48 protein-coding genes, 1 tRNA gene and 2 pseudogenes are annotated in these 57418 nt (G+C 59.7%); 32 read left to right on the top strand and 19 right to left on the bottom strand.

Going from position 1 to position 57418, the window contains the following annotated elements; all coding sequences use genetic code 11:
• Positions 1–274: 274 nt before the first annotated feature.
• Positions 275–502, top strand: coding sequence for a hypothetical protein (locus tag GGQ88_RS09730; RefSeq protein ID WP_183612973.1), 228 nt, complete (start codon positions 275–277; stop codon positions 500–502).
• 278 nt (positions 503–780) lie between these two features.
• On the opposite strand, the gene GGQ88_RS09725 is transcribed toward GGQ88_RS09730, so the two are convergent.
• Both GGQ88_RS09725 and GGQ88_RS09720 read right to left on the bottom strand, forming a co-directional pair.
• Entirely contained in the window at positions 781–1947 is a 1167-nt protein-coding gene (locus GGQ88_RS09725; protein WP_183612972.1) for a GGDEF domain-containing protein, read from the bottom strand.
• Between the two features lie 76 nt (positions 1948–2023).
• Positions 2024–2725, bottom strand: coding sequence for a GcrA family cell cycle regulator (locus GGQ88_RS09720; RefSeq protein WP_183612971.1), 702 nt, complete (start codon positions 2723–2725; stop codon positions 2024–2026).
• Between the two features lie 143 nt (positions 2726–2868).
• Here GGQ88_RS09720 and GGQ88_RS09715 point away from each other — a divergent pair, with 143 nt between their 5' ends.
• A complete protein-coding gene (locus GGQ88_RS09715; protein ID WP_183612970.1) occupies positions 2869–3726 on the top strand; it encodes an ABC transporter permease in 858 nt (285 codons plus the stop codon).
• 9 nt (positions 3727–3735) lie between these two features.
• Here GGQ88_RS09715 and hspQ read toward each other — a convergent pair whose 3' ends face one another.
• On the bottom strand, positions 3736–4116 hold the full coding sequence (gene hspQ / locus GGQ88_RS09710) for a heat shock protein HspQ (protein WP_183612969.1): 381 nt from the start codon (positions 4114–4116) through the stop codon (positions 3736–3738).
• Between the two features lie 146 nt (positions 4117–4262).
• On the opposite strand from hspQ, the gene GGQ88_RS09705 reads away from it, so the two are divergent.
• The 3 genes from GGQ88_RS09705 (at position 4263) to GGQ88_RS21275 (ending at position 5658) form a co-directional block, all read left to right on the top strand.
• Positions 4263–4352, top strand: a tRNA-Ser gene (locus GGQ88_RS09705).
• Positions 4353–4575: 223 nt separating this feature from the next.
• The gene (locus GGQ88_RS21280; protein ID WP_246385816.1) at positions 4576–5196 is read left to right on the top strand and encodes a tyrosine-type recombinase/integrase; all 621 of its coding nucleotides are present in this window, start codon (positions 4576–4578) and stop codon (positions 5194–5196) included.
• A 21-nt stretch (positions 5197–5217) separates the two neighbouring features.
• Positions 5218–5658, top strand: a complete 441-nt coding sequence (locus tag GGQ88_RS21275) for a tyrosine-type recombinase/integrase (RefSeq protein WP_343057156.1) — start codon at positions 5218–5220, stop codon at positions 5656–5658.
• 61 nt (positions 5659–5719) lie between these two features.
• Here GGQ88_RS21275 and GGQ88_RS21070 read toward each other — a convergent pair whose 3' ends face one another.
• Positions 5720–5929: a DUF5818 domain-containing protein gene (locus GGQ88_RS21070; protein WP_343057155.1), complete on the bottom strand. Its 210-nt coding sequence runs from the start codon at positions 5927–5929 to the stop codon at positions 5720–5722.
• Between the two features lie 157 nt (positions 5930–6086).
• Between GGQ88_RS21070 and GGQ88_RS09695 the strand changes: the two genes are divergently transcribed.
• The 3 genes from GGQ88_RS09695 (at position 6087) to GGQ88_RS09685 (ending at position 8975) form a co-directional block, all read left to right on the top strand.
• Positions 6087–6299, top strand: coding sequence for a hypothetical protein (locus tag GGQ88_RS09695; protein WP_183612968.1), 213 nt, complete (start codon positions 6087–6089; stop codon positions 6297–6299).
• Positions 6300–6834: 535 nt separating this feature from the next.
• On the top strand, positions 6835–7785 hold the full coding sequence (locus GGQ88_RS09690; RefSeq protein ID WP_183612967.1) for a DUF2493 domain-containing protein: 951 nt from the start codon (positions 6835–6837) through the stop codon (positions 7783–7785).
• Positions 7786–8585: 800 nt separating this feature from the next.
• Complete coding sequence (locus GGQ88_RS09685) at positions 8586–8975, top strand: single-stranded DNA-binding protein (protein ID WP_183612966.1); 390 nt, start codon at positions 8586–8588, stop codon at positions 8973–8975.
• Between the two features lie 115 nt (positions 8976–9090).
• Here GGQ88_RS09685 and GGQ88_RS09680 read toward each other — a convergent pair whose 3' ends face one another.
• The 4 genes from GGQ88_RS09680 to GGQ88_RS09665 all read right to left on the bottom strand — a co-directional run bounded on the left by GGQ88_RS09680 (position 9091) and on the right by GGQ88_RS09665 (position 11888).
• Positions 9091–9321, bottom strand: coding sequence for a DUF6437 family protein (locus GGQ88_RS09680; protein WP_183612965.1), 231 nt, complete (start codon positions 9319–9321; stop codon positions 9091–9093).
• 69 nt (positions 9322–9390) lie between these two features.
• A complete protein-coding gene (locus GGQ88_RS09675; protein WP_183612964.1) occupies positions 9391–9606 on the bottom strand; it encodes a hypothetical protein in 216 nt (71 codons plus the stop codon).
• Positions 9607–10039: 433 nt separating this feature from the next.
• On the bottom strand, positions 10040–10411 hold the full coding sequence (locus GGQ88_RS09670) for a hypothetical protein (RefSeq protein WP_183612963.1): 372 nt from the start codon (positions 10409–10411) through the stop codon (positions 10040–10042).
• 115 nt (positions 10412–10526) lie between these two features.
• The gene (locus GGQ88_RS09665; RefSeq protein WP_183612962.1) at positions 10527–11888 is read right to left on the bottom strand and encodes a hypothetical protein; all 1362 of its coding nucleotides are present in this window, start codon (positions 11886–11888) and stop codon (positions 10527–10529) included.
• Positions 11889–12235: 347 nt separating this feature from the next.
• On the opposite strand from GGQ88_RS09665, the gene GGQ88_RS09660 reads away from it, so the two are divergent.
• Positions 12236–13357: a hypothetical protein gene (locus GGQ88_RS09660; protein WP_183612961.1), complete on the top strand. Its 1122-nt coding sequence runs from the start codon at positions 12236–12238 to the stop codon at positions 13355–13357.
• Positions 13358–13383: 26 nt separating this feature from the next.
• Here the strand turns inward: GGQ88_RS09660 and GGQ88_RS09655 are convergent, their stop codons facing one another.
• Positions 13384–15066 (bottom strand): caspase family protein, encoded by a 1683-nt coding sequence (locus GGQ88_RS09655; protein WP_343057154.1) that lies wholly within the window; start codon positions 15064–15066, stop codon positions 13384–13386.
• Between the two features lie 132 nt (positions 15067–15198).
• Here GGQ88_RS09655 and GGQ88_RS09650 point away from each other — a divergent pair, with 132 nt between their 5' ends.
• The 3 genes from GGQ88_RS09650 to GGQ88_RS09640 are packed head-to-tail and all read left to right on the top strand — an operon-like array spanning position 15199 to position 18984.
• On the top strand, positions 15199–15756 hold the full coding sequence (locus GGQ88_RS09650; RefSeq protein WP_183612960.1) for a hypothetical protein: 558 nt from the start codon (positions 15199–15201) through the stop codon (positions 15754–15756).
• Positions 15756–17363, top strand: a complete 1608-nt coding sequence (locus GGQ88_RS09645; protein WP_183613216.1) for an SUMF1/EgtB/PvdO family nonheme iron enzyme — start codon at positions 15756–15758, stop codon at positions 17361–17363. The genes GGQ88_RS09650 and GGQ88_RS09645 overlap by 1 nt, the downstream gene beginning before the upstream one ends.
• A gap of 31 nt (positions 17364–17394) precedes the next feature.
• Positions 17395–18984, top strand: a complete 1590-nt coding sequence (locus GGQ88_RS09640; protein ID WP_343057153.1) for a C1 family peptidase — start codon at positions 17395–17397, stop codon at positions 18982–18984.
• A gap of 443 nt (positions 18985–19427) precedes the next feature.
• On the opposite strand, the pseudogene GGQ88_RS09635 reads toward GGQ88_RS09640, so the two are convergent.
• Positions 19428–20059, bottom strand: a pseudogene (locus GGQ88_RS09635) (tyrosine-type recombinase/integrase).
• A gap of 196 nt (positions 20060–20255) precedes the next feature.
• Here GGQ88_RS09635 and GGQ88_RS09630 point away from each other — a divergent pair.
• Complete coding sequence (locus GGQ88_RS09630; RefSeq protein WP_183612959.1) at positions 20256–21254, top strand: helix-turn-helix domain-containing protein; 999 nt, start codon at positions 20256–20258, stop codon at positions 21252–21254.
• A gap of 154 nt (positions 21255–21408) precedes the next feature.
• The gene (locus tag GGQ88_RS09625) at positions 21409–23196 is read left to right on the top strand and encodes a putative bifunctional diguanylate cyclase/phosphodiesterase (protein ID WP_183612958.1); all 1788 of its coding nucleotides are present in this window, start codon (positions 21409–21411) and stop codon (positions 23194–23196) included.
• A gap of 403 nt (positions 23197–23599) precedes the next feature.
• On the opposite strand, the gene GGQ88_RS09620 is transcribed toward GGQ88_RS09625, so the two are convergent.
• From GGQ88_RS09620 to GGQ88_RS09605, 4 genes are read right to left on the bottom strand one after another with little or no spacing between them, the layout of a single operon-like run.
• On the bottom strand, positions 23600–24925 hold the full coding sequence (locus GGQ88_RS09620) for a CitMHS family transporter (protein ID WP_183612957.1): 1326 nt from the start codon (positions 24923–24925) through the stop codon (positions 23600–23602).
• Positions 24926–24927: 2 nt separating this feature from the next.
• On the bottom strand, positions 24928–25245 hold the full coding sequence (locus tag GGQ88_RS09615) for a DUF4387 family protein (RefSeq protein ID WP_183612956.1): 318 nt from the start codon (positions 25243–25245) through the stop codon (positions 24928–24930).
• Positions 25238–25834: an acyclic terpene utilization AtuA family protein gene (locus GGQ88_RS09610; protein WP_425490438.1), complete on the bottom strand. Its 597-nt coding sequence runs from the start codon at positions 25832–25834 to the stop codon at positions 25238–25240. The genes GGQ88_RS09615 and GGQ88_RS09610 overlap by 8 nt, the downstream gene beginning before the upstream one ends.
• Positions 25831–29898 (bottom strand): SdiA-regulated domain-containing protein, encoded by a 4068-nt coding sequence (locus GGQ88_RS09605; protein ID WP_183612955.1) that lies wholly within the window; start codon positions 29896–29898, stop codon positions 25831–25833. The genes GGQ88_RS09610 and GGQ88_RS09605 overlap by 4 nt, the downstream gene beginning before the upstream one ends.
• Positions 29899–30783: 885 nt before the next feature.
• Here GGQ88_RS09605 and GGQ88_RS09600 point away from each other — a divergent pair.
• From GGQ88_RS09600 to GGQ88_RS09590, 3 genes are read left to right on the top strand one after another with little or no spacing between them, the layout of a single operon-like run.
• Positions 30784–32499, top strand: coding sequence for a TolC family protein (locus GGQ88_RS09600; protein WP_183612954.1), 1716 nt, complete (start codon positions 30784–30786; stop codon positions 32497–32499).
• Positions 32496–34709: a type I secretion system permease/ATPase gene (locus tag GGQ88_RS09595; RefSeq protein WP_183612953.1), complete on the top strand. Its 2214-nt coding sequence runs from the start codon at positions 32496–32498 to the stop codon at positions 34707–34709. Before GGQ88_RS09600 ends, GGQ88_RS09595 begins: the two co-directional genes overlap by 4 nt.
• Positions 34706–36106, top strand: coding sequence for an HlyD family type I secretion periplasmic adaptor subunit (locus GGQ88_RS09590; RefSeq protein ID WP_183612952.1), 1401 nt, complete (start codon positions 34706–34708; stop codon positions 36104–36106). The genes GGQ88_RS09595 and GGQ88_RS09590 overlap by 4 nt, the downstream gene beginning before the upstream one ends.
• Before the next feature lie 4 nt (positions 36107–36110).
• Here the strand turns inward: GGQ88_RS09590 and arsB are convergent, their stop codons facing one another.
• The 3 genes from arsB to GGQ88_RS09575 are packed head-to-tail and all read right to left on the bottom strand — an operon-like array spanning position 36111 to position 37997.
• Positions 36111–37172 (bottom strand): ACR3 family arsenite efflux transporter, encoded by a 1062-nt coding sequence (gene arsB / locus GGQ88_RS09585; protein ID WP_183612951.1) that lies wholly within the window; start codon positions 37170–37172, stop codon positions 36111–36113.
• 2 nt (positions 37173–37174) lie between these two features.
• Positions 37175–37630: an arsenate reductase (glutaredoxin) gene (gene arsC / locus GGQ88_RS09580; protein WP_183612950.1), complete on the bottom strand. Its 456-nt coding sequence runs from the start codon at positions 37628–37630 to the stop codon at positions 37175–37177.
• Positions 37631–37646: 16 nt separating this feature from the next.
• Entirely contained in the window at positions 37647–37997 is a 351-nt protein-coding gene (locus GGQ88_RS09575; protein ID WP_183612949.1) for an ArsR/SmtB family transcription factor, read from the bottom strand.
• Positions 37998–38580: 583 nt separating this feature from the next.
• On the opposite strand from GGQ88_RS09575, the gene GGQ88_RS09570 reads away from it, so the two are divergent.
• The 8 genes from GGQ88_RS09570 to rfbB all read left to right on the top strand — a co-directional run bounded on the left by GGQ88_RS09570 (position 38581) and on the right by rfbB (position 48854).
• Positions 38581–42027, top strand: a complete 3447-nt coding sequence (locus GGQ88_RS09570) for a response regulator (protein WP_425490432.1) — start codon at positions 38581–38583, stop codon at positions 42025–42027.
• Entirely contained in the window at positions 42012–42860 is an 849-nt protein-coding gene (locus GGQ88_RS09565; protein WP_183612948.1) for a CheR family methyltransferase, read from the top strand. The genes GGQ88_RS09570 and GGQ88_RS09565 overlap by 16 nt, the downstream gene beginning before the upstream one ends.
• Positions 42857–43429, top strand: coding sequence for a chemotaxis protein CheB (locus GGQ88_RS09560; protein WP_221214608.1), 573 nt, complete (start codon positions 42857–42859; stop codon positions 43427–43429). Before GGQ88_RS09565 ends, GGQ88_RS09560 begins: the two co-directional genes overlap by 4 nt.
• Complete coding sequence (locus GGQ88_RS09555; RefSeq protein ID WP_183612947.1) at positions 43426–45126, top strand: response regulator; 1701 nt, start codon at positions 43426–43428, stop codon at positions 45124–45126. The genes GGQ88_RS09560 and GGQ88_RS09555 overlap by 4 nt, the downstream gene beginning before the upstream one ends.
• A 399-nt stretch (positions 45127–45525) precedes the next feature.
• Complete coding sequence (rfbA, locus tag GGQ88_RS09550) at positions 45526–46410, top strand: glucose-1-phosphate thymidylyltransferase RfbA (protein WP_183612946.1); 885 nt, start codon at positions 45526–45528, stop codon at positions 46408–46410.
• The gene (gene rfbC / locus GGQ88_RS09545; protein WP_183612945.1) at positions 46407–46952 is read left to right on the top strand and encodes a dTDP-4-dehydrorhamnose 3,5-epimerase; all 546 of its coding nucleotides are present in this window, start codon (positions 46407–46409) and stop codon (positions 46950–46952) included. The genes rfbA and rfbC overlap by 4 nt, the downstream gene beginning before the upstream one ends.
• Entirely contained in the window at positions 46949–47806 is an 858-nt protein-coding gene (rfbD, locus tag GGQ88_RS09540) for a dTDP-4-dehydrorhamnose reductase (protein WP_183612944.1), read from the top strand. The genes rfbC and rfbD overlap by 4 nt, the downstream gene beginning before the upstream one ends.
• Positions 47799–48854 carry a dTDP-glucose 4,6-dehydratase gene (gene rfbB / locus GGQ88_RS09535; protein ID WP_183612943.1) on the top strand — a complete coding sequence of 352 codons (1056 nt, stop codon included), beginning with the start codon at positions 47799–47801 and terminating at the stop codon, positions 48852–48854. The genes rfbD and rfbB overlap by 8 nt, the downstream gene beginning before the upstream one ends.
• Before the next feature lie 56 nt (positions 48855–48910).
• Here rfbB and GGQ88_RS09530 read toward each other — a convergent pair whose 3' ends face one another.
• Positions 48911–49315, bottom strand: a complete 405-nt coding sequence (locus GGQ88_RS09530; RefSeq protein WP_183612942.1) for an acyltransferase — start codon at positions 49313–49315, stop codon at positions 48911–48913.
• Between the two features lie 53 nt (positions 49316–49368).
• Between GGQ88_RS09530 and GGQ88_RS09525 the strand changes: the two genes are divergently transcribed.
• The 6 genes from GGQ88_RS09525 (at position 49369) to GGQ88_RS09500 (ending at position 55917) form a co-directional block, all read left to right on the top strand.
• A complete protein-coding gene (locus GGQ88_RS09525) occupies positions 49369–49920 on the top strand; it encodes a DapH/DapD/GlmU-related protein (RefSeq protein WP_183612941.1) in 552 nt (183 codons plus the stop codon).
• Positions 49907–50674 carry a glycosyltransferase family protein gene (locus GGQ88_RS09520; protein WP_183612940.1) on the top strand — a complete coding sequence of 256 codons (768 nt, stop codon included), beginning with the start codon at positions 49907–49909 and terminating at the stop codon, positions 50672–50674. The genes GGQ88_RS09525 and GGQ88_RS09520 overlap by 14 nt, the downstream gene beginning before the upstream one ends.
• Positions 50675–50721: 47 nt before the next feature.
• Positions 50722–52107: a hypothetical protein gene (locus GGQ88_RS09515; protein ID WP_183612939.1), complete on the top strand. Its 1386-nt coding sequence runs from the start codon at positions 50722–50724 to the stop codon at positions 52105–52107.
• The gene (locus tag GGQ88_RS09510; protein WP_281372437.1) at positions 52104–53603 is read left to right on the top strand and encodes a flippase; all 1500 of its coding nucleotides are present in this window, start codon (positions 52104–52106) and stop codon (positions 53601–53603) included. The genes GGQ88_RS09515 and GGQ88_RS09510 overlap by 4 nt, the downstream gene beginning before the upstream one ends.
• Positions 53604–53673: 70 nt before the next feature.
• Complete coding sequence (locus tag GGQ88_RS09505; RefSeq protein ID WP_183612937.1) at positions 53674–54816, top strand: glycosyltransferase; 1143 nt, start codon at positions 53674–53676, stop codon at positions 54814–54816.
• A 69-nt stretch (positions 54817–54885) separates the two neighbouring features.
• Positions 54886–55917 (top strand): acyltransferase, encoded by a 1032-nt coding sequence (locus GGQ88_RS09500; RefSeq protein ID WP_183612936.1) that lies wholly within the window; start codon positions 54886–54888, stop codon positions 55915–55917.
• A gap of 283 nt (positions 55918–56200) precedes the next feature.
• On the opposite strand, the pseudogene GGQ88_RS09490 reads toward GGQ88_RS09500, so the two are convergent.
• Positions 56201–56977, bottom strand: a pseudogene (locus GGQ88_RS09490) (FAD-dependent monooxygenase); the annotation flags it as partial.
• Between the two features lie 53 nt (positions 56978–57030).
• On the opposite strand from GGQ88_RS09490, the gene GGQ88_RS09485 reads away from it, so the two are divergent.
• Entirely contained in the window at positions 57031–57330 is a 300-nt protein-coding gene (locus GGQ88_RS09485) for a hypothetical protein (RefSeq protein ID WP_183612934.1), read from the top strand.
• Positions 57331–57418 lie beyond the last annotated feature (88 nt).

Raw genomic sequence — 57418 nt, 5'->3', positions numbered from 1 at the left:
CATCATCGGCTGAGAGACCCCATGCGCTCCCGCTTACGCAGTGGGAGTCCGTCTTGGACCTCAATCTTCTCTATTTTCAACATCAGCTATCGCTGATGTGCGCTGTGGCGACACCCAGTCGTGCCCGGCGCACACACCATCTTGCTTCGGCAGGTTCTGTCGCAGGGGCGATCCAGGCTTATCAGTTGCGCAAGGGCGCAGCGGCAGCCGGCGATTGGCGGCGCGCAACCGACGATGCTCGACCGCTCGACAATTCAGAATCAAGGATACCAGCATGAGCCGCGCAATGAACCTCCGCCTGCCCGAAGCCAAAGTCCGCTCCAGCTGCGACAAGGCGGGCGTGTCGATCAGTGCGATCGAAACTCTGCCATCGGGCGGAACGCGCCTCGTCTGCACCCGCGAAGAAGGCGCCGACGATATGCGCGTGATTTTCCGCACCCAGATCATCGACGGCAACGTGCCGCGCTACGCCTTCCAGCGCAGCCAGAGCTCGCGCTACTAGAGCCTGATGACATTAGATTGCCCCACCCTGACGGAGTCGATTTTGGTTTGAGGGGAGGCGTGAGGAGTGAGCGATGCCGTAGCATCGTGATCGACGAACAACGCTCCCACAGGGCAAAATCGGCCCGCCCCGAAGGGGTTGGACTACAAAGCCCCGTGGACTGCGTTGCGGCCCTTGCAGGGGCAGCCGGCCCCTGCTGCGCGCCACGCCTTGCCACGGGGCTTTGTAGTCCAATCAGGGTGGATCAATCTAACGTCATCAGGCTCTAAAGCCGCCGTTCAGGCTGCGTCCTGCATAGGCGGCGGCTCTTGCCCCGCCAGCAGGATGCGGTTGCGCCCGGACTCCTTGGCTGCATAAAGCGCCTCGTCTGCCGCGCGCAGGGCTTCGCTCTTGCCGGGGTAGGCAAACACGTCGGCAATCCCGCCCGAAAAGGTGACACGGCCGAACGGCATGTCGGTCGCCCGGTTGACGAGCCGACGCTCCGAAATTTCCTCGCGCGCGGCGTCGAGCCGTTTGTAGGCCTTTTCAGGGGTCAGCGCCCGGAACAGCACGGCGAATTCCTCACCCCCGTGCCGCGCGACATGGCAGCGCGAATCCGAGATGCGGTCGAGCGTTTCTGCTACGACCTTGAGCACGCGATCGCCTGCGGCATGTCCGTGCGTATCGTTGACGCGCTTGAAATGATCGATGTCGACAAACGCGACGCTCAGCGATTCACCGCTTGCCTGCGCCAGCGCCAGTTCCTTGTCGAACAGCAGCTCGAACGCGCGCCGGTTCGGAAGGCCCGTCAGGTGGTCTTCATCGGCCACGCGACGGGCCTCTTCCAGGTTCTGCTGGAGGGACTCGACGCGGGTGTGCGACGCGTTCAATTCCTGTTCGATTTCGCGCGTCCGGCTGACCATCGCGCGGGCAAGGGTCGCCAGTTCGGTGATCACCACCCCTGCCTTGCTGACCTGCTCGAGATCGTCAACGTGCTGCTGCAAGGCCGCGCCGTACTCGCTTGTTGCACTGCGCGCGCTGCCGGCTGTCAGCGCGAATTCGTTGAGGCTTTCCTCGAGGCGAGACATCAGCGTGTTGAGCTGCTCGGCAGCTGATTCGCCTTCGTGTTCGCGTGTTGTCTGCTCAAGCCATGCCAACGTGATCGGCAACCCGAGCTCGCTGCGTTCGAGGATTGCTTGCGACAATTTCGGGTTGGCATTGGTCACGCAGTCGTAAGCGATGCCCAGGGTGCGCGGCATGACCTCAAGGTCATGGTCGATCAGAAACTCTGAAACGCGGTTGAGCATCCGGCGCTTTGCGGGCAACCAGATGTCTCGCGCGGTAAGATCGCGCGGCCCATCGGACGAAGCGTCGAGTTCGGCTTCGCCACCCCGTTCTTCATCCTTGATGCCAAGCCATTTGCGCAAGCGCGATCGCGAACCTCGCGAGGGATCTTCCTGAGTCATGCGATCAAGGACGGCGGGCGCGAGGTGGTATTAACCACTTTCGCGCCCGTTAATGGCCCCTAAGAGTTCGCCCGGCTCAGCGTACGCGCGGCCCGCCGAACGGCATCGGCGGCGGCGGGCGACGATGCCCACGCGGCAGTTGCGCCTGGAAGGCACGACCGCAGTGATCGACGCAATAGGGGAAGCCCGGATTGACCTTGTCGCCACAGAAATGGAAGTCGGGCTCGCCAGGATGACCCATCGGCCAGCGGCAGATACGATCGTTGAGATCCAGCAAGCTGGTTTTCTCGGCAATTTCGGGGCTCGGCCGTGCCGGGACGAGGCGTCGTGGCGGAGCAGGCGGGATTGGTGCCTGCTGGTCGCCCGGACCCTGGCGCAGAAATCCGCCCGGACCTACCGAAACGATCCGCGGGGTTGGTGCAGGCTTCGGCGCATCACCGTCCGCCGCAGACCTGGGCTCCGGTGCAGGCGCGGCTGCGCGCGGGGCAGGTGATACTGGGGCGGCAAAGGGGGGCGGTGCCTGTCGCGGCGCAGTGGCGCGTGGCTCCGATGGAGGAACCGCAAGCTTCGGCGGCTTGACCGCAGCCGGTGCCGCAGGAGCCTCGACCTTCTCATTGGCCTTGACCGGTGAGGGCCGTGCCTTGAGGCCGAGGCGATGGGCCTTGCCGATCACCGCGTTGCGGCTGACGCCGCCAAGTTCCTCGGCGATCTGGCTGGCGGTCGAGCCGCCCTCCCACATCTTCGTCAGCTTCTCGATCCGTTCTTCGGTCCAGCTCATGCCTTAACGCGTCCTTCGTGAGGTGGGGCAGTGCCCGACCAATAAATCTCTTCCGGCCCCGGCCGGTCGCCAACTGCCTCGCGGGCGACTGCCCGCTCGGCCAAACCTTGCCAACGGCGAGCCAGCGCGATACCGCCCCGATCATGCCCGATCAACCGACCCGTAGCGCAGCACATTTCACCCCACCGGGACAACCGGTGTTCCGCAGCTTCAACACTTTGGGGCTGTGGACTCTCTATATGAAGGAAGTGCGGCGCTTCTTCAAGGTGCAGACCCAGACGATCTGGGCTCCTGCGGTGACAACGCTGCTTTATCTGATGATTTTCACGCTGGCGCTGGGCGGTGGGGCCAACGGCACTCGCATCGTGCTCGGCGTGAACTTCGCCAGCTTCGTCGCGCCGGGCCTGATTGCCATGGCCATGATCAACAATTCGTTCGCCAACTCGAGCTTCAGCCTGCTCGTCGGCAAGATTCAGGGGACGATCGTCGATTACCTGATGCCGCCGATCTCGAATGGCGAACTGATGGTCGCGCTGGTCGGTGCGGCGGTAACCCGCGCGGTGCTGGTCGGCGTTGCCGTGGCGGGCGCGATGCTGCTGTGGCCCGGCGTTTCCTTGAGCATCGCGCATCCCTGGGCGGTGATCTGGTTCGGCCTGATGGGCGCTGTGCTGCTCGCGCTGATCGGTGTCCTGGCATCGATCTGGGCCGAAAAGTTCGATCATAACGCGGCGATTACCAACTTCGTGATCACCCCGCTGTCGATGCTTTCCGGCACCTTCTACGTAATCAGCAACCTGGCTCCCGCTTTCCAAACGGTAAGCCGGATGAACCCGATCTTCTATGTGATCTCAGGCTTCCGCTTCGGTTTCCTCGGCAAAAGCGACATCGGCGACGACAATCTGGCCGTGCTTCACGGCGCCATCGGGCTCGGCGTTCTGAACGTCGTGCTCGCGGCGCTGCTCTACGCGCTGCTGCGTTCGGGATGGCGGCTCAAGAACTGAGCTAAGGCGTCAGTGCGACAGGCTGCGCCGCAAGCGATAGCGGCCGTTGCGATAGCCCTCGAACATCTCGTCGAGTGAGGGATGGTCGATCGGGCCTGCCTCCGCATCCGCCAGCAAGTTCTGCTGGCTGACGTAGGCGACGTAGCTGCTCTCGTCGTTTTCGGCGAGCAGGTGATAGAATGGCTGGTCGCGCGTCGGGCGGATGTCTTCCGGGATCGACTCGTACCACTCCTCGGAGTTGGCGTAGACCGGGTCGACATCGACCACGACACCACGAAACTCGAACGTGCGATGTCGTACGACATCCCCGATCGAAAAGCGCGCCGACGATACCGGAGGGGCCAAAATATCGCGCCCCGCCTGGGGCGAAAAGAAACTCGCACGGTCCATTACCGCGATATAGGCGCGAGCGCTTGCGCAAACAAGCGAGGCCGTGGAAAAGGCGGCAGCTTTTCGCTTGGCAAGCCTGAAGCCATGCGCTAACGGCGCGTTTCTTCGACCGGGCATGCCCTTACAGGCGCTCAACGACACTTCGCGGAGAGGTGGCAGAGTGGTCGAATGCACCGCACTCGAAATGCGGCATACGGGTGACCGTATCCAGGGTTCGAATCCCTGCCTCTCCGCCAAGTGCCATTTCCATCGACATCCACTACCCTCCAGAAACCCCCGGAATGCCGGGGTTTTCTTGCCTTCTGAATTCCGCTATGTTCGCTTTATGTTCTATGGCAGCCAGAGCAGAGTGTGGGGAAGGGTGTGGGGAAAGAATTGAGGCGGATCGATGGGAAACCTGACAGCAATCAAGGTACGTAACCTGAAGAACCCGGCCGATATCTGGATGGCGACGGGCTGATGCTCGACCTTACCGGACCAGGCAAGGGGAGTTGGCTGCTACGAATCCAGATCGCCTGCAAACGGCGCGACGTAGGCCTTGGCTCCCTTCAGCCTATCTCGCTTGCAGAGGCACGGGAGGCGGCAGCCGAGATGCGGAAGCAGGCTCGCGCTGGGCTGGACCCCCTGCTTGAGCGGAAGAAGGCGCAAAAGAAGGTCCCGACTTTCGCGGAGGCAGCAAAGAGCGTGTTCGAGGAACACAAAGCCTCCTGGAAAGAAGGAAAGCATCAGATTCAATGGTGGACGACGCTTGAGCAGTATGCCTTTCCCACCCTCGGAAAACTTCTCGTGTCAGACATCGAAGGACCAATGATCCGGGATGTTCTTGCGAAAATCTGGCTGTCTAAGCCCGAGACGGCGAGAAGGGTGCGACAACGGATCGCAACCGTCCTCGATCGGGCATATGCCGAGGGTCATCGAGCAGGCGAAGCACCCATGCGATCGCGGCTCGGGGGCTACCCAAACAGCCCAGAAAGGACCGGCATTTTGCGGCCATGCCCTACTGCGAAGTACCGTTGTTTGTACAAAACTTACGGGAGCGCTGCGTTGTCAGCAGGCTGGCGTTGGAATTCCTCATTTTGACTGCAGCCCCGATCGGGAGAGGTGCGGGGAGCGTGCTGGGCGGAGTTCGATCTTCGCAATCAGCTCTGGCTTATCCCCGCCGAGCGCATGAAGGCCGGCGTTCAGCATCAGGTTCCGCTATCCAATGCAGCGATCGCCGTGCTGGCACTGGCTATGAAGTTCAAGCGCGAAACGGACGACCTTGTGTTCCCCGGGCAAACGGCCAGAAAGCCTCTGTCGGATATGACACTGCTGCAAATCCTGCGCAAGCGAGACCTAAAGTACACCGTGCATGGGTTTCGGTCTGCATTTCGGGACTGGGCGGCCACAGAATCGAGCTATCTCGGTCAAGTCGCAGAAGCCGCCTTGGCACACACCGTTTCAAATAAGGTCGAAGCAGCTTATCGCAGGACGACCTTTCTGGAAAAGCGCAAAGGTCTTATGGCTGACTGGGAAAGGTTTTGCTGGGGCAGGCCTGGCTAGCCCAGCTTCGTAATGACGTCTGACATATCAATTTGTCCTGACGTCGCAGCGGATTTCGCTATCAGGGCTGCGATGCCGCAGCGGCCCCGATCCACTCAAGGCGAAGCCGATCGTATCCGATTGCTTCGCCTTCCACGCTTACGATCGACCCAATGGGCTGGTCGATTTCCGTTTCAGATTGCAAAACCCACACCGCATCGTCCGCAGTTGTCAGCAACCAACCGCGGCTGCTTTGCGTCAAAGTTCCCGATGCTCTGATACGCCGGCTCACGTCATTCTCCAACTTCGTGCATCGCGCTGTATTGCGATGCGGAACGCTTCCAATTGCTCAGTACCGTGCGGACATAATGCGGTGTTTCCTGGTTGTGCGGTATGCCGCGTGCGGCCTCTACCCGACCGGGGCCCGCATTGTAAGCAGCAAGCGCCAGATGGATCGTTCCGAACTTGTCGATCAAGCGGTGCGCCTGCTCAACCATGCCAATGCGCTGCAGATCCGGCTTGAAGGATCAGGGCTGGCCCGCCGCGAGCTCAGTGGTTCGATACGGCTCGACGATCCCCAGGGCTTTGTCGAAACGCTTGAAGCGCTTGGCGGTATTGCCATCGACCAACGCGCAGGCGTGATTGTCGTGCGATCTTCCTGAGCAGCTTGGGCTGAAAGTTGCCAAATATCACGATCTGCTGATTACCTGTGTTCATCTGATCGCCGTGCGCTGACAGCGCGACGCTTTCCCCAAGCAGCTGAGAGGGGAGGGTGCGGGCCCTTTGTGCCCATGTCCGGCTGCGCCATTTCCCGAGCGGAGTGATCGCGTCCTGCCGGTTGTGGGTCTTCGCCGGCAAGGCATGCCAAAAAAATCTGGCGGGTCTTTTCGCGCGTCGCCGTCCCAACTCATGCGCGTCCCTTGAGATGGACGCCAGGGAGGCAATCATGACGTCCACACCATCGATCAATGCCATCGTCTACGCTCTGCTTAGCAGTGCAATCACCATCGCAGCCCCGGCGCACGCGCAAAGCGACGCCGTTCATGCAATCGACTTGCCCGCGCAACCGCTCGCCCAGTCGCTGCGTGATCTGGCAGCAAGTTCGGGGACCACGATCATCGCTGACGCCCAAACGGTCGCGGCAAGGCAAGCGCCTGCGCTCAAGGGAACCGGTGCCACTTCGTCAGGAGATACCACATGCACAAGCCCTTTTCAGAACAGCTCGCCGGTCTCGATCTTGCAGGCTTTTCGGTCGGTCCCGCGCCGCTTACCACCACGGATTTTCCGGCAACTGATGCCGTTGCCCAAACACTGAGCGCTGTCTGGTCCGAACTTTTCGCCCTGCTCACCGATACCGCTTTGGAGGCCGATGCCGAAGACCTAGGCTGGGCGGTCGTCAATCTGTTTCATCGCTGCGCCGAACGCAAGTCCGGGACGCTCGACCGCGCGACCGACGAAGTCCGAGCCCTCGTTGCGACAGCCGACGGATCCGAAGTGCACACCCACGATCTCGAAGTCCAAGTGGAACGGGCACAATGCGCCGAACAAGCGCTGATCGCGTTTGAGGAAATGCGCGAGATCGCAGCAGCCCTATACCTCGACGAGTTCGGCCATTCCTGGAAGCCTGCTTCGAGTTCACGGTTCAGCCACGGTGCGACTTTCACCTCGGCCCTGGTTCAGGGCCGGGACTTCATGCGCGCGCGGGCCGAAGCCAAGCGCCGCGCGGCGATGCCCGAAGGAACGCCGGTCATCTTTGCCGGAGGACGCATGAAGCCTGGTACCGAGGCCGATATCCTGACCTTTGCCAACAACGTCTGGACAGCGCTCGACAAGGTCCGTGACCGCGTGCCCGACCTCGTTCTGGTCCATGGCGGCGATACCAAGGGCGTTGATCGCATCGCTTCCTCCTGGGCCGAGCGTCACAAGGTTGCGCAAGTGGTCTTCGCTCTGGACTTGCGTTTGGGTGCACGCGCCGGGTTTCAGCGTAACGAGCGCATGCTGTCGCTTGATCCGCGATATCTTATCGCCTTTCCGGGTAACGGCGTCCTCGAACGCCTGGTCATCGATGCAAAGAGCCGTGGAACCACGGTCGTCGACCGTCGTGGTCCGCTGGGCACCAACCCCAAGGCAAGGGCTGCCCCGGCGTGAGCCGGGCGCCAGCCATACCGCTTAAGAACGCGATGCTCTGTTTGGATCGGTGAAGGCGAGCCGTCATGTGGACACGTCTTCATCGAAATGACGCGCGAGCTATACGCCACTTCGCTGCAAACCAGTCGTTGATCACGTAATCACCCGGCGCCATGGGGTGCACTGCCGCTGCTTGCTATGCGCAACGCATGAGCCCACGTGCTCAGGCGCACCACACAGGTCCGACCGGCGTTTATGCGTGGAGCAAATACGCCACCGGAATTCTGATCCGGTATGGTTCTGGCGGGTTGTTTCCCTGAGTGCTTGACCACCGACCTTGCCGACCGTGGCGAGACCTTGCGCAATTCGCGGTGACGATCCACGTGGACATTGCTCCCGTGTGGTACATTTCGCTGGCTGAAGTCTCTTTGTTGAACCTTGCCCTCGCGCGCATGATGCTGGTGAAGTTTGCGCGTCGGCAATCCCGGAGGACGGCGGGCGGGGAGGGGGCAGCACCCCATCGGGTGGATCCGCTTTAATTTAGGGCCTCCAAGGGCCTGATCGACCTGCCTTGAGGTCCATCCCGGCTCGACGAACCTGCCTTGAATCAACCCCGGCACAGTCTTGCAACCCCGCGCTTGCACGGCCGTGTTGCCGCCTTGCTGCGCAGAGGCGTCTGCCCGCACCACCCGTGGCATGGGCGAGGTTTCCCTGCGTTCGTCCGGGACGCCCTTCGGTGCAAGACCGACCGGGGCCGCTTCTTCATCCTGGTTCGCAGCCGGGAATGAACCCGCAAGCGCTGCAGATCAGGAGAAGATCCCATGACCAATCTCGTCATCCTCGTTGGCCGCATTGCCCGCGATCCCGAAACCCGCACCACCTCAGGCGGAACCGCCATCACCACGATCTCGGTCGTCACCGACCGTCCAGCCCGCAAGGACGGCAAGACCTACAAGGACGAAAACGGCTTTACCGCCAAGGACAGCGAATTCCACCGCGTGACCTGTTTCAACGGCCTTGGCAGCAATGTGGCCAAGTACTGCGGCAAAGGCCAGCTCGTCACTGTCGAAGGCCGTATCCACTACACCCAGTGGGAAGACCGCGATGGCACCAAGCGCTACGGCTGCGAAATCATCGCCGATGCAGTCGATTTCCTGAGCAAGGGACGGCAGTCGGGCAACGAAGGCGCTCCCGATATCGACGAGGACTAGCAGCCCCACTCGATCGCCAAGTGCTCCGGCAGCAATCGCTGCCGGAGCATTCTTATCGCTGTCGTATCCGCAGCAGGGAAACATGGATGTCAAAGGGCATGTGCCATCATCTTGGTTAGGCAGTAGAAAGCCGATCTATAGCGGCTTCGACGCCAAGTGCCATCGATGTGCGAAGCAGTTGCCGCAGCCTTGCCGGTTCCATCACCTCGGCGCCGCATTCGAGCAGAACTTTGCTGAGGTCGGCTGCGGCGGCCTCGCGCAGCGCCGTCTCGCGGTTCATGAGTTCTTCGCGCTCCGCCCTGAGCCTGATCAGAGCATCGCGCGCACTTGCCTTGGACCTGGCCATATCGGATTCCTTCAACCGGCCTTCGTGTCCCCTCTTCGATGATTTTGTCACTATCGGCGCGAGAAGCAATCACGACATCGCAGCCAAGCTGCTGCCTTGTTTGCGCCGGATATGCTTGCAGGCCTGCTGTGATTTTGCCGGAACGCCGTTCTTTCGGGTAAAAGGCGAAGAACTTTCAAAGCGTTGCGCCGCGCAAACGTTACAACGTCTGCACACCATGCTTGTTGGTGAACTGTCCAAAAAAATGGCTTGTTCAACTGGCTGCAGCAGATTGCGTTGTGACATTGGCTCGTGACGGAATCTGGCTTAGTTCGGATTTTCAACCGCTGAACCTTGCGGTTGGACAGGGCGTCCGATTTCATGCCGATCTGATGGTTTTCGTGACCAGGTCATCAATACAAAATTGATTCGCACTGAGCCGAGACACCCAGACTAGGATCTTGATGGATCGACTTGATTTCACCGCCATTTGCGTCGGCAGTCGCCTGAAAAGCGGTCGTTCGGCGGCAGATTGAGCCTTGTTGACATCTGCCATTCATTCACAATTATATGACTTTGCCTAGCGCCATACATCGGCGAGTCACACAGTGACTGCCAATGGCCGCTAATCTCGCATATCATCCGACCCTACAACACCATGACTATTGAGTTCTTGGAACTAGCCTCCGAACTCTAAATCAGTCTGATGGGGCTGCCACGCAAGTCAAACTCGGCCCATTCACGGTGTCTCTGGCGTCCATTCTGTATAGATGATAGTCCACCTCGAGCAATTTTCGCATCCATCATCGAGATGCTCGACGTAACCCGTTATCCAGGCCGCGTCGTCTTTGAAGTAGCAATTGCCCGCATCGCTCGCGCTCGCCTTGCCCTGCTTTACCAGCCAAGCAAGAAAACGTGCATAAAGCTGCTCACCGTTTGAAGCATCTGCCCCGGTACTCAGCTTGGACGCAAAGAACGTACTTGCTGCATCATGGCTCACAACGCACACATGATAGGCACCGTGGCCCACCGGAACTTGGGCGGTGGAGCTTTGCGCCATTGCCAGAGCGCCCATCGCGACTACTGACATCTGTTTAGCCAATCGTTTCATCCCGTTTCTCCGTATCAATCACGAGCTCTGCGAACCGGCAAATCTTGCGTCTCTTATCTGAAGATGAGGAAAGGGGGCCAGCGCAACTGACGAAGGCCCCCTGTCACGCATTAGCTTAGAAGCGGAAGCCTAGGCCAGCCGTGTAGGTCGAAAACCCCTTGGCTTGAACCGTGCTGAATATCAGACGCATCACGTCGCGGAACTGCTTTGGCGTGTCTTCCCTGCCCCGTAGGCCGAAAGAGATCGTGCCTTCGTGGAAATTGTTGTTGTACAGCTTGTCACCGGCAAAATTGGTGAACGTGTAGCTTGCACGAAGCGACGTAGCCCGATCCATAACCCGCATCTTCAACGGAAGTTCATAGGCAGCGCCGTTCCGGAACAGCCAATTCTTCACGTCCGGGTTAAGGTTGATATCGCCGGGCGTTTTCAGCGTTGCTGAATAGCCGACCATGTTCCCGATGACCAATTGGCCACGTCCCAAGCCGCGGATGACATAACGACTAGCCACCGACCCTTGAGCGATATGACCGACGGACCCCTGGTCGGCGGAATAGACTATGCCATAGGAAACGCGCGGCTCGAGCGACCAGTTGGTCTTGATTGGAACCTCGAGCGCCAATCCGATCTGGCCATTATAAGCCGTAGCACCCTTGATCCGCGTAAAGCTGAACGGCAGGTCGAGCTTCAGGCGGGCACGGTTGCCCTCGAACACGCGCCAGCCCTTTGCTATACGCGCATCGATCCGGGTGATGTCGAAGCGTCCGGCCGAGCCGCTGGCGAACTGACCGCCGATGATCCACGGATCGCCAGCCGAATTGGCGCCCGCCGCGGGGTCGATCTCGACAAGCGAATCCCCCTCGGTAAGATCGAGTGCGCTGCGCGCCATGGTACCCTGCAACGAGAATGGATTGCCAACCAGCGGGTCGACCGGCGAGAACCTGGACCGGGCAGTACCAAGGCATTGCGTAATCCGTTGGGCTGTAGCCGAACTGCCGTCATCGACTTCAGTGTCGAACTGATTGAATGATTCCTGCCGCGTGGCGCCGTTGTACGTGAAGCTACATACATTGCCCGCTCCGGCAGAAATCGTGTTGCCTGTGCCAGGATCGACAAAGCGCAAGGTCAAGACGCTGCTGTTTTCAGCGTAGCCTGCAATCACCGGGACGCCTTGAAGATCGAACACGCCACTTATGCGGCCGACCTGTGAATAGATCGCACCAAGCGTCGGCTGATTGATATAAGCGGCAATCTCGAATGGATCGAGATAGCTTGTGATTTCATCGATTGTCGATTGCTCGAACGAGCGCTCGACATTTGGTAGCCCGAATGCAGGTGCGGCCAGTTGCACACCGATCCGGAAGTTTCCATCCAGCCCCTCATAGTTGCCATAATTTGGTACTGATTGCGCGTTTGCGTCATCGACCAAGCCAAGAGTCGACACCGCTCCGAACAGCACTCCACCAAGGATTTTTTTCACGTATTCCCCCCATTTCACGGTGCGATCCACCGAATTTCCCGTCGTAAATATATCGCTTCTCGGCGAAATCTTTCCATGAACTGCCCAATTCACAGAGTTCGAATTCAACCCACTGAGTAAGCTGACATTTTGTTTTTCAGAGGACCAGCCTTATGAAATTTGGACTCCCGCAATCCCCTAATGATTTTCATTACTCATGTGCATCTCCCCCTAGGGGGATTGGGCGGTGCCGATCCTCAATTTTTGGATTTTGAAATAGTCACCTATGGCTATTTGCTGCTTGTTCGGCGTGCGGGCGTAAACTAGACAACACCATTACAAGCAGTTCCGACAACAACTGGTGCTGGATGCCGCCGCTTAGAGAAGCTGACATCGCTGATCCCGATTGGGACGAATTGTTCTTGTCTGCTGCCGTCAATCCGGCTCTGTGGCTCCACGCCCTGGACGCCATGGCTAATGCCACGGGGTCTTCGCACGGTCAGTTGATCGGCATCGGTGCTGACCGGACAATGCCCTTCAATCTTGTCACGGGTTTTTCCGAGCATGATATCCTGCGCTCGCTGGACGCCGGCGGGGCGTCTCCCGAAACAAACTACCGCATCGCAGCCAATGACGTGAATATTGGACGGGGAGCTTACGATCCGGTGCTGCACGAGGAGCACTACGACGCAGTTATCCCGCAACTGACTTCGCGAAACTATGTCGATTTCTGCGCTGAGCTCGATATTCCGAACGGCTGCCAGACCAATCTGGTGATCGACAATCGTGGATTGATAGGGTTGGCGATTTTGCGATCGCGCAAGGATGGGCGCACACGCCCCGCGCAGCGCCGTCGGTTTGGTCACGCGGCTGAGAGTGCTCGCCGTGCCGTACGGCTTCAGGAGCGTCTTGAGAACGACCAGGCCAGGCTTCTGGCCGGTACATTCGAGGCCATGGAAACGACCGCCTTCATCCTTGATGGCCGCGGTCATGTGCGGGCACTGACCTTAAAGGCGGAAGAACTCGTGCGAAGCGGAAAAGTGCGGCTGGTTGCCGGAGAACTCCACGCGGCGGGTAGCCCTTTCTCGCTCAAATATTGTTGCGAAATGCTGACCGATTTGCACGGACACCCGCATGTCCGCACCAGCATCGGCGCCGAAAACGATGAAGCGCCTTTGTTTTTTGAAGGGTTCCGCCTTCCGCGCCAGCCATGGCAGTTCGGCTTACCGCCACAGGCCATCCTGATCACAAGGGCACCCAGCCGCGACCGAGCCGGAATTACCGGATTTTTGCAGATGCTCTACGGATTTTCGTCTGCCGAAGCGGACATCGCCATGCGCCTGTTCAACGGGCAGGGTCGTGCAAGCATCGCTTCAGAGCGTGAGGTAACGCCTGATACTCTGCGCGGCCAGATCAAGTCGCTGCTCAGCAAGGCGGATTGTTCCAACGAAGCAGCCCTGATGCGCTTGCTTGCATCGATTGTGAACTGATTGCTACCGGCTGAGAATAAACTGCCCTAGGGCCGGTCACCTGTATATATCTCGGCAATAGAAACGCTGCTTCGGCCCGGAGCAGCAGCCAGAATGCGCTTTATCGGCTCAACCACCTTGCCGAAGCTGCGTTGCCCCTCGAGTGTTTGCAAGAATAGCCGGAACTCGGTCTGCTCGGCTTCCGAAACCACAGCTACGACGTGATCGACTCCAAATGGTTCTACAACCTGCGCCTCGATCAACAAGAGGACACCATCGGATTGAAGCTGCCCCTTGCCGTCTGCTTCGTCGACCGGAAAGATGCGCTGAACGGTTCCGTCCGAAGCGACATTGAAAACCGTCGCGTAAGCACCTTGCTTCAGTGTCGCTGATGAGCGAAGTCTGATTTTTACGGAAGTTCCGGCGACATAACGGGCGCCATCCCGAAGTGGCGAGATGGCCAGTTGCGCGCGCGCTTCGTTGATCATGGGCCGAAGGTTTTCGAGCGCGCTCCATTTGTCGAAAACGCCGATCAGTTTTGCAGTTGAATTCACTTGCGATGCGACAACGTCACCTGATCGGCGGATGAGCGCACCGGCAGCATAGTCCCACACAAAATCGGCATCCTGCGCTGAATCCATAACTTTCCAGGTTGCGGCTGGTGAGGACAGCATGGCTGTTGCGCGTCTATCTTGCGCAAATATGCCGGGCAGCGGCGTGCTCACCGGTCGTGTCGCTTGAACATTGGAGGACGCAAACAGTCGGGTCACCTCCTTACCATTGACGTAGGACGTCTTTGGACGCTGACGTTGCCCCGTCAGCGTCCGCACTTGGCCATCCACATATATGGATATTTCAGCAGCGCTGACGGACCCGTCTGCGTCCAGATCCGCAAGTAAAGTTTTGCCGTCAGCACCACGCTCGGTCAGGCCCTGCTCGAACGCGTAAGTGAGCAGGCCGCGCGAAGGCCCCTCTTCAGTCGGCATCGGCATTTCTTGTGCAAGCTCTTCGTCCTGGGATGCGGCAATATAGATCAGGTTCGACAGATCCTCCCGCTCCGCCGCGTCGCCTGGGAGAGTGTTCCTGTCCTGATAATTCAACACCGCCGGAAACTTCGGACCTGGCCGCGATACCAGTTGTAGTTGGGAAGATACCGCACGCAGGGCGAGGCGAGGGGTAAACCTGTAGGAACGCGTATCGACCGAGCGGTGCAACGTGCCCGAATGGCAGGTGTCAGCGATCATCAGGATCTGGACATCTGGCAGAACATAGCGTGACAGCCATCCGTAGATGTCCTTGTCTACGATAAATCGTTCTGGGTCCTGATTTTCGGGGTCAAACCCCGCCAGTGGCAGGAATTGATCGAAATCGCCGTCCCGGGTCCCTTTGACTTTGGCTTCGGCCTGCGCGCCATGCCCGGAGTAATAAAACAAGATCCAGTCGCCTGGCCGCGATCTTAGACCTAAAGCATGCAGAGCGGTCTCGACTGTTGTGCGGGTCACGTTTCCATCACGCAAGACAGTGACATCGCTTGCACCTTCTTTGCGTGCCAAATCTTCCATCGATGAAAGATCGTTGGCGGGGCCTTCGAGGTCAGAAATCACGGGAGACGAAAATTGCGAGACCCCGACAAGAAGTGCGCGCACTTCTGCATGGGCGGCAACCGGGACGGAAATCATAAAGAAACCTATTAAAAGCCGGACAGCGATTCTCGCCTTGGTGCTGATCACTGCCACTTCCTTAGTTTTTGATTGCATGGATTTCACCAATCCATAAACCTCGTGACAAAGACGACGCAAACCTTTTGCACTAGTTGCCTCGGCGGCTGGGGAGGTTTGCCAAGCTATAGAGACAGTGCGTCCATGAAAACTGCCATTGCCTTGAGTGTTGCATTTTGCCTGACTGTTTCGCCCTCCGCTACAAATGCGCAGCAATCCGAAGCATCGAAGCCTGCAGAGCCCGGCGCTGTCAAACGCGGCGTCGTGATCTTGCAAGGTCAGCCCAAGCCGATGGCAGCGCCCGTCGTCAATCCTGCCCGATGTGAACGGCCGATTGAAAATGCCGATATCAAGATCAGTCGTTTGAATATGGATGCGAGCAAGTTCGACCGGGAGTTTTCGCACAAGCTGAAGATAGCGAAAGACACTGTGTCGCTTGATTTTGCCGTGCCGTGGCTAGGTGACAGTGATGCCCCTGCGTTGATCGGGCGATGGCTGGAAGAGATCAAGGCTTCCGGGGGCAACATCTCCAGATCAGAGTATTGTCAGAAGAGCCGCGGATTTTTCTCGTTCGTGGGACGCTTGCTCAAGCGTCAGCCCACCGACCGCTTTTCCGCGATCAAGGCTTACGATGCCGTCCTTCAGATCAATGGCGCAGATCAGACGGTAACCCAAATTCTGTTCCGAAAGCGTACAAAATAATGAGAGTCCTGCATCGCTTCTGCCTGATTATCGGATGGTTGATTTGTTCGGTCGGACAGGTCGGGATTGCGCAGGCTGCGGCCAGTACCCCAAGGCTGGCGCTGGTCATTGCGAACGGCAACTATCGGCAGTTCGACAAACTCGCTGTGACAGCGAGCGATGGGGACCGGATGGCTTCTGCGTTGTCGACAACCGGCTTTGTCAATTCGACCGGCACCGGCCCCGTTCAAGCCTATCGCGACCTGGATCTTGTCCAGATGCGAGAGAAGATTGCAGAGTTTCGACAAGCGTTACGCAACGCCGGGCCTGACGCCTTCGGCGTCCTCTATTTCTCGGGTCATGGCGCCGCGCTTACGAGCTATGGGGATCTCGTACTTCTCCCGGTAGACGCGCCTTCGCAGTTGAGCCGCGATCACGTTTCGCTCACGCGCGCGCGCCTTACACGCGATCTTCTAAGTTCAGGCGCGAAGAACATCCTCATCGTGCTGGACATGTGCCGGAACGTTCTTGACGCGCCGCCTGAGATTGCACGGGACCCTGTAATGGTCTCCGAAGCTGCAAAATCAAGTAGCGGCGTGGTGGGCAGCAAAGGTTTGCGCCGCATCGTGCGTGAATCCGACACGGCTTTACGACCAGATCAGGGGTACCTCGTCGCGTTCTCGACAAGCGCGGATCAAGTCGCCTTCGATAACGGCGCCTTTTCTCGAATTTTGGCGGAAGAAGTTCGTCGCCCGTTGCAGAACATAGCCGATGCGTTGAAGCGAACCTCCGATCGCGTAGCGGTTGCCGGTCTCAAGAGCGGAAAGACGCTACAGAAGCCCACATTCGACTACGGCTTGCAGGGCGCGCCACCCTGTTTTGTCTCGTGCGATGCAAACGCCCAGGATCGCTTTTACGATTGCGCAAATTGCCCATACCTGAAGGTGGTCCCCGCTGGTTCTGCGACGATTGGCTCGACGGCGAGCGAGCCTGGCCGCGGTGCGGACGAACCAATACAACGGCAAATGCAGATCGAGCGGCCGTTTGCGGTAAGTGTGTTCGAAGTCACGATTAGCGAATGGGCTGCCTGCGTCAGAGATCGCGCCTGTCGCGCGGTTGCGGATTGGTCGAAGGAAAACCCGAACCCATTGCTGCCAGCAACGGGAATTGGCTTCGACGACGCGCAGGCATATGTCGCGTGGCTATCTGTACAGTCCGGCTTGCCCTATCGGGTGCCAACCGAACTGGAATGGGAATATGCAGCCCGCGCGAATTCTCATTCAGTTTTCCCTTGGGGCGATGAGATTGCGCCAAGCGATGCAAATTACGATCAGACCGCCAGCTATCGCGGGTCGGCAACCTCTCCATATCGCGGATATCCTGAAGCGGTGACGGCCTATCCGCCGAATGCGTTTGGGCTATACCAGATGGTTGGCAACGCATGGGAATGGACCACCGGCTGCAGCGATGCCGCGTGCAAGGCGCGTATCGTGCGCGGCGGATCATTTCAAAGCACGCCGGCAGAGCTTCGAACAGCAAACCGACTGGCCATAGGTGGCGGGCGTAAGCGCGACGATTCCGGTTTGCGCGTGGTCCGAGATCTGAACGCCGATGAAGTTGGCCAATAGTCTTGGCATCTGACATTTGGGGATTTCGGAAGTGAAAATACCGCTGCTCAAGGTTCCGGCAACCTGTCAGGGCGTACTAGTCGCTCTGGCCTTGGGCAGTCTGCAGCCCAATTCTGCCTCGGCACAAGCTGACAATGAAGCGCTTGTGTTCATGACAGGGGCCGAGCCGATCGCCGCTGCAGATTACGAAGCTTTGCCAAAAGTGGGCCAATTTAGAGCGTTCCTTCCCAAGCAAGTTGATCTGGCACCGCTCTTTCCCAAACCGGGATATCAAGGAGCGCAGCCGAACTGCGTCGCATGGGCGACGACTTATGCGGCCTATTCCTTTCTCCTGGCCGATGGCGCTGCCGATAAATCCGCAAAATCCGATCCCATGAGCCCTGCTTACGTCTACAACCGACTGCGCAAGCCCGGCAGTGCATGCGACCGTGCCATTCGCATCGTCGACGCGCTCAAACTGCTACAGAGCGAAGGCTCAGTCGCGCTTTCCGATTTTCCGGACGACATCGCGCGCTGTGCAATTCCCGCACCCCCAACCATCATCGACAAAGCCAAAGCCGCAAGACTTTCAGACTGGCGAGCTATCTCTCGCTCCAGGCGTGCCGACGGTTCAAAAGTCGTGCTTGACGATATCAAGGGTGCGGCATCACGTGGGGAACCGGTCGTCTTTGCCATGCCGGTGATGGCGGATTTCAAGGCTTTGAAGGGCGATACGGTCTATCGCCATGAGCAGCCTGAGAATACGAATTGGCATGCCATGGCAGTTGTGGGCTACGACGAAGCCCGGCAAGCTTTCCGCGTTATCAATTCATGGGGCACGCACTGGGGCGATGCAGGCTATGCATGGATCGATTATACCACATTCGGCCTGCTTGTAGGCGAAGCCTATGCGATGAAGATGCTCCCTCAGGCCCTGCCAAAGGCTGCGCCAAACATAGTGCCAGTCGACAAAGCTTCGCTGCCCCAAGTCGTTGACGCTTACACCACGTTCGAAAGCAAAGCTGCGGCGCTTACTTGCGGCAAAGTCACGGCCGTGCGGAACGGTGAGCAGCTTACAGTCAATGGTTTTGGCGGCGATGAGGCTGAAGTTGCCGCTTTGCGCAAGGACGCATTTGCTTTGAACAAGCGCGTCGCCTGGGACGTAAGGGTTCGTCACTGGCCCCAATGCGAGGCCGAACTTACCCTGTCGGACGCATTATCGCTAGAGGGCGTGAAGGTCGCGCTCGCTAGTCCAGACCGTAAGGCTTTGACGGGCGATCCGATCGCAATGAAATCCGGAGACATTTTCGGCATCAGGGCAAACGCATCCGCCGAGCGACCTTGGCTGAGCGTCATCTATCTTCAAGCAGATGGCAGCGCTGTTAAGCTCTTTCGCGGCAATGTAGGGTCGAAGCCGGTGACAATCGGTCTTGGCGGCGCCGAAGAAACCCGCTTCCAGGTCGGCGCACCGTTCGGCGACGAAATGATCATTGCTCTTTCGTCATCCGGCCCGCTTTTTGAGGCCACGAAAAGCGACTATTCGACCGAGCGAGAGTTTCTATCGGGATTGCGCAGCGCGCTCTCAAAGCGCGAAAAGGGCAGTGCGTCCGCGGCAGTGCTTCGTCTACGTACATACGACTAGCGCAAAAATGGGCGCGAAAAGCTCGTGCGTAATTTTCATCTATAAAATGCTGCAATATTTTTTGCATTTATAGAAAAATGAGGTTTGAAATAGTATTAGGCTCTTTTCAACTATATCGCGACTATGAATCTGTATAATATTATTAAATAAACTCGCATTATGGAATGTATTATAAATATTACTTATGCTATTTCACATAACCCGTTTACAACTGCAATTCAAATAGAATATAATTGGTAGAATATAGAATAAGTTTTCATCTGCCATGAAGTCACTGAACAGGTTTATGTGTTCGACACTCGCCGACTCAGACTCATTTAGCTCACCGTCCGGAGCCGCCGCAAACCCGGACCTTCCAGCCCCAAATTGGGCTAATTGAAACCCGCCCTTGGTTCACAGAGCGGCAGGTCTGCCGGGCTCCTTCAAACCTACCGCATGTTTGCTCAGATTTCCGTGCGCTCGGACAGCGTGATTGCGTCGTCCACGTCGACGCCGAGGTAACGGACAGTGTTCTGGATGTTTGTGTGGCTTAACAAGATCTGGACTGCTCTAAGATTGCCGGTCGATTTGTAGATCAGGGCAGCCTTCGTCCGTCGCACAGAGTGGGTGCCATAATCGCGCCTGTCGAGGCCAACCACCGAAACCCACTCATCGACCAGGCGAGCGTACTGCCTGGTGCTGACATGGCCAAGGTAATCGATCCTGCTCGGAAACACGAAATCGTTTAGCGTCCGCCCCTGCGTTCAAGCCAGCGCTCAAGCGTACTTCGAGTTTGGGCCATGATTTCAAACTGCACAGGTCGAGAGGTCTTCTGCTGGATGACCGTTGCGCGATTTCGGATGTGGCCGCCACTAACCAGATCGCCGATGCGGAGCTTTACCAGATCGCAGCCTCTGAGCTTGCTGTCGATTGCAAGGTCAAACAGGGCGCGGTCCCGAAGCCGTTTGTGCTCGTCCAGATAGAAGCGGATTGCCCAAATATCCCGCCTCCTGAGCGGTCGTTTTGGCCCTATGTTCTGGCCAGCGTTCCACGGAAGCCGGTCGTGTACCGCAACATCAAGATCCGAATGTCCCATGATAATTCTCCTGCGACCAAGATTGGTCGACCAGAGAACGCGATGTAATCCTGTGTGTCTTGGTCGGATCACTGCCGGAAACATTGTGCCGTGCGCCCTGCACACAATCCCGCCTAGCTTCTAGGCGTTGGAGGCCGAGGAGCGTAGGCCTTGTCAGGTAGGCGGCATCGCGTTGTCGCCGAGCGGAGTCGACGCCGTGCTCATCACAATCTTTGCCCCAGAAAACGTACATCTGCTTGAAATAGCAGGTATCCGCGACGCGCTTTTCGAGGCGAACTGCAGGATGGCATCCGGCCGACCCTATCGTATCCAGCTTGTGACTGAACAAGGTGCTGCGGCGGCGAGTGCGTCCGGAGTGAGATATCTCCCCGACGCCGGCATTCATGAAGCAGTCCAGCCCTGCGACACGCTGATCGTTGCCGGACCGTACGGCATACCGCCGCGCCCAAGCGATGCGGTCACGCAGTGGCTGCAGGAACAAGCCGGGAATTCGCGACGCTACGGCTCCACCTGCACCGGGGCTTTCCTGCTTGCGCATGCCGGGTTACTGGCGGGACGTCGTGTCACGACCCATTGGGAGTATGCTGGCCTTCTTGCCGCCGACTTTCCCGACCTGCGGGTCGAACTTGACCGGATCTTCGTGCGGGATGGGCCGGTGTTCTGCTCGGCCGGGGTGTCTGCAGCGATCGATCTTGCCTTTGCGTTGATCGAAGAAGATCATGGCCGTGCACTCGCCTTGTGGGTTGCGCGCCGTCTCGTGGTCTTTTTGAAGCGTCCCGGTGGCCAATCGCAGTTCAGTGCGGCGTTGACAGCGCAGACCACTGCCACCAGTCCGATTGACAGGATCAGGCTGCATATCCTTGAACACCCGCGCTCCGATTTGGGACTAGAGGCGCTTGCCGAAGTTGCCAGGGTCAGTCCGCGCCATCTCGCCCGGCTATTTCGCGCCGAACTGGGTGTTAGCCCGGCGGCCTATGTCGAACTGACCCGGATCGATATCGCCCGACGCCTACTGGAAGAAAGCGCAGCGCCCATCAAGGCCATTGCCTATGCCGCAGGCTTCGGATCGACGACAACGCTCAGGCGGGCGTTCTTGCGCAGGATCGGCGTCACGCCGCTGCAATATCGATTGCGCTTCCAGACTGCGGGCTCCGGAGCTGCGGCCGACGACGAAAGTGCCGCTGATTTGTCCTGAATCGCCACCCCGCAATTATTGAAGTGCTGGCACCAGAAACGCATCGTCAGGACTGGAGGCGATGACATGCGACTTGATCCCGCCACGCGTGGAGCAGCAAACACAGACTCGGCGATTAAAGGATGTTTCTCCCCACCGGGGGCACATCCGCGCCATGATGGGTGAAACAGATGAAAGCCGGGACATCGCACACCGTCCTTTCCTGTTCTCCGTGTTGCGGTGGCTCCGTCTGACCAAGCGGTCGGACGAACTTGCTGCACCCGTCGCTGCATCTCTGCTGGCGTTCGACAATATCAGCGACGCCGTGCTGGTCGCAGACATGCGCCTGCGCGGACATCCGATAGTGCACGTAAACCCCGCGTTCGAGGCAATTACCGGCTATGCCGCATCGGAAGTGATCGGCAAGAACTGCCGCTACTTGCAAGGCAGTGACAGACTGCAGCCCGAAATCAGGGAAATGAGGTCTGCTTTGGCCGAAGGTCGTGCCTGTTCCGTCACGCTTCGCAACTATCGGCGCGATGGAACGATGTTCCGCAACGCGCTGCGCCTGACACCGTATCGCGACTACAGTGGTGCGGTCACGCATTTCGTTGGGGTAATCCGCGACGTGACGCACGCATCCGGAATAGATCGCCTGACCGGCCTGCTCGATCGTTACGGCTTGCTCGACAGGTTGGGATCAATCCTCGAGTCCAGCAGCTCCGCCATTCTGGTGGTCAAGCTCGATATTCTGCGGTTTCATGACGTCAACAATGGGTTCGGCTATAATGTTGGCGACGCGCTGCTGCGTTCGGTGGCCGCGCGCCTCGCGACGTTACCGGCGGTTGCAACGTCGCGTGTGGGGACGAACAGTTTCGCGCTTGCCTTCGAACTCGACAGTGCCGGCAAAGCTGCGGTCCTCGTCGACGATGTCTTGGGGTTGCTCCAGCCACGCTTCCTTTTGCCCGGCGCATCACTTGGGGCGCAGTTCGCAGTCGGCTATTCCATCGGCTTTACGGGTACGGACCCCCTCCAGCTTGTTCGGCAGGCGGGTGCAGCATTGCAACGATCCAAGGCGATGCCAGGACATCCTCCGCAGCCCTATGCCGCGGCGGACGAGCGCGACGCGCACAACCGAATACGGCTCGCAAGCGATCTGCAGACCGCTGTTTCAAATCAGGAGCTGCTGTTTCACTATCAGCCTCAAATAGATCTGGCGTCGGGCGACGTTGTCGGGGCCGAGGCACTGTTGCGATGGAACCACGGGGCGTTCGGCCTCCAGTCCCCGACCCGCTTCATTCCTGTTGCTGAAGAAACGGGCACAATTCTCGAGATCGGCGCGTGGGGACTGCGCACGCTCGCGGCGTACGCGGCGCAGGTCAACCGGGTCCGCGGCACGCCGATCCGTTTTGCGTTCAACGTATCGGTGATTGAATTCACCCGGCGCGACATGGTGGCTCTGGTCGAGCAAGTGCTGGGCGAGACAGGCTGCCGGGCGGAATGGTTGACGCTGGAGCTTACCGAAAGTCTGATGGTTCCCGAACCCGAGGAAATCCGCCGCGCGTTCGGGAAGCTGCGGAGTCTTGGCGTCGAGATATCCATCGACGACTTCGGCACTGGCTTTTCAAACTTGCGCTATCTGGAGAACTTTCCGATCAGCGAAATCAAGATCGATCGCAGCTTCGTGCATGACCTCGCGCATAGTGCAGCCAAGCGGGTTATCGTCGAGAGCATCGTCAAGCTTGGCGCGGCTCTGGGCATCCGTGTCGTCGCCGAAGGAATCGAGACCGGGGCCGAACGCGATATCATGCGCGCGCTCGGATGTTCGGTGGGCCAAGGCTATCTTTTCGCACGGCCCATGGACGCGACCGCGTTTCAGGGCTTTTTAGACCGGGAGCCGACCATGCAAGAAGGATGGGGCGCAAGACGATTTCTTACGATGATCGACGGGGACGGCACTTAAGTCGACGACAGATGCAGAACGGCAAGGTCGTAGCGAGCCAGTCGCTTAGAACGCCCCCGGGTACGCGCATCCATTAAGCGGTTGTTTGCTTCAATCGGGCGCTTGTCCTTTGGCAGCAGGCGCCTTGAAAGCCGACATTTGCGCCTCTGCGGCTGATCTTCGAAACCCGCCGTTGGCTGATCAAGCTTGGCTTGCCAATGGATGCTTGCCTGGTCACCAACAGCAGTTAAACGATGGCATGCGGCGGACTGGCCGCTTCCGTCCTGAAAACTGCCGAAGCAGACGTAGGTTGCGATGGCCCCGATCGCCCGTCATGTTACCATTCCAGCTCAGCCGACTATTGAGCGATCAGTCTTCGGAGTGGCGCTCGATGAAATCATCGCGTCGATCATCTATGGACAGCTTACGCCGCCAGCGGAATGACCCCGAAAACCAAGGCTGCCGCAATTAGAATGAAACAAAGCAGCAGCGCATATTTCCATGCGAAGCGTTGCAGATCCCCGAGCTCGATCCCCAACAAAGCGCATTTGAGGTATACGGCGGCCACCAGCGGGCTCAGCGAATGGACGGGCTGACCAAGCAAGGAGGCGCGACCGATTTCCTCGGGTGAGATGCCATAGTGGCCAGCCGTTTCGGCCAGAACGGGCACAACGCCAAAATAGAATGCATCACTCGACAGGAAGAAGTTCATCGGGATCGAGAGCAGCGCGGTAATGACTGCAAGATAGGGACCCACAGCGGGCGGAAGGATATAGATGATTGATTTGGCCATGCCGTCAATCATTCCCGTGCCGGCCATCACGCCGGTAAATGCACCAGCAGCCAGCACCATTATGCCCACGCTCAGGGCATTGCCGGAGTGCGCGGTCAGCCGGGCGCGCTGGTCGGCAAGCTTGGGGTAATTGAAAACCAGTGCAGCGGCGAGCCCGCCCATGAACACGATCGGAATCGGGGCGAAGCGGCCCACCACCATGACCATCAGGACCAGTGTCAGAGCTAGATTGAACCAGATCAGCCGGGGGCGCAGGGCGGCCGGATCGGCTTGAAAAATCTCAGCGATGCGTTTGGCATCGAGGGTTTCGTCGCCAACTACCAACGTTGTGGAATCGATCGGACCGATCCGCGCGCGCTCGCGGCGACCGAACCACCAGGCGAGCAGGAAGACGAAGCCTAGCCCCGTCACAGCAACGGGCAGCATCGGTACGAAGAGAACTGAAGGGTCGACGTGCAGTGACGCAGCGACGCGCGCCGCAGGTCCACCCCAAGGGCTCATATTCATGATGATAAAGGACATGCTGCCGATCACGGCAAATATCATGACGTCGATGCCGAGACGCTTGTAGACGGGCAGCATCGACGACACGCCCACCAGAGCCGTTGTCGTGCCATCGCCATCGAGCCCTACGGCGCTGGCCAGCGTGGCATGGCCAACCGTCGCGCGGGCGGGATCGTTGCCGACCCACGCAATGATGCGATTGACGAGCGGCTGGAAAAGGCCGGCGTCGATCATGATTCCGAAATACAGGATGGCGAAAATCAGCATCACCGCGGTCGTCGAGACCTGAGAGACACCCTCCATCATCATCGATCCGGTTTCGAGCCCGTGCCCCGACAGAATGGAGAAGACCAGCGGGACGAAGACCAGCGCCGGAACCGCCGTCATCCGCCGCGTCATGACCAGGACCATGAATACGATGACCATCGCAAAGCCGAGAACTGCTGGCGACATGTTCATGACTTCTGATCGATCTCGACGGAGAGCAAGGGTACGAACAATTGGCCTGCATGCGAATCCGCATCACCTGGTGACCCTTGAGCGGTCGGGCGCGGAAAGCTTATCTTGAGCACATGCAGCGATGGCACGCGGAACCGGTGGATGCCATTTTCCGAGATGCCGTAAAGGGCGGCGATCGCTCGCGCCGTCAGTTCGGGCGCCTCAGAGATACGCTGGAAACTCTCGGGATCGGGGCAAAAAATATCGATCGTAACCCAAAAGGGTCCGGCATTTTTCGAGCGGACGTATCTCGCAATTTCGCCAAGCTTAGCCACGTGCCGCTTCCCCTGTCGTTTCGATCACCAATCGCGATAGCTGGTCGGGTCGGTCGAGATGCACAACGTGGTTGAGCTTGAACTCATACTGGCGGCCCAGCTCCACCTCTGCCGGCGAAAAGGGAAAGGCGAAACTTGGCAGCGGATCATCAGCATTAAGGGGAAAATGGAGCAACACCGGATTGCAATAGCGCGCAATGTCGGTCGCGACTTCTTGTGTCGCCGCCGAAACCAGGGTCATGAGGCCAACCTCGTGCGGCGGCGCGGCGGGCGATGGAGGAATGAGAACACCTTGGCCATAGGGCCGAAACTCAAGCGTGTACTCATCTTTGCCGATGCCGAGAACACTGGATATTCCCAAGCGCAAGAAGGCACTGAGATTGCCGAGCCATTCATCGAAGCGCGCGAGCAGTTTGGGGTCGGCGATCGCGCTGAAAACCATCGTCCGGTATCCGGTTGCGCCTGAACCTTCGAGTTTGACGGTATAGGGTCTCTCCTCGATGCGAGAGCCCGTGACCCGCACCGTGCGGGCGTCGATCGCGGCATATTGGGCGTCACGTGCGTCGAGGACGACGCCAGGTTCGGTCAGGCGAAACGGATCCGAATTCTCGTAGAGCAGGTGAGCGGAGACCGTATAGGGTGTGCACTGGTTGGCGGCGTGGATTCGAAGTTGGGACCTGTGACGAACGACAGTGCGCCGGTCGCAGCGTTGATGCTGAAGAGCGCCGCGTCGGCACCTCCAGTGATGCTGTAGCTGACGGTATCCATCACATCATCGGTCGCGGTGACGGTGGCAACTGTCGTGGTGTTCTCCGCGACGGAGACCGCCGCGCTATCGCCGCCCGCAATGACAGGTGCGTTAAGTGCGACCTTGACCAACTGGAGCTGGCCGCCTTCGACCAGTTCGCCGCCAACGAATTTGTGGACCTGCGTATCGAGCAGGTAGGCCTTGTGAGTCGCATCGCCGAATGTGCTGGTAACGTCGATTACGCCGGAGGATTCCTCGTCCTGCGTGAGGAAGTTAGCCCCACCGGTGACGAAGCGTGAAGGATCGTGCTTGGCCAGAACGGTAAGCCGATCGGTGACCGGATCGTATTCGAGCACACGGCCGAGGAAGGCGTTGTTGCCGACATCTTCCTGGATAAGGATCTTGCCGTCCGCGGTGACGGTCATGTTATCCATCATGCGCGGACCGACGATGTCGTTGACCGGCAGCTGGTTGCTGTCGAGTACGGCTTCGATCGTACCACCCTGTTCGGGGTTGGTGATGTCGTCGAACGTCATCTTGTAAAGGCGTGACTGGCCGGTGATGCTGGCCGTGGTGACGAACCAATAGACGTTCGGGTTGGTCGGATCCCAGCTGCCATCTTCCGGACGTTGGAAGCTGGTCACGCCTGCGGCTTCGCTCTGTGCATCGAGCTGCGCGCCGGTTAGCGCGCCGACTTCGCCTTGGTCGCTAAGCGTGAAGCGGCCCGATGCTGCGGTGCCGTCTGTTTCGTTGCTGTTGGCCGCAATCGCGTTGATCAGGTTGTTCACCTTGATGCCGAACAGGTGGCCGCCTTCGAGGCCAGCCTTCTCGAACTCGCTGCCGGTTGCCTGCTTCTCGCCGACGTAGACATAGACCTGGCCGTTCTGACCATCGTCCTGGCCGATGGTGATCGTCTTCTTTTGTGCGAACGGGCTGGCGAGGTTGTTCTCCCACGAGAACAGACCGCTATCGGCGAATTCGTAGGCAGTGCCGGCTTCGGCGCCGGTCACGAACACGGCGAACTGCTTGCCTTCGGTTCCGCTTTCCTCGCCAGTCATGAAGATTCGGCTTTCGGTGCCATAGGCGATGCTGGTCTCAGGATCGACCCAGTAGTAGGCCGAGGCGTCGGCAAGATCGGCCGAACACAGGCGGTTGATCGCATAGTTCGATGCGGTGACGAAGGTCCCGGTCGCGTCGTCGAACAGCTTCACCGTCTTGATTGCGTCCTCGCCCGAGATCACGCCCAATGTCGCCTTGTCGATGACCAACTGCGTGACGAAGGCGCCTGCGGCACCATGCGCACGAACCACACCGAGCGGAGCGCCACCGGACGCGCCGATTTCCTGGTTCATCAGCACAGTGACCGTGCCGTCGCCATTGTCGAACATGCCCAGACCGTCTGGGATGCCAGCCATGCGGTACGTGCCGCCGCCAACCTTGCTGACCGTATCGCCGGTCGTCAGGATCGCCTGAACCGTCACGTTGCCTGCTACGGGCAAGAGGTAAGGCGTCTGGCTCGAGGTCGTGTCGGCAGTGTCGCCCACAGTGACAGCGATCGCCTGACTGTCTGAGTAAGTGCCGTCGCTGACCGCAACTTCGACGTCATAGACGTTGTCACCACCTGCATCGGCAGGCCGTTCGAAGTTTGGCGCGTTGACGAACGAGAGCGCTCCGGTTGCACTGTCGATGGTGAACTTCACCGCGTCGGCGCCACCGGAAATGCTGTATGCCAGTACATCTCCCAGATCGTCGCTTGCGGTTACGGCGGTGACGGCGCCGACGTTTTCAGCGACGGTGACCGCAGCGGTTGCACCAGCGCCGTTCGAGGTGATGAACGGAGCGGTATCGCTGACGTTGTTGACCTTGACCTGGATCGCCTGCGCGTCGCTCAGGCTGCCATCGCTGGCGGTCACGACAACGTCGTAGAAGTTGTTCTGTCCGGCGTCGTTCGGCAATTCGAAGTTCGGAGCGGCGATGAAGCTGAGTGCGCCGGTAGCGCTGTCGATCGCAAACTTGGCCGCGTCGGCTCCGCCAGTTATCGCGAAGGAGACAACGTCGCCGAAGTTCTTGTCCGTCGCGGTGACGGTGGTGACCGCCGTGGTGTTTTCGTTGATCTGGATCAGCGCGGTCGATCCCGCACCGTCCGAGCTGATCACCGGCGCAAATTCGGCGACCGTACCGGGCGAGCCGATTTCGGCCTGATCGTTGACCGCCTTGAACGCACCCTTGACGCCGTTGGCGCTGGCGGTGCTGATCGTGGCGTTGTTGAGCCCGGCTGAGTTGTCGAACGTGGTGTAAGGACCCGTTGGCGAGGAGCCGAACACGACGTTTGCCTGAAGAACGCCCGATGCATTGTAAAGGTTGACCGCATCACCGCCGGTGCTCAGGCCAATGCCCGACCCGGTGTAAGTGCCGATCTGCAGTCCGGCGGGTGCATTAGCGCCGAACCACGTGTTCTTGAATGCAGCAACCGCTGTGGTGGGCGAACTCGCTTCCATGAAGATCACGGATTCACCCGGCGCGATGCTGGTGATGCCGTTGAGCGTGATCGCGCTGGCAAAGCTGTTCGAGTTGTCGTCGACCTTCCAGCCGGTGATGGTGAGAGCGGTGGTGCCGCCGTTGGTGACTTCGAACCAGTCGGCACCGATCGGGCTGTTGCCGCTCGACCAAGGGGCGACCTCCGATATGTAGACGGTCGGCAGCGCGGTCTCATTGACGATGTCGGTCACATCGAGCGTGAAGGCCGTGCTCGCATCGGGCGTGGCGCCCAGCGTGGTATCGTCGACGTTGACCGTGACGTTGTAGCTGGTCTTGGTTTCATAATCGATCGTCGTCCCGGCCTTCACGTACAGGCCGGTGCTGTCGACTTCGAAGAAGGCTGCGTCCGCACCGCTGACGCTCAGCGCATTGGTGCCAAGCCCATCGTCAGTTACCTGCACGTCCGCAACCTTCACGCGCGTTGCGGTGCTGGTGTTTTCGAGCAGAGCGTTCGTCTGGTTAACCAGGCTGATGTCGGTCGGAGCGGCGTTGATGCCGTTCGAGGGCTTGTAGACCCACAGTTGCGGGTGGTCGGCATCGCCGCCACCGTTTTCGCTGACAACGTAGATCGTGCCATCAGGACCCATGGAGATGCCTTCATGACCCTGGGCTGCGATGTTCAGCGGGTTGCCCGGATCGGACTGGAGCGTGAGCGTGCTGAGGACGGTGCCTGAACGGTCGACTTCGACGATCTTGCCCGATTCCTGGCTGAGGATCAGCAGGTTGCTAGCCTCGGCAGTCCCGGTGAGCGACGCGATGTTCGACAGCGCGAAGACGTCGGCGACGTCAGTCAGTCCGAGCAGCGAAGTATCGAACAGGTCGATCGAATTCTCCGTCGTCGGCGAGCCGTTGCTGGCCGTGCCCGCGTTGAAATCGATCGTCGTCTGGAAAATGCCGATCGGCTGCTTTTCCTTGGCGAAGATGAAGCCGCCGGTGAGCGGATCGTAGCTCAGGCCCTCGAGCCCGAGGTTGGGCGAGAACGTGCCGAGATCGACCGTCTTGGTGTCGGCACGACCCAGCGTGGTGCCCGCTTGATACGTGAACAGGACTGCCTGCCGATCGCGCTCTTCGGTCATGACGAACTGGCCGTTGCCGATGTAGGCGATGCCTTCCGGATCATAGAATTCGGTGCCTTGCGGGCTGCTTCCGAGTGCCAGCGTCATCGTGCTGACGAACTGGCCGGTCAGGGTTACTTCGGTGACCGACTGGCCGCCATCGCCGATGATGAACAACGTGCCGGTGTCCCAGTTGAACGCGACGCCCGAAGCTTCCTGCGCCAACAAACTGTTCACCGGGTGCGCGCTGCGCGTGGGTTCGGGAAGGTCGTAGCGACCGACACGTACATAAGTCGACAGATCGATGGTCATGATCGGATATCCTCGTGAACAATCGCGAGATCTACTTGGCGATCAAGTAATCTCTCGAATTATTGATGAATTAAACGGAGAAATGGGCTGGCAATACGTAATATATTCAAGACGCAAAAGTATTAACCATGCCGTTAGTCAGAATCGTGACATATCCGTGAATTCGCTTTCGCGCTTGTCGGTAGAGCAGAAGGCGTCTCAGACCATTGGGAATCCATCAAAACCTTGGGTCATCGGTGCTGGCAGCACCCCGCCTGACCGGTCATGAAGGTGGGCGTGGGCGGGCTGGGAGGCGACGCAACATGCGTAGCGAGTCGATGCTAGTCGGACAGATCGGCAATCGAACGGGTCACGGTGTAGAGATATCGTGTCCGACGGGTGCGCAGATTTTACAATAAAGCGGAGATATCTGGTCGAAATCAAGTAATCTATCGGGTTATAGGATTGTATAATAAAGTAATTTTCGAATTATACACCAAGAGGGTCTATATGTGACCGATGCTGCCAGGCGGTTTCTTGTCGCAGCACACTAGACTTGGCAGGCTCATGGATCTGTCACTGATCTGTCTTCACGTTGGACTACTGGCCAAACCCACGGATGCGGATCTGCCGCCCTGCAGTCATTCCTGCGGGTTGGGGGCGTCTGCGGGGCATGTCGTACCAAGCAGATATGATGGATGCTGTTGCGAGCATTGAGCCGTCCGTTCGCGAGCCGTGGACGGCGCGGTTTTGAATACACGAAGTAATGGAGGCAGGAATTAATGCTCGCGACCCGGTCAGCCAGAACTTTGGCGACAGGCGTGCTTGTCACATGGGCAGGGTCCGAAAGGACGGTACAGCTCGCCGCCTGCGCTTACGCTGACCACACGGTTAAGTGAGCGGCGCATGCGTTTCGCACGATCGGGCCTGATTGCAGGCGTCTTGACGAGCCTGCTCGTGACGCAGGCCAGCGCGATGACTGCGCCTACTTTCCCGCGCCGTGCCGATGGCGCGACGCGCGTCTCGGGCGATTGGCAGGTTCCTCGGCTCGAAGTTTCGCCGGACGATGAAAGCGAAGGCCCGTCGACCGAAACGTTGGCAAGCGCCCTTGATGCGGCTTATCGTAGCGCTCCTGAGTTGCAGGCGCGCCGTTATGAATTGCGCGCAACCGATGAGGACTATGCGCAGTCGCTGGCGGACCTGCGACCTTCGGCACTGGTTCAGATCACCGGAAACTATACGAAGACAGTGCCGGGTCGGATCACGCAGGCCAATCGCCCGCTGGTCGACCAGCTTACCTCGCCTACGATCACCTCGAACCGGCTTTCCGCCGAACTGGTGGTCGATCAGCCGCTGAGCACAGGAGGCAGGGCGAGCGCCGAAGCCGCCGCCGCGCGCGCGGCGATATATGCAGGGCGCGAGGACTTGCGCGTCACCGAAGGCGACCTGCTGCTGAGCGTGATCATCGCTTATTCCGACATTCGCCGCGACGTGCGCACGCTGGGCTTGCGCAAAGCCAGCCTCAAGCAGTTCGAGGCGACGTTGCAGGAAGTGACTGCTCGCCGCGAAGCCGGCGAACTCACCCGCACCGACATCGCGCAGGCCGCAACGCAGATCAATTCGGCGATCGCCACGACCAACATCGCCGAGCAGCAACTGGCGCAGGATCGCTCTGCTTATGCTGCACTGGTGGGGCGAGAACCCGGTACGCTGGCCCCAGAGCCGCCGCTGCCGCAATTGCCGCAATCGCTCGATGCTGCCTTCGATATGGCGCAGCGCCTGAACCCCGAACTAGCGCTGGCCATTGCTGCCGAACGAGCATCGCGTGCGCGGATTGCTGCGGCGCGCGCCTTGGCCCGTCCGACGCTTTCGTTGCGCGGGATCGCCCGCATCGGCGGGCCGGCCTCGCCTTTCGACCTGCGCAATGATGATCAGGATTTCATCGGGCAGGCGGTGCTGACCGTTCCGCTGTCGCAGGGGGGGCGGGTCGGCTCGCTGGTCGAGCAGGCGCGCGATCGCAACAGCGCCGATCGAGAGCGGATCGAAGCCGCACGCCGTACGATGGTGCAGGGCGTGGTCAATGCCTGGAACGCGGTAATGACCGCGCAGCGCAACCTGGTGATTCAGGACGCGCAACGCGAAGCTGCAGCCGTACTCGACGAGGGCACGTTCGAGGAATACCGCGCGGGCCTGCGCTCGACGTTCGATGTGCTGTTTGCGCATGGTTCGCTGCGCGAGGCCGAAATCGCCTTGGTCGCAACGCGCCGCGATCTCTATGTCGCTCAGGCCTCGCTCTTGCGCCAGCTCGGATTGCTCGAAGTGGGCGCGATCCTGACGCAGACACCGCTCTACGATCCCGAGATCAACACACGCAAAGCCGCCCGACGCGGTAGCCTGCCGTGGGAGCAAGTGGCGCGTGGTCTTGACACTCTGGTGCGACCCGCAGCCGTGCAGCGCGATCTGGAACAACCGTCGTTGCCCGATGCTGCGCCCGAGATGGCAGCGGCAACTGCGATGCCTGCGATCGAGCCTGCGACGACGCCGAACCTGGCACCCATCCCTGGAACTGTCGGAACGCCCAAGCCGAGGCAAGCGGCACGCAGAAAGACTACGCGGCCATGAGCGAGACCCAAACCTCTTCCGCGTCCGCACAAACCGTTGGCCGGGATACCGACGACAGTGGGTTGATCGCCTTTGCCGCGTTGCTGGCGATCCACCGTATCGCGATCGATCCCGCACAACTGCGCCATTCGCTTGGGCACTTCCGTCCGATCGAGGACGGCGATCTGTTGCGCCTGGCCAAGCAGCAGGGCAGTGAAGCGGGTATTCGCGCGCGTGCGATCCGCACGACATTCGACAAGCTCGAAACGACGCCGCTGCCAGCGCTCGCCAACGGGCAGCAGGGTTGGTTTCTGCTGGGCCGAGTGTCAGGTGACGAGGTGCTGGTTCAACTGACCACGCCGGAGCCTGGCACCAACACCCTGTCCATCCGTAAGCTGACGCGTGCCGAACTCGAAACGATCTGGTCGGGCGAACTCGTGCTGGTGACCACGCGTGAGTCCATCGCGGGCAAATCCGGGCGGTTCGATGTCAGCTGGTTCGTGCCGCAGATAATAAAGTACCGGCGGCTGATCGGTGAGGTCTTGCTGATCACGCTGGCTATCAACCTGCTCGGGCTGGCCGCGCCGCTGTTCTTCCAGAACGTGGTCGACAAGGTGCTGGTCCACAATACGATCGACACCCTGACCGTGCTGGCGATCGGCTATGTCGCGGTCTCGGTTTGGGAAACCGCGTTCGGATGGCTGCGTACGCGGCTTTACTCGCAGACCAGCCAAAAGATCGACGTGGAGCTGGGTGCAAAGCTGTTCCGCCATCTGCTCGGACTACCGATCGGATACTTCGAGGCGCGGCGTGTGGGCGATATCGCGATGCGCGTTCGCCAGCTCGAAACGATCCGCGAGTTTCTGACCAACGCCTCGCTGACGGTACTGGTGGATCCGATGTTCACCATCGTGTTCCTCGTCGTGATGTATGTCTATTCGGTCAAACTGTTCATCATCTCTGTTTTGACAATCCCCTGCTACGTGCTCGTCGCGCTGCTGGTGACCAAGCCGCTGCAGGCGAGGATCGAGGAGAAGTTCGAGCGCGCCGCCGCGAACAACGCGCTGCTGGTCGAGAGCATCGGCGGCATCCAGACGGTCAAGGCAAGCGCCGTCGAACCGCAATGGCAGGAGCGGTGGGAGCGGCAACTGGCAGGCTACAGCCACGCCAGCCAGCGGGTCATCAACCTCGGCAATACCGGCAGCCAGCTAATCCAGCTGATCTCGAAACTGAACCTGGCCGCGATCCTCTATTTCGGCGCGGCTGCGGTGATCGACCGCGAACTAACCGTTGGTGGGCTGGTCGCGTTCAACATGTTTGCCCAGCGCGTGTCTGGCCCGGTGATCCGCATGGCGCAGTTGTGGCAGGATTTCCAGCAGGTCCGGATCGCGATCGCCCGGCTGGGGGACGTGCTCAACCAGCCTACCGAACCCGGTTCGGGCAGCCGCACCGCACTGCCAGCGATCAAGGGCGACATCGCCTTCGAAGGCGTCAAGTTTCGCTACGGGGTCGACGGGCCTTGGACGCTCGACGACATTCAGTTGAACATCGCAGCGGGCACCTCGCTCGGCATCGTCGGCTCGTCCGGCTCTGGCAAATCGACGCTGACCAAGCTGTTGCAGCGGCTCTATGTGCCGCAAGGCGGGCGCATCCTGATCGACGGGGTGGACATTGCGCAGATCGATCCGTCGTGGCTGCGGCGGCAGATCGGCGTGGTTTTGCAGGAGAATCTGCTGTTCAACCGTTCGATTCGTGAGAACATCGCGCTGTCCAATCCGGCGATGCCGCTTGAGGCGGTGATGGAGGCGGCGAGACTGGCGGGCGCGCACGATTTCGTGGTCCGCCTGCCACAAAGCTACGACACTATCGTCGAAGAGCGCGGTGCGAATTTCTCTGGCGGGCAGCGTCAGCGGTTGGCGATTGCGCGCGCGCTGGTGACTAAACCGCGCATCCTGATCCTCGACGAAGCGACCAGCGCGCTCGATGCCGAGAGTGAGGAAATCATCCAGGCCAATCTCAAGGCGATGAGTGCGGGCCGGACCGTGCTGATCATCGCGCACCGACTGTCGGCGGTACGCCAGTGCAGCCAGCTTATCGCGCTGGAAGCGGGGCACATCGTCGAACGCGGCACGCACGAAGAACTGTTGCGCGCAGGCGGCCGCTACGCCGATCTGCATCGGCGTCAGACCGGGTTGGCGATGGCCGGAATCGGAACGGAAACCCAAGTATGAGCGGCTTGGCCCACACTTTCCGCGTGCTACGCGAGGCGCTTCGGGCGGATCGTGCGAAGCAAGCGGGCGCGCGGTCGCTATCCGATGTCGACTTCCTGCCCGCCGCGCTGGAAGTTATCGAAACGCCGGTTTCGCCGACGGGTCGGATCACCAGCTGGGTGCTGCTGGCCGGGCTTGTCGTCACCATCCTCTGGCTCATCCTGGGCAAGGTCGATGTGGTCGCATCTGCTCCCGGAAAGATCATCCCGACCGGCAGCGTCAAGATCGTGCAATCGGCTGGAACCGGCGTAATCCGCGCAATTCGGGTAAAGGATGGCGACCGGGTCAAGCGGGGGCAGCTGCTGATCGAGCTTGATACGACGCTCTCCACCGCCGAACTCCAGCAGGCGCAGAAGGCTTTGCTCAGCGTCGAACTCGACGTCGCGCGTAATCGCGCGATAGCGGACGCGCTCTCCGGCAATGGCGCGCGGGTGAAGTTCGTGTCGCCTCCCGGCACGCCGCCGGAGATTGCTGAGACGCAGCGGAGGTTGGTAGAGGCGCAAGTGGGCGAGGTGCTCGCAGGTGTTGCCGGGCTAGAGGCTGCGCGGCGATCATCGCTGTCCGATGCCGATGCGGCTGAAGCGACACGCGCAAGGCTGGATGCGACGATCCCGATTCTCGATCACGAACTTGCAGCAATGCACCGGCTCGACGAAAAGGGCTATGCACCGGGTCTGCGCCTGCTCGAAATGCAACGCCAGCGCCGGTCCGAGGTGGGCGACCGAGATGTCGCCGCAGCGCAACGATCGCGCGGGCTATCCGAAGCGACCAAGCTGTCGCGTCAGATCGACCAGACCCGTGAACAGGCCCGCCGCGTTGCGCTGGCCGACCTTGCCGTGGCGGAGAGCGACGCGATCCTCAAGCGCGAGGAAGTGACCAAGGCCGCGCGTGTGTCCGGGCTGCAGCGGCTCGTCGCCAGCGTCGATGGCACGGTGCAGCAATTGGCGGTGCATACCATCGGCGGCGTGGTCGAACCGGCGCGTACTTTGATGGTCATCGTCCCGACCGACGATGCGATCGAGATCGAGGCGCGTGTGCTCAACAAGGATGCGGGCTTCGTGCGCGAAGGCCAGAGTGCCGTCGTTAAGCTCGATGCCTTCCCGTTCACGCGCTACGGCACGATCCCCGGCAAGGTGATCTCGCTCAGCCGCGACGCGGTGCCCGACCAGAAGCTCGGTCCGACGTATGTCGTGCGCATCCGGCTCGATCGCAGCACGCTCGAAGTCGACGGCAAGCCGGTCAGACTGTCATCGGGTTTGAGCGCGGTCGCCGATATCCGCACCGGATCACGGCGGATCATCTCGTGGCTGCTCAGTCCGATCCAGACCACAGTGTCACAGGCGGGTCACGAGAAGTAGGCGATCAGGCGGGGACGGTATCGGGAAACCAGCGCCGCCCGAACCAGAACGCGACATTGACGAGCGCGATCAGGACCGGCACTTCGACCAGCGGCCCGATCACCGCGGCAAACGCTACTGGCGAGGCGAGTCCGAAGGCGGCAATGGCGACGGCGATCGCCAGTTCAAAATTGTTGCCTGCCGCTGTGAAGGCGACCGCCGTGGTGCGCGGATAGTCGCTGGCGATCAGCTTGCCCATGAAGAAGCTGATCGTAAATTGCACAACGAAATAGATCGTCAAAGGGATGGCAATGCGGATCGCGTCGGTCGGCAAGGCAATAATGTCGCCGCCTTTGAGGCTGAACATGGCGACTATGGTGAACAGCAACGCGATCAGCGTCACTGGGCCGATTTTCGGCAGAAAGGCCTGTTCGTACCAGACCTTGCCACGGCTCTTCGTCAGCCAGCGGCGGGTAAGATACCCAGCCAGGAACGGCAGTCCCAGATAGATCAGCACAGCTTCGGCGATGGTCCAAAAATCCACGTCGACGACGCTTCCGGCCAGGCCGAACAGCGGGGGCAGGTAGGTCAGAAAGAACCACGCGTAGGCGCTGAAGAACAGGACCTGAAAGATTGAGTTGAACGCCACCAGCGCGGCGACATATTCGGTATCACCCTTGGCCAGTTGGTTCCACACGACGACCATCGCGATGCAGCGCGCAAGGCCGATCAGGATCAGCCCGGTCATGTATTCGGGTTTGTCGGACAGGAACAGGACCGCAAGCGCGAACATCAGCACCGGACCGATGATCCAGTTCTGGATCAACGAGATCGCCAGAATGCGCTTATCCTCGAACACGCGTGGCAACTGCTCGTAACGGACGCGTGCGAAGGGCGGAAACATCATCGCGATCAGGCCGACGGCGATCGGCACGTTGGTTGATCCCCATGAGAGACTCTCGATGGCACGGGGCAACCCCTTGAAGGTAACTCCCAACGCGATGCCGAGCGCCATGGCGACGAAAATCCACAAGGTGAGGTAGCGATCCAGGAACGACAGGCGTTCGTGCTTTGCAGAAGTGGCCATGATCAGTCGTTCGCCCCAGAAGCAACGCGATTGCCTTCGGCGTCGATCACCATTTCGCCATCCTCCTTCGTAAAGGCTGCGCGCGGGCCTTCCGGCAGCAGGTCGAGCACCAGTTCGGAGGGCCGACACAGCGATACGCCAAGCGGCGAGACGACCAGTGGCCGGTTGATCAGGACCGGATGCGCGAGCATCTCGTCGATGAGATCGGCATCGGGGAGGGCGAGATCGTCGAGCCCGAGTTCGGCGTAGGGCGTCCCCTTTTCGCGCAGCAGCGCGCGCGCGCTGATCCCTGCGCGCTCTATCAGGCTTTCGAGCATCGCGCGCGACGGCGGGGTCTTGAGATACTCGACCACATGCGGTTCGATTCCGGCGTTGCGGATCATCGCCAAGGCATTGCGCGAGGTGCCGCACGCCGGGTTATGGTAGATGATGATGTCATTCACGGGTGTACTCCGCATCGTGATTGTCGGGTTTTCAAGGGGCGGAGCAGGCGACGTCACCGAGCAGGTCGGCACACATTTCCGGCATCCCCCGGCAGCAATCCTGCATCAGGAAGGCGAGCAGCGTGCGCATCCCGCTGAAGTCGGCGCTATAGCGGATCAACCGGCTCTCGCGAACCGAACGGACCAGACCGGCTCGCTCCAAAGTCGCTAGATGATGCGACATCGTTGAGGGCGGAACTGCAGCCTGTTCAGCGATCGCACCTGCGATCAGTCCGTCGGGACCGACTTTGACCAGCATGCGGAACACCGACAGCCGAGTTTCATGCGCAAGCGCGCCTAGAGCATCGACAGCCCAATTGGGAGTGTCACTCTTGATATCCATCCGCGCCACCATTCTAAAAACATCGAAATAAAGAAGCAAACGGGCCTGTCAACTCATAGTTCGATAAACTTCGAATGATGAGTCGGCCAACGCAAAGCGCCCAGACGTGTTTTTTGGAATATCATCGGGGGTATCTGCAGATGTTCCCTCTTTATTATATTTATATATCATGCACTTAAACGGCCCTGTGGATCCCACCCCGACTACCAAATCTCTTGTCCATAGACTGCCGCATGGGTTGGCTTGCATCCAACAATAGGGCTGCAGGCGCCGGTGCCTTCTAGAGCGAGAAGGGCGCGCTTTCTGGGCAGGATGTGAGACCTTCACAGGGATCCACATGATTGTCGGCGCGCCGGCATGTCACGGGCAATCGCGTCGGCGTGGCCGGCCGTGAGCGGTGACCCCAAAAAGCTGCACCATGCCGGGGACACGATAATCGCGGTGCGGGAACGAATTGTCACGATGGGTGTTTAGAACGCGGCTTGCCGCCGGTTCCTGTTTTTTGCCGCTCTGGTTTGGGTGTGCACTGGCCTGGAAGCGAGGGGTGACTGTAGTTGGCTCCCTTGCAAGGCTTCTTGTCCAGATGTCGCAGACGTTGTTGCGCAAATCATCGAACAGTGGCTCCAGAATGCAGATCGGCACCGCGCTTGGCGTTGCCGCTGCCTTGCTGTTCTTCGTCATCAGCGGGGCGATGGCCTACTCCAATATTCAGGACTTGCGCGGCGAGACCGGGCGCGTGGTGCACACGCACGAGGTCATCACCGAGCTGGGTCGCATGCTCTCGGCCGTACAGGATGCCGAGACCGGGCAGCGCGGCTATCTGCTTACGGGCAGCGAAAAGTATCTCGATCCCTACCGGGACGCGCTCAATCGCACCGGTCTGAGCCTTGGCAAGATACACGATCTGACGCGCGACAATCCGCTGCAACAGGCCAACCTTCAGCGCCTTCGCGCAAGCGTCGATGCGAAGTTTGCCGAGCTGAGGCAGACGATCGAACTACGCCGGAGCGGCGGAGTCGCTGCGGCGCTGTCGATCGTGAACACCGATCGCGGCAAGTTCGAGATGGATTCGATCCGCTCGCAGATCGACGACATGCGCGCCGATGAGCGCCGCTTGCGCGAGGCGCGGCTGGTTCAGATGGAGGCGGCGTACCGTTCAACGATCTTGAGCGGCATGCTGACCGCGCTGCTGGGTGTGGTGCTGTCACTCGCAGTGGGCATGCTGATCCATCGAGAGACGCGTCTGCGCCAGCAACAGGCGTGGCTGCAAGCGGGCGAGGTCGGCCTTGCGCAGGCGATGCTGGGCGACAAGACCGTGCGCGAGCTGGCTGAGTCCATTCTCGATTATCTCACGTCGTACCTGGGCGCGCAGGCCAGCGTGCTGTTCAAGGGCGAGGTGGGCACCTTCGAACGCGTGGCGGCGGTAGGCGTGCCGGGTGATGCGACGGTGCCCCGGAGTTTTGCCCTGCGCGAAGGCTTGCTCGGCCGGGTTGCAGCCGAAGGCGCGCCCATGCTGATCGACGACGTGCCGCCGGGTTACCTGACGCTTGGCTCGGCACTGGGGCGAGACAATCCCCGCCACCTCGTGATCGCGCCGTTCAATGCCGATGGCTTGGTGAATGCCGTGATCGAGTTCGGCTTTCTGCAGCAGGTGGATGGACGTGTCCTGACATTGCTGAGCCGCATCACTCAACCGGTGGGCGTTGCGCTGCGTTCGGCCCGCTACCGCACCGAACTACAGAACCTGCTGGCCGAAACGCAGCGCCAGTCCGAGGAGATGCAGGTTCAGAGCGAAGAGTTGCGGGTCACCAACGAGGAACTGGAGGAGCAAGGCCGCGCGTTGAAGGAATCGGCGGTGCGGCTCGAACAGCAGCAGGTCGAACTCGAACAGACCAATTCGCAGCTGGAAGAGCAGGCGCAGTTGCTCGAAACCCAGCGTGACGATCTTGCCAGATCGAGTGCTGCGGTCGAACTCAAGGCACGAGAGCTCGAGCAGGCCAGCCGGTACAAGTCCGACTTCCTTGCCAATATGAGCCACGAATTGCGCACCCCGCTCAATTCGCTGCTTATCTTGTCTAAGCTTCTGGGGGACAACCCACACGGCAACCTCAGCGACGAGCAGACCCAGTATGCCCGCACCATCCAGGCATCGGGCAACGACCTGCTCAACCTGATCAACGACATTCTCGACCTGTCAAAGATCGAGGCGGGCCATGTCGAGATACGTGCAGAGGCGGTAACCCTCAAGCGGCTTGCCTCCGACTTGCGCCAGACGTTCGATCCGATCGCATCCGATCGCGGCGTGGCATTCACCATCGACATCGCCGACGAGGCGCCGACGTCGATCGCGACGGACCGACAGAGGCTCGAGCAGATCCTGAAGAACCTGCTTGCCAATGCATTCAAGTTTACGGCCGAAGGCGCGGTCGCGCTGCGGATGGAGGCGGTCGACGGGGACAAGCTTGCCCTGACGGTAAGCGACACCGGGATCGGCATTTCGCCGGAGCACCAGCAGGCGATTTTCGAAGCGTTTCGGCAGGCCGACGGTGCGATCAATCGAAAGTTCGGCGGTACGGGCCTTGGCCTGTCGATCTCGCGCGAACTGGCGCGGCTGCTGGGCGGCGTGATCACGCTCGCCAGCAAGCCGGGCGAGGGCAGCCGCTTTACTGTCACCATTCCGGTGCAGTACGATCCGGCGCAGGTCGAAGCGCGCGCACCGGCGTTTGGGGCAGGCACATCGACCACCGCCCCGCAAGTCGTACCAACCGTGGCGGCGCGCAGGGCGACCGGGGCGCTGGCCCAGCTGCCATCGCTGGACGACGACCGTGACCGGTTGGAAGGCACCCGCAGGGTGCTGCTTGTGGTCGAGGACGACCAGACCTTCGCCGGGATCGTGTGCGACTTGTCGCGCGATGCAGGCTTCCAGTGTCTTGTCGCGGGCACCGCCGAGGAAGCGCTCGATCTGGCCCGTCGTTTCAAGCCGAGCGCGATCGTGCTGGACCTTGGCCTGCCTGACCAATCGGGGCTTTCGGTGCTCGACCGGCTCAAGCGCGAGGACGCTACGCGGCACATCCCGATCCACGTGATTTCGGGAAGCGACCACCAGCAGACCGCGTTCTCGCTCGGCGCGATGGGGTATCTGGTGAAGCCGGTAAAGCGCGAGGACCTGACCCATGCGCTGGGCGCGCTTGAGGCTCAGCTGACCCGGACGATGCGACGCGTGCTGGTCGTCGAAGATGATCCGGTGCAGCGTGACGCGGTGGGCAAACTGCTCGCCGGACCCGAAGTCGAGACCATCGGGGCTGGGACGGCGGCGGAGTGCCTGATGTTGCTGAGAGAGCAGACCTTCGATTGCATGGTGCTCGACCTGACCCTGCCCGACGCCACGGGCTTTTCACTTCTTCAAGCGCTCAGCGAAGACGGTGACCACAGCTTCCCGCCGGTCATCGTCTATACCGGGCATGATCTTTCGGCCGAGGACGAGCAGCAGCTTCGCCGCTATTCTAGCTCGATCATCATCAAAGGTGCCAAGTCGCCCGAACGCCTGCTCGACGAGGTGACCTTGTTCCTGCATCAGGTGGTCTCGGAACTTCCGCCTGAACAGCAGAAGATGATCCAGCAATCGCGCAGTCGTGACGCGGTGCTTGAGGGCCGGCGCATTCTCATCGTGGAGGATGACGTCCGCAACGTCTATTCACTGGTCAACATCCTCGAACCGCGCGGCGCGAAAGTCGTAATTGCACGCAATGGCCAGGAAGCGCTCGACGCATTGGCGCAAGGTCGTGGCACGCCGGAAGAAGTCGATCTCGTGTTGATGGACGTGATGATGCCGGTGATGGACGGACTTGAGGCCACGCACCGGATCAGGCTCGATCCGCGTCTGTCGCGTCTGCCGGTCATCATGCTGACCGCCAAGGCCATGCCCGACGATCAGGAACGATGTCTCGCCGCAGGCGCTAACGATTACATGGCCAAACCCCTCGATGTCGACAAGCTGCTCTCGCTGGTGCGTGTATGGATGCCACGCTGAACCAACCGGCGAGTGAGCCGGTGGAAGAGATAGAGACGTACCTGCTGCTGGAGGCGCTGCACCGGCGGTATCACTACGACTTCCGCCACTATGCGCGTGCTTCTATCCGGCGTCGGCTGCGGCAGGCTTGCCAGCAGCTGGGGTTTGCCAGCATCTCGATGATGCAGGACGCCCTGCTGCATGACGAAGCGGTTCTGACCCGGTTGCTCGACTTCCTGACCGTCCAGGTCAGCGAAATGTTTCGCGATCCCGGGTACTTCAAGGCAATCCGTGAGAAGGTCGTGCCACATCTGCAGACCTATCCGTCGCTCAAGATCTGGATCGCTGGCTGCAGCGGGGGCGAGGAGCTCTATTCTTTCGCCATCCTGTTGCAGGAGGAGGGGCTGCTCGATCGCACCCTGATCTACGCGACCGACATCAATCCGACGGCGCTCGAGACGGCGCAAAAGGGCATATATGCGCTTGATCGCATCGCCACTTTTACCCGCAATCACCAGCGCTCGGGTGGACGGACCTCGCTGTCGGATTACTACAGCAGTGCCTACGACCGCGTAGTGTTTGACCGGAAGCTGCGCGAACGGGTGGTGTTTTCAGACCATAGTCTGGCGAATGACGCCGTCTTTGCCGAATGCCAGTTCGTCTCGTGCCGCAACGTGATGATCTACTTCGACCGGCCGCTGCAGGACCGCGCGCTGGGGCTGTTTCGGGATTCGCTCAGCCGCCGGGGATTTCTTGGGCTGGGCTCCAAGGAAACGCTGCGCTTTTCCGAACATGCCGACGCGTTCACCGAGTTCGTACGCGAGGAAAAGATCTACCGGCGGCGCGACGCATGATGCCGAACGGGGCAAAGGCGATCGTGATAGGCGCATCGGCCGGCGCAGTGCAGGCGCTTTCACAGATATTGCCGCGTCTGCCCGCAACTTATCCGCTACCAGTGGTGATCGTGGTCCACGTGCCCGCCGATCCATCGGGTCTGGTTGCCCTGTTCGCAAGCAAATGCGCGATCAGGGTGCGCGAGCCGGACGACAAGGAGCCCATTGAGAGCGCATGCGTCTATTTCGCGCCGCCCGGCTATCACATGCTGGTGGAGGATGACCGTACGATCGCCTTGTCGCTCGACGAGCCTGTGCTGTATTCGCGTCCCTCCATCGACGTACTCTTCCAGAGCGCCGCTGACAGCTATGGCGAAGGGCTGATTGGCGTCATGCTGACCGGTGCGAACGAGGACGGCGCGGTGGGCTCGGCAGCGATTATCGACGCAGGCGGGACAGTGCTGGTCGAGGACCCGGAGCATGCCTTTGCCGATACAATGCCGCGCGCTGCACTGGCGCGCTGTCCGTCTGCACTGACCCTGTCGCTCGACGCAATTGCGGATCGGTTGGCTCAGGTAGGAACAATATGAACAACGCTGGCGAACCAATCCATTTCCTGATCGTCGACGACCTCGAGGAAAATCTGGTGGCGCTCGAGGCGCTGCTGCGGCGCGATGGCCTTTCGTTCCTGCGCGCGCGCTCGGGCGAGGAAGCGCTCGAACTGTTGTTGCGCCATGAAATCGCGCTGGCGCTGCTAGACGTGCAGATGCCCGGAATGGACGGTTTCGAACTGGCCGAGTTCATGCGGGGAAGCGAACGCACCCGCCATGTCCCGATCATATTCCTGACCGCCGGCAGCGCCGACGGACAGCGACGTTTCCGCGGCTACGAGGCAGGCGCGGTCGACTTCATTCAGAAGCCGATCGAAGGTGACATCCTCAGCAGCAAGGCCACTGTCTTCTTCGACCTCCATCGGCAGCGCCGCGAGATCGAGCAGCAGAGCAAGGCGCTTGCCGATGCGGCGGGACGTCTCGAAATGCAGGTGCATGAACGTACTGCCGAACTCGAACATGCGCTGGAGCGCCTTCGTGCAGAAACAGCCGAGCGCGAGCGCGCCGAGGCATCGCTGCGCCAGAGCCAGAAGATGGAAGCGGTCGGTCAACTGACCGGTGGCATTGCCCACGATTTCAACAATATGCTGACGGGCATCATCGGGTCGCTCGACCTGATGCGGCGGCGCATCGAGGCCAAACGGTACGAAGAACTTGATCGCTTCATGGACGCAGCCACCACGTCTGCCCAGCGGGCGGCCTCTTTGACGCATCGGCTGCTGGCGTTTTCCCGTCGTCAGTCGCTCGATCCCCAGCCCCTGGACATCAATGCGTTGATCGGTTCGATCACCCCGCTGGTGCACAACGCCTTGTCAGAGCAGATCGCGCTGGAGACGACGCTCGCAGAGGACCTTCCAGCCGTCTTGGCGGATGCCAACCAACTGGAAAATGCCATTCTCAATCTCGTCCTTAATGCACGTGACGCGATGCCGGAGGGAGGCAGGCTGGTGATTGAAACGGCGCACGAGGATTTCGGCATGCCGTGTGCGACAATTCCGCCCGGGCTCTCTGCGGGCCACTATGTCACCGTAGCGGTTTCGGATACGGGGACAGGCATACCGCAAGACGTGATGGACAAGGTGTTCGACCCGTTCTTCACGACGAAACCTGTGGGCCTCGGCACCGGACTTGGTCTGTCCATGGTCTATGGCTTTGCCAAGCAGAGTGGCGGGGCGGTTCAGCTGGATAGCCGCCCGGGGCTTGGCACCACGGTGCGGTTGCACCTGCCGATCACGGCTGCGACCCTAGCCCATAAGGGTGTGGCGGTTCCGGAAGCCACCCCTCGCGGAGACGGTGAGCGCGTGTTGGTTGTCGAGGACGATCCGGCCGTGCGGATGCTCGTTCGCGAGGTGTTGGAGGAACTGCACTATGAAGTCGTCGAATTTGCAGATCCGAGCGATGCTGTGCCGCTGCTTGCATCGGGCACGCGCATCGACCTGATGATCTCGGACGTGGGCATGCCAGGCATGACTGGCCGCGAGCTGGCCGATGTTGCCCGCGCGCATCGGCCAAGCCTGCCCATCCTGTTCATTACCGGCTATGCCGAGAATGCGACTTTACGCGGAGATTTCCTTTCTGAGAACATGTCCATGATCACCAAGCCGTTCTCGCTTGGCGACCTTGCAATCCGGGTAAGCGAACTGACTTCGTCGACCGTTGGTACGCCCATCTCTTGATCGGCCTTTGACGGCGCATGTCAGATGATTGTGTGGCGCAACTGCCGTTGCCGTTTTCCGCTCAAAAATCACGGCGATCACGGGTGTATGTGGATTGCCCCGTCCCGACCTGCAAGCGCGATTCTGCTCCTTCCGAATCTGACCGATGGCCTCTGCTCGGGCCGAGCGCTGGTCACTTTAGCGGTCGCGAGCTCCACTTCGCATCCGTGGACGTGTCCGCACGACAAGACATCATACGGCGGTTGCCAATAGCCCATTTACATCAACGGCTGTAACCCAAAACCCGTTGACCGGCGGACGTTGTGCTGCAATGCGACATATTGTCGCGCCGTACCCGAGAGAGGCCCTTTGAGGGCAGATCGGAGGGCTGCGATCGGCAAGAGAAGGGGTTTCGGTCGGATGACACGCAAAGGGATAATACTTGCAGGCGGCTCTGGCACGCGGTTGTACCCACTGACGCGCGGTGTTTCCAAGCAGCTGATGCCGGTATTCGACAAGCCAATGATCTACTATCCGCTCAGCACGCTGATGCTGGCCGGCATTCGCGACATCCTGATCATCACCACGCCTGATGATGCCGCGCAATTCCAGCGCGTGCTCGGCGATGGATCGGATTTCGGCATTTCGTTGACTTATGCGGTTCAGCCCAAGCCGGAGGGGCTGGCGCAGGCGTTCCACATCGGCGCGGACTTCGTCGGTGGAAGCCCGAGCGCGCTCGTGCTTGGCGACAACATCTTTTACGGTCACGGCCTCCCGCAGCTTCTGCAAAACGCGAACGCGCGGACCAGTGGGGCGAGCGTCTTTGCCTATCGTGTCAATGATCCGCAGGCCTATGGCGTGGTGTCGTTCGATGCCGAAGGCCGGGCGGAAACCATCGAGGAAAAGCCGGCCAAGCCCAAATCGAACTACGCCGTGACCGGCCTGTATTTCTATGACGAAACCGTGGTCGACCGCGCGCGCGACATGAAGCCTTCGCCGCGTGGCGAACTCGAGATCACCGATCTCAACCGTCTGTATATGGATGACGGCGAGCTTGCTGTTGAAATCATGGGCCGTGGCTTCGCCTGGCTCGACACCGGCACCCACGCCTCGCTGCTCGACGCGGGGGCCTATGTCCGCATCACCGAAGAGCGGCAGGGCCTCAAGATCTGCTGCCCCGAAGAGATCGCGTGGCGTCAGGGCTTCATTTCCGACGCCGAACTCGAGGCCATCGCCCAGCCGCTGCGCAAGTCCGGTTATGGCGAATACCTGCTGCAGACGCTGAAGCAGGGGCACTCAGTGTGAATGTGATCGAATGCGACATCGCCGGACCGCTGATCCTGGAACCCAAGGTGTTCGGTGACGAGCGCGGGTTCTTCATGGAAAGCTGGAACGCCGGCGCGTTTGCCAAGGCCGGGCTTGATCTGACCTTCGTGCAGGACAACCACAGCCGGTCGCAAAAGGGCGTGTTGCGCGGCATGCATTTCCAGAACCCCCAGCCACAAGGCAAGCTTGTACGGGTGGTCAACGGTGCCGTGTTCGACGCCATCGTCGATCTGCGCCGCTCCTCTCCCACCTTCGGGAAGTGGACCGGCGTCGTGCTTTCGGCAGCAAACAAGCGGATGTTCTGGGTGCCCGAAGGCTTCGCACATGGCTTTCTGACGCTCGAGGACGATACCGACTTCCTCTATAAGTGCACGTCGGCCTACCTGCCGCAGAACGAGTGCAGTCTGGCGTGGGACGATCCAAGCGTCGGCATCGAATGGCCGCTCGACGGGATCGAGCCCAAGCTTTCGGCCAAGGATGCTGACGGCGTGCCGCTGGCGCAAGTGCAGGCTTTTGCATGAAAAAGGCGCTGGTTACCGGGGTCAATGGCCAGTTGGGCAAGGCCCTGCTGGCGTCCCGGCCTGAAGGCTGGACCTGTGTCGCGCTTGATCGCGCCGCGCTCGACCTGTCCGATCCTGACGCCATTGCGCGGCTGGTCGATGCCGAGCAGCCCGACTTGGTGCTCAATGCGGCGGCCTATACCGCCGTCGACCGCGCCGAAAGCGAGCCTGAGCTTGCGCACGCGGTCAACGCCGGGGCACCCGCTGCCTTTGCACGAGCGCTCGGCGGGGCGGGGCGTCTGGTCCAGGTTTCGACAGATTTCGTGTTCGATGGCACGAGCGGACGGGGCTATCGCCCTGATGACGCGCGCAACCCGCAATCGGTCTATGGCGCCAGCAAGGCCGCGGGCGAGGACGCTGCAGGCGACAGCGCGATTATCGTGCGTACCAGCTGGGTCTATGCTGCAGGCGGCGCCAACTTCGTGCGCACCATGCTGCGCCTGATGCGTGAGCGTGATGAATTGCGGGTGGTCGGCGATCAGATCGGCTCCCCCACGTGGGCCACTGGTCTGGCGCACACGCTGTGGGGCCTTGCAGCTCGCGATGCGACGGGCATCTGGCATCACCGCGACGACGGGGTAGCCAGCTGGTACGACTTTGCCGTCGCCATTGCCGAGGAGGCCCATGCCATCGGCCTGCTCGCGCGGATTCCCGCGATCACCCCGATCGCCACCGCCGACTATCCGACCCCGGCCAAGCGGCCGTCGTTTTCGGTGCTGGACGTTTCGGCAACGCGGGCGGCGCTGTCGTCTGCGGCGGTGCACTGGCGAACCAATCTGAAGACCATGCTCGAAGAGGAAATTGCGCTTGGCTAATGTGCTCGTGACCGGCGGAGCCGGTTTCATCGGTGGCAACTTCGTCCATTACTGGGGCAAGACGCATCCCGACGACAGCGTGATCGTGCTAGATTGCCTGACGTACGCGGGCAACCGTTCGACCATCGAGGGCGTCGAGCAAGCTGAGCTGGTCGTCGGCGACATTCGCGATACCGATCTGGTCGAGAAGTTGCTGCGCGAGCGGGACATCGCCACCATCGTCCACTTTGCGGCCGAGAGCCACGTCGATCGTTCGATCACCGGGCCTGACGCGTTCATCGACACCAACATTCTGGGCACCAACAGTCTGCTCAAAGCCGCACGCGCGGTGTGGCTGGATGCAGGGTCGGGCCGCGCCCACCGCTTTCACCACATTTCGACCGACGAGGTCTACGGTTCGCTCGGCCCGACCGACCCGGCTTTTGCCGAAACCACCCAGTACCAGCCGAATTCGCCCTATTCGGCGTCGAAGGCAGCATCCGATCACCTCGTGCGCGCCTATCACCATACGTATGGCCTGGACGTCACGACGACGAACTGCTCGAACAATTACGGGCCTTATCATTACCCCGAAAAGCTGATCCCGCTGTTCGTGCTCAATGCGCTGTCGGGCAAGCCGCTGCCGATCTATGGCGATGGCATGAACGTGCGCGACTGGCTTTATGTCGAGGATCACTGTCGCGGTATCGAAGCGGCGTTGCTCAACGGCAAGCCGGGCGAAACCTACAACATCGGCGGCGGTGAAGAACTCCCGAACATGGCGGTGATCGACCGCATCTGCGCCGAAGTCGATCGCGCATTCGAAGAGATCGAGGGTCTGGCCGCGCGCTATCCCGATGCGCCAGCCGCCAAGGGCCGCCCGACGAGTGAACTCAAGACTTTCGTCGAAGACCGCAAGGGCCACGACCGGCGCTATGCGATCGACGAGACCAAGGCGCGCGCTGAAATCGGCTACGTCCCCCAGCACGATTTCGAGAACGGCCTGCGCAATACCCTGCGCTGGTATCTCGAAAACGAAGCCTGGTGGCGCCCGTTGCAGGTGAAGTGATCGTGCGACGAATCGTATGCCTGTCAAAAGCACAAGACAGGCAACGGGACGTGCATTCAGGCCGTATGGTGTCCGGGTTCGATGATCATCGGGTTCCCCTTGACCACGCAATGATCCGGGATGTCCCGGACGATCACGGCACCGGCTTCGATCCGGCAATGGTGGCCGACTCTCACTCCAGGCAGCACAATGGCGCGCGGCCCGATCACGGTGCCGTCGCCCACGTAGGTGTCGAGGTACAGCCCGCGTGTTGTATCATGGGTGAGAATGATGGCGTAATCATCGATGAGGCAGTCCGCGCCGATATGGACGCCCTTCGGCCAGGTGCGATCGATGTTCGCAGTGGCAGCGATCCGTGCGGACGGATGGATGTCCATTTGCCACACCACTCGCCGCACGATGCGCTGCCACTTTTGCCGGAGCGTTTCCCGACGTACGTTTCGACGTTGGATGGCGGTCATCGGATTGCGATAGTCAACCGCGCGGCACGCTGCAATCCCGCGATGAACGCGTAATGCGCACATTGAATGCATTGGAGACATGGAGACGTCGTGCCATGGCGCTGCGTTGCCGGTGGATCGAGCTGGTCCATGGTCACCGCGTCGACCGTTCGGCGCGATTGTCTTTTGCGGCCAGGCTGATTAGCGGGGGCCGAGCTTCGATCTCGATAGGCGCCTGCACAGTAGTGGCTCTTCGGGCGTTGATTATCACACGCACCGCCGAGGGTGGTAGTAGCCCGGTGCATATAGGCCGAAACAGCTTCATTGGCGCAGGAGCCGTGGTTCTCCCCGGTGTAACAGTCGGCGAAGGATCGATTGTTGCAGCCGGCTCGGTCGTATTCGAAGACGTCGCTTCGGGTACGATCGTCGGTGGCAATCCGGCAAGGCTCATACAAAGCGGGGTGGAAGTGGCTCGATATGGCAGACTGCCGGATTCCTGGGATAATAGTGCGCGCTACTGGCGTGTCGACGATGGGCCTCGTTTCGCCTTTCGATGGGCAATATGGACAGTGGCTGGACTGATCGCAACACTGTCAGTCATAGGGGTGATCTATGCTCAAAGCTGAAGACTTCTGTCTGATCGCAGCGGTCGATAGCGACGCCGTTCTCGAAAGTTGTCTTCGCAGATCTCCAGACGTTGCATCTGGTCGATTGCCGCTTGTCGTCATAAAGGATGCCAAGTGCATGTCGGCGGCCTACAACGAAGGATTGTCCCGCACATCCGCAGCGATCTGCCTGTTTGCGCATCAAGACGTCTATCTTCCGAAGGGATGGCTGGATCAGGCAATCACCACGTTGAACGCATTGGGCGAGGCGCATCCGGACTGGATGGTTGCCGGCCCGTATGGTATTACCCCGGACGGGCAGCATATCGGCCGGGTATGGGACGTGACAATGAAGCGCGAACTCGGTACCCGTGGATTTGCGCCCACGGCCGTCGGGTCTTTTGACGAACTGCTTCTGATCTTTCGCCGTACCGAAAACTTCAGATTCGATGAAAACCTGCCACATTTTCACCTGTACGGGACTGACATGGTGCAGATGGCTACAGATCTGGGGCGGTCGGCGTTTGCCGTCGAACTCCCGGTCGTTCACAACAATCGACCGATCGTGTCACTGGGCGGTGGCTATCTCAAGGCATACCGCTATGCGCGTCGCAAATGGAGGGCGCGCTTGCCGATCTACACGTCGATTTGCGCTCTGACCGACAATCCGCTCCCGCTTTGGCGCGCGCGTTGGCGACGCCGGCACGTTAAAGCAAGGCCCGATCATCTCAGCGCCGATTCGGTGGAAATTGCGAGAAGGGCGGGTTACGAGTGATTGCCCCCGAATGCCCTTAGGAACGACGCTCGTGCCCTGCTTCACGGATGGAAATGATGATCGTAACTGATGCGAAGCGCCCGCTTGCGGCAAGGCCGTCGTCCGACGCTCGAACAGGTTCGGCGAGCGCCGACAGGGTAAGGAACCTGGTTCCTTTGTTACTGCTTGCATACTCGATGTTTTTCCTTTCTCCGGAAGTACGCGTCACGGTGGCAGGTGTTAACCTGCCAGCCTATCGCCTTGTCATTCTCGCATTCGCCATTCCATGGCTCATGATATCCGAGCGAAGGCGGGTCCGCTTCGGATTGGCCGACCTGCTGATCGTGCTCGCCAGCGTGTGGACGCTCGTATCCTTTATCGATCATTACGGCTACGGCTCCGGCTTTGTGCGGGCAATGGGGGTCGTAATCGACACGGCCGGCGGATACTTCGTCGCTCGACTATGCATCCGGGACACCAGTGATCTACGCTTATTCTTTTTGCTCATCATACCTGGCCTCGCTTTTGCTGGTGCTTTCATGGCCTTTGAAAGCCTGCACAAGGGCCACGTCCTGCGTCCAATGTATGCGAGTATATTTGGACAATTGCCGCGTTACTCCGAAGGTGCGGTAAATGGCTTCAATGAAATAAGACTGGAATACAGATATGGCTTTCTCAGAGCTATTTCGGTATTTTCCCATCCAATTTTGGGCGGAGTATTGCTGTCCAGCACTCTGATTGTTTTTCTCAATAGTGGGATCAAGCATTGGCCCCTGTATCTGGCCTTAATATCTGGTCTGTGTGGGATATTTTCTCTAAGTTCCGCTGCGGGAATTGCGATTATCTTATCCATCATTTTAAAGGTAACTGATAAATTTATACGCCTCGTAAGGGGCCTCACCTGGAATGTTATTGTTACCTTTACTATGCTTGTTGGGTTGGGTCTGGAAGTCGTGTCCAATAAGGGCTTACTCGATTTGCTGATACGGCAGACGTTGGTCCCGCAGACCGGATACTACCGAAAGGCGATCTGGGAGTGGGGCCTCAAATCTGTCGAGAAGCATCCGGTCTATGGCATCGGTTATGCCGAGTACGAACGCCCGCTCGGTCTGCTGCCAAGCCCCAGTGTTGACGCACATTTTCTCGCCCTCGCAATTCGGGATGGCGCTTTTGTGTCGCTTGCGATTGCCTTCTCCATGGCGATCACGATCGTGCTTCTTGGCCGGGTTGTGGGCAAGGGCAAGGGGCCGGAACGAGATATGCTGTTTGGTCTTAATTGCGCTCTCGTGATCCTTTTCGTTGCCAGCATGACGGTGACGTTCTTTGGTGAAAGCCTCATCTGGTTCATGGCGATGATTGGCGCAGGTGCGTCGCTGGCGCAGTGTGTATTCATGCCAGCACGTAAACCACCAGAGAGCGTGCCATTGTCGGTCAGCGTAGGGGCACTCACATGAGTCTTGCTCGAAACAGTATCTATGCGTTCATGGCAAACGCACTTCCCGTTATCAGTGCTATTGCTACGGTACCTCTCTATGTGAGCACCATTGGAGTTGAGCGTTACGGCGCACTCGTCATTGCTTGGACCCTGCTAGGATATTTTGGCCAAGCGGACTTCGGCATCGGCCGGGCGGTGGCGCAACGTATCGCATCCAGTCGTAACAGTCCGCCAGATCAGATTGCTTCGGTCGTCTGGTCAGGCATTGTCAGCATGCTCATCCTAGGTGGTCTGGGGGCGCTGTTCGCGCTCGTCGCATCGGGGTATTATTTCGGCGAGGTGATGAAAGTCGAACCGGGGCTGCGTCAGGAATTGATGCGGTCGCTGTGGGCGCTGGCGCTATGCAGCCCGGTGGTGACGCTGACCGGCGTGCTTTCGGGCGCGCTGATCGGGATGGAGCGATTTAAGTACACCTCATGGAGTTTTCTGGTCAGCAATCTCGGGTTGCAGATACTGCCGCTCGTCGCGGCCGCCACGATCAGCAAGGACCTTCAATGGCTGGTCGCGGCATCGCTGATCGGTCGCGCCCTCGGCCTCGTGATGATGGGCACGATGGTATGGAGGCAATTTCTGGCCGGTCAGGCGGTACGGCCCTCATGGGCGGAGATGCGTCGCCTTGCCAATTTTGGGGCTTGGATCATGGTGTCCGCTTTGATCGGACCACTGATGATCTATTCCGACCGCTTCATCATCGGTGCGATCTATGGCGCCTTCGCGGTTGCGGTCTACACAATTCCCTATCAGGTGGCCTACCGGACGTTGGTGCTGCCACAGTCGGTAGTCGGTGTGCTTTTCCCGCGGTTTGCCGCGCTGGATGATGACGAAGCGCTTGTCCGCTGTCGGCAGTTTACAGTCTTCGTGGGTCAGTTATTTGCACCATTCATCATCGGTTTGATCTGCCTTGCCGAACCCTTGCTAACGCTGTGGCTCGGCTCGCACCTTGATCCGCGGTCGGTCGAGATCGCCAAGATCATCCTGCTTGGGGTGTGGTTCATGGCGCTTGCCAATGTGCCACTGGCGTTGTTGCAGGCGCGCGGAAATCCGCAGTTTACAGCCATGTTGAGCATCTCCGAGCTGCCTTTCTACCTCGGAATACTGTTCATTTTGGGCAACGCGTTCGGGTTGGCGGGTATTGCCTGGGCGTTTACCCTGCGCAGCGCTGCCGATGCAGTTATTTTGGCGTGGCGAGCGAGAGCAGTGGATCGCTGGCTGCTCGGGCATGTCGCGCCAACTGCCGCGCTGGTGTTGCTGTCTGTCCTCGCCAGCGATCTGGCGCCAGGCTGGTTTGCTGCCATGGCTCTTGCCGCAATACTGGTGGCCGCCTGTCTGGCCCACCTGCTCCACACCATTTCACGAATGCCGCACGACGTGCGGCTGCAGTTCGAGCGGCTGCCGCTGGTGCGCAGCGTGCTGGGGCGCATGTCTGAGCGGCGCGCGGTAGATCGTTCAGCCTGAGCAGCAAGGGGGGAATTACAAGGTGCAAGGCGGAACTGCTACGAACCGTGCAAAAGGCCAAGCGTGCCTCGTGCTCCTGCCCCACAGCTACACCGGGCGGGGACCGGCAGAAAGCTGCGTGCGCATTCTGGCCTCTTTCCCACAAGGGCCGCTGGATACGACTCTTTTCGTACTTCGCCTGCGCAAGGCAGTTCACCCCGGTCTCAAGGTTGTACAAGGTGCAGGGCCGATCCTGCGCAGACTGCCTTTTCGCCAAATGCACAAATCCGCTTCTGCAAAGCTGTTTAAAAAATTCGCGCGTGCGATCGATCAGGCAGAGCCGGGCACCATCGTCTGGTTCTGGCCGGGCGGTCCATCGGAACTTGTGCAGCGAGCCAAGGATCGTGGACTGATCACGGTGGGTGAGATGATCAACAGCCCGATGGCACATGCCAAGTCTGTTTTGGATGCTGCTTATGTTGCCCGTGGCCTGGTGCCGGCGCACGGCATTGGTGATGGGGATGTCGCGCGGGAAAATGAGGTGCTGGCGCTCTACGACCGGCTCTTTGCTTCAAATGCGGAAGTTGAAGCGGCGCTGATCACTTGGGGCGTATCGCCATCGCGCATCCTTTCCACCAGCTTCGGCTGGGACCGCAGGCGATTTCCCAAAGGCGCCGGGCAAACTCGGGATGCCAACACGCCATTCACGGCGTGCTTTGTCGGTCTGATGAATGTTCGTAAAGGTCTGCCCGATCTGCTCGATGCCTGGCGCCTGTCGGGCATCAAGGGGGAACTGGTTCTGGCGGGCAGGGTTGAGCCTTCCCTGCAACCGATGGTCGATGCAGCCATCGGGGCCGGGAACGTGCGCCACCTTGGCCAGGTCGACGATGTGGCCAGTCTCTATCGCAATTGTGACGTCTTCGTTTTCCCCACCCTCGAAGAAGGTGGACCGCAGGTCACGTACGAGGCGGCTGCTTGTAGTTTACCGGTCATAACCACTCCGATGGGTGCTGCTCGACTCGTGCGGGATGCAGAGACCGGATTGCTGGTGGAGGCCGGAAATGTAATCGCTCTGGCGCAGGCGCTTAAGCGGTTTGCAGCGGATACCGCACTGCGCAAGCGATGTGGCGAGGCGGCTCGTTCGAAAGCAGATGAATTTGAATATGGGGTTGTGGGGGCAGCGCGCATGGCGCAATTGTGTGGTCTTCTTCGCAATTGCGAACAAACCGATTGAACTCTTTGCGATGTTATCCGGTGAGGCGATCAGGTCGACATCGGGGGGGCGCGACTTTTGGAGCACCGCATGAACCCGTTTTTCAAGCTTCTGGTGCCGCAGAGCTCCGTCGTTTCGTTATCGAAAAATTTTAGTCAGGCAAAGGATCCTGAAAATAACGGGGCGCGACAAAAAGGTCTGGATGCCGGGCGTTTTGTGATGTCATTTCTTGTTGTAATTCTCCATTCAATGCCAATATCACAAGATCAAAAATACTCATTTTTGAGTATTTTGTGCAGATCTGCAGTTCCATTTTTTTTGATCACGTCAGGGTACTTCTTAAGAATAAACTCTCAAGTGAATTTGAGAGTTATTAAATATCAATTAGAAAAGCTATTGCCAATTTACGTGTTTTGGATGGTGGTTTATTATGGAGTGGCATTCTCTACAGGCGTTAGTGATGTTCTTTTAAGGCCGACGGATCTAATTTCCGGCGGAACGGCCTTCCATTTGTGGTACTTGCCAGCCGTTGGTGCCGCGATCGTAATTGTAAGCTATTCGATGACTATACTTGGTCTATGGGGGTCTTTTTTTACATGTTTTCTCTTAGCGTGTGTTGCACTGTCAACCGGGCCGTATCATGACGTCTTAGCGCTTTCTGGTGAGGCGCGTCGCGGTGGTTTGCTGATTGCTCCATCATATGTGCTTCTGGGGCACGCAATCGCCAGATACCAGCGAAAAGTACCCGTATGGAGCGCCGCGCTCATCACTGTTATTGGAGCCTTTGCAGTATTTTTTGAAGAGAATTCAATATCAATATTAACGGGTAATAATTTTATCAGTCATGACTTTATTATTTCTACGTATATATTTGGAGTCGGCGCATTTCTTTTTGCCAGGTCTCTGAAATCTTCGTTCTTAGTTGAACGCCTGTCGCGGCTAGGCGGCTTGGCCTTGGGAATTTATGTGTCTCAGCTGCTCTGCCTTTGGATCTTTAGAGAATTTATTGATATTCGAAGCTTGTACGATGTTTTCGGCCTTGCGATCCTAAGCTTCGCGGCGGCCGCACTTCTTACTGCGACCATGCGTAAATTCAGCGTGCTGCGCCGCTTCGTTGGATAACGCGGTGGGGCCCGCGCGGTCCATGATCGGGGTTCAGTTCGAGCCCGACGAGGGGATTGGTTGGGCTTTGGTCGAAAGTCGGAGCGACGTGCACATAGCCGACGACGTATTGTGAACATTTTGATCGTTGAACCAGGCGCACCATACTGTCGGTCGCCCAGTGCTGTCCGGACCCACTCCGGTTACAGACATTACCTGACCGCCCTCACTCAGGCGCACTCTGTCGCCGCACTTGAACATTCCGATCATCGTCAATCCTTACTCAAGATGCGCAACTTAGCGCTCAAGCGAATCCGCCCTCCGGATTCCAGACAAGAGGCCCTTGGCCGTATCGGGCCAGTCGTTCTTCTGCCGAGGTTCGCCCGTTAATAAGCGAGGGCGTCTCAAGCTGGACGGAATAGTAACCCCGCGATCCCGATCCCCAGCCGAGACCATGTTTCTGCGCCTCGATTTGACGTTCACGCTCGGCATAGATTTCCGCGTCGGTGAGATGGAAGGTCCGGCGCTTGGTTTCGCAGCTAATCGGCGATGAAACGTCCAGGAAGACCTTGCGGCGCGCGGCTGAGTAGGCATCCAACAGCCGCTCGTCAGCTTCGCCCTTGGCCACGGGGCCGAGAACCTCGGTCAGGGCACAAGCGTCGAAGATTCCGCCGGTCAGGCCGAATCCGCTGGTCGGATTGGTCACGTGGGCTGAATCGCCGGCCAGCAGGACACGGCCCACGCGCATCTTCTCCACGCAGCGCTGGTGCATACTGTAGGGAGAGTAGAGGTCGAGCTGGGCGCCTGCTCCCTCGTCCGGTAAAACCTTGCGATAATATTCGAATATCCTGTCTCGCAGACCATCGAGCGGCAGCCTGCCATCCTCGTGAAAGGTCACTCGCCACTGCCCGTCGCGGGTGAGGCGCAAGATGATGGCCCCGAAGTGGTTGTCGATGATCCAGTTGCCGACAGGATGCCAGCCATGCGCTTCGAAATCGAAGTGCATGTTGGTAGCGACGAAGCGGTCTGGCCAGGTATACCCGACGAGTTCCTGACCGATCGCCTTACGGACCCCGCTGCGGCCACCGTCAGCTCAGATCACCCATCTCGCCTTGATGGTCTCGGCGCCATCCTTTGAACAACGTCGACGCTGACGTGATCGTCGTACTGCTTGAGGTCTGTGAACCGGGTTCCCCAGTTGCAGGTGATCTGGGGATAGCGCGCCATTTGCGACAGGGCGATCTGGGTCAGTTCATCTATCGCAAGGGTCAGAACATAGGGATGATCCAGACCCTCCGGATAGGACGAACGGGAGACGAAGGCTTCGCCAGTCTTGAAGATGCGAAACGCCATTTCATTGCTTCGGAAGCCGATCCGCGCCGCGTCGTCGAACAGGTCAAGCAGTATCAGGTTGTCCAGTACCTGGCGGTGTAGCGCGACAAACCAGATGAGAATTGCGCGTCAATCAGGATGAGAATGTGATTGTCGCGGCGCGTCAATCAGTGCCGATTTTGATTGTCGC

Source organism: Novosphingobium hassiacum (assembly GCF_014196055.1).
Lineage (GTDB): Bacteria > Pseudomonadota > Alphaproteobacteria > Sphingomonadales > Sphingomonadaceae > Novosphingobium > Novosphingobium hassiacum.
This window is presented reverse-complemented; position numbering and strand designations above follow the sequence as displayed.

Excerpts from the sequence above, each read along its gene's own strand:
- GGQ88_RS09730 (WP_183612973.1), top strand. The coding sequence starts at position 275 with ATGAGCCGCGCAATGAACCTCCGCCTGCCCGAAGCCAAAGTCCGCTCC.
- GGQ88_RS09725 (WP_183612972.1), bottom strand. The coding sequence starts at position 1,947 with ATGACTCAGGAAGATCCCTCGCGAGGTTCGCGATCGCGCTTGCGCAAA.
- GGQ88_RS09720 (WP_183612971.1), bottom strand. The coding sequence starts at position 2,725 with ATGAGCTGGACCGAAGAACGGATCGAGAAGCTGACGAAGATGTGGGAG.
- GGQ88_RS09715 (WP_183612970.1), top strand. The coding sequence starts at position 2,869 with ATGCCCGATCAACCGACCCGTAGCGCAGCACATTTCACCCCACCGGGA.
- hspQ (WP_183612969.1), bottom strand. The coding sequence starts at position 4,116 with ATGGACCGTGCGAGTTTCTTTTCGCCCCAGGCGGGGCGCGATATTTTG.
- GGQ88_RS21280 (WP_246385816.1), top strand. The coding sequence starts at position 4,576 with ATGCTCGACCTTACCGGACCAGGCAAGGGGAGTTGGCTGCTACGAATC.
- GGQ88_RS09695 (WP_183612968.1), top strand. The coding sequence starts at position 6,087 with ATGGATCGTTCCGAACTTGTCGATCAAGCGGTGCGCCTGCTCAACCAT.
- GGQ88_RS09690 (WP_183612967.1), top strand. The coding sequence starts at position 6,835 with ATGCACAAGCCCTTTTCAGAACAGCTCGCCGGTCTCGATCTTGCAGGC.
- GGQ88_RS09685 (WP_183612966.1), top strand. The coding sequence starts at position 8,586 with ATGACCAATCTCGTCATCCTCGTTGGCCGCATTGCCCGCGATCCCGAA.
- GGQ88_RS09680 (WP_183612965.1), bottom strand. The coding sequence starts at position 9,321 with ATGGCCAGGTCCAAGGCAAGTGCGCGCGATGCTCTGATCAGGCTCAGG.
- GGQ88_RS09675 (WP_183612964.1), bottom strand. The coding sequence starts at position 9,606 with ATGTCACAACGCAATCTGCTGCAGCCAGTTGAACAAGCCATTTTTTTG.
- GGQ88_RS09670 (WP_183612963.1), bottom strand. The coding sequence starts at position 10,411 with ATGAAACGATTGGCTAAACAGATGTCAGTAGTCGCGATGGGCGCTCTG.
- GGQ88_RS09660 (WP_183612961.1), top strand. The coding sequence starts at position 12,236 with ATGCCGCCGCTTAGAGAAGCTGACATCGCTGATCCCGATTGGGACGAA.
- GGQ88_RS09650 (WP_183612960.1), top strand. The coding sequence starts at position 15,199 with ATGAAAACTGCCATTGCCTTGAGTGTTGCATTTTGCCTGACTGTTTCG.
- GGQ88_RS09645 (WP_183613216.1), top strand. The coding sequence starts at position 15,756 with ATGAGAGTCCTGCATCGCTTCTGCCTGATTATCGGATGGTTGATTTGT.
- GGQ88_RS09625 (WP_183612958.1), top strand. The coding sequence starts at position 21,409 with ATGATGGGTGAAACAGATGAAAGCCGGGACATCGCACACCGTCCTTTC.
- GGQ88_RS09620 (WP_183612957.1), bottom strand. The coding sequence starts at position 24,925 with ATGTCGCCAGCAGTTCTCGGCTTTGCGATGGTCATCGTATTCATGGTC.
- GGQ88_RS09605 (WP_183612955.1), bottom strand. The coding sequence starts at position 29,898 with ATGACCATCGATCTGTCGACTTATGTACGTGTCGGTCGCTACGACCTT.
- GGQ88_RS09600 (WP_183612954.1), top strand. The coding sequence starts at position 30,784 with ATGCGTTTCGCACGATCGGGCCTGATTGCAGGCGTCTTGACGAGCCTG.
- GGQ88_RS09595 (WP_183612953.1), top strand. The coding sequence starts at position 32,496 with ATGAGCGAGACCCAAACCTCTTCCGCGTCCGCACAAACCGTTGGCCGG.
- GGQ88_RS09590 (WP_183612952.1), top strand. The coding sequence starts at position 34,706 with ATGAGCGGCTTGGCCCACACTTTCCGCGTGCTACGCGAGGCGCTTCGG.
- arsB (WP_183612951.1), bottom strand. The coding sequence starts at position 37,172 with ATGGCCACTTCTGCAAAGCACGAACGCCTGTCGTTCCTGGATCGCTAC.
- arsC (WP_183612950.1), bottom strand. The coding sequence starts at position 37,630 with ATGCGGAGTACACCCGTGAATGACATCATCATCTACCATAACCCGGCG.
- GGQ88_RS09575 (WP_183612949.1), bottom strand. The coding sequence starts at position 37,997 with ATGGATATCAAGAGTGACACTCCCAATTGGGCTGTCGATGCTCTAGGC.
- GGQ88_RS09570 (WP_425490432.1), top strand. The coding sequence starts at position 38,581 with ATGTCGCAGACGTTGTTGCGCAAATCATCGAACAGTGGCTCCAGAATG.
- GGQ88_RS09565 (WP_183612948.1), top strand. The coding sequence starts at position 42,012 with ATGGATGCCACGCTGAACCAACCGGCGAGTGAGCCGGTGGAAGAGATA.
- GGQ88_RS09560 (WP_221214608.1), top strand. The coding sequence starts at position 42,857 with ATGATGCCGAACGGGGCAAAGGCGATCGTGATAGGCGCATCGGCCGGC.
- GGQ88_RS09555 (WP_183612947.1), top strand. The coding sequence starts at position 43,426 with ATGAACAACGCTGGCGAACCAATCCATTTCCTGATCGTCGACGACCTC.
- rfbA (WP_183612946.1), top strand. The coding sequence starts at position 45,526 with ATGACACGCAAAGGGATAATACTTGCAGGCGGCTCTGGCACGCGGTTG.
- rfbD (WP_183612944.1), top strand. The coding sequence starts at position 46,949 with ATGAAAAAGGCGCTGGTTACCGGGGTCAATGGCCAGTTGGGCAAGGCC.
- GGQ88_RS09530 (WP_183612942.1), bottom strand. The coding sequence starts at position 49,315 with ATGACCGCCATCCAACGTCGAAACGTACGTCGGGAAACGCTCCGGCAA.
- GGQ88_RS09525 (WP_183612941.1), top strand. The coding sequence starts at position 49,369 with ATGCGCACATTGAATGCATTGGAGACATGGAGACGTCGTGCCATGGCG.
- GGQ88_RS09520 (WP_183612940.1), top strand. The coding sequence starts at position 49,907 with ATGCTCAAAGCTGAAGACTTCTGTCTGATCGCAGCGGTCGATAGCGAC.
- GGQ88_RS09515 (WP_183612939.1), top strand. The coding sequence starts at position 50,722 with ATGGAAATGATGATCGTAACTGATGCGAAGCGCCCGCTTGCGGCAAGG.
- GGQ88_RS09510 (WP_281372437.1), top strand. The coding sequence starts at position 52,104 with ATGAGTCTTGCTCGAAACAGTATCTATGCGTTCATGGCAAACGCACTT.
- GGQ88_RS09500 (WP_183612936.1), top strand. The coding sequence starts at position 54,886 with ATGAACCCGTTTTTCAAGCTTCTGGTGCCGCAGAGCTCCGTCGTTTCG.